The organism is Actinacidiphila epipremni (assembly GCF_012034175.1).
GTDB lineage: Bacteria > Actinomycetota > Actinomycetes > Streptomycetales > Streptomycetaceae > Actinacidiphila > Actinacidiphila epipremni.
The window spans coordinates 1-55043 of the sequence record NZ_JAATEJ010000007.1 but is presented as its reverse complement, the minus strand read 5'-3'; the positions used below and the strand labels follow the sequence as shown (position 1 = coordinate 55043).

The 55043-nt window shown below is 73.8% G+C and carries 54 protein-coding genes, 7 tRNA genes and 3 pseudogenes (1 of these 64 running past the window's edge); 24 read left to right on the top strand and 40 right to left on the bottom strand.

Features of this window, described 5'->3' with window-relative positions; translation table 11 throughout:
* On the bottom strand, window positions 1–996 hold the 5' portion of the coding sequence (locus tag HCN08_RS11700; RefSeq protein WP_167982928.1) for a mechanosensitive ion channel family protein. The gene continues 51 nt to the left of window position 1, outside the view; 996 of the gene's 1047 nt are visible here — the first part of the coding sequence; its start codon is at window positions 994–996; its stop codon lies off the left edge, out of view.
* 212 nt (window positions 997–1208) lie between these two features.
* A complete protein-coding gene (locus HCN08_RS11695) occupies window positions 1209–1697 on the bottom strand; it encodes a GNAT family N-acetyltransferase (RefSeq protein ID WP_167982927.1) in 489 nt (162 codons plus the stop codon).
* Between the two features lie 162 nt (window positions 1698–1859).
* Between HCN08_RS11695 and HCN08_RS11690 the strand changes: the two are divergent.
* Together HCN08_RS11690 and HCN08_RS11685 are read left to right on the top strand one after the other, a co-directional pair.
* Window positions 1860–2161: pseudogene (locus HCN08_RS11690) on the top strand (IS5/IS1182 family transposase); the annotation flags it as partial.
* 106 nt (window positions 2162–2267) lie between these two features.
* Window positions 2268–2984, top strand: a complete 717-nt coding sequence (locus HCN08_RS11685; protein ID WP_167982926.1) for an HAD family hydrolase — start codon at window positions 2268–2270, stop codon at window positions 2982–2984.
* A 3-nt stretch (window positions 2985–2987) separates the two neighbouring features.
* Here the strand turns inward: HCN08_RS11685 and HCN08_RS34775 are convergent, their stop codons facing one another.
* Window positions 2988–3326 (bottom strand): hypothetical protein, encoded by a 339-nt coding sequence (locus HCN08_RS34775; RefSeq protein WP_206318669.1) that lies wholly within the window; start codon window positions 3324–3326, stop codon window positions 2988–2990.
* A gap of 212 nt (window positions 3327–3538) precedes the next feature.
* Here HCN08_RS34775 and HCN08_RS11675 point away from each other — a divergent pair, with 212 nt between their 5' ends.
* Window positions 3539–4354 carry an alpha/beta hydrolase gene (locus HCN08_RS11675; RefSeq protein ID WP_167982925.1) on the top strand — a complete coding sequence of 272 codons (816 nt, stop codon included), beginning with the start codon at window positions 3539–3541 and terminating at the stop codon, window positions 4352–4354.
* Here the strand turns inward: HCN08_RS11675 and HCN08_RS35255 are convergent.
* Both HCN08_RS35255 and HCN08_RS11670 read right to left on the bottom strand, forming a co-directional pair.
* Entirely contained in the window at window positions 4351–4665 is a 315-nt protein-coding gene (locus HCN08_RS35255) for a hypothetical protein (RefSeq protein WP_240970013.1), read from the bottom strand. The two genes, HCN08_RS11675 and HCN08_RS35255, sit on opposite strands and share 4 nt — an antisense overlap.
* Window positions 4628–5833: a helix-turn-helix domain-containing protein gene (locus HCN08_RS11670; RefSeq protein ID WP_240970012.1), complete on the bottom strand. Its 1206-nt coding sequence runs from the start codon at window positions 5831–5833 to the stop codon at window positions 4628–4630. Before HCN08_RS11670 ends, HCN08_RS35255 begins: the two co-directional genes overlap by 38 nt.
* A gap of 397 nt (window positions 5834–6230) precedes the next feature.
* On the opposite strand from HCN08_RS11670, the gene HCN08_RS36540 reads away from it, so the two are divergent.
* Together HCN08_RS36540 and HCN08_RS36535 are read left to right on the top strand one after the other, a co-directional pair.
* Window positions 6231–6539 carry a hypothetical protein gene (locus tag HCN08_RS36540; protein ID WP_167982924.1) on the top strand — a complete coding sequence of 103 codons (309 nt, stop codon included), beginning with the start codon at window positions 6231–6233 and terminating at the stop codon, window positions 6537–6539.
* Window positions 6529–6939, top strand: a complete 411-nt coding sequence (locus HCN08_RS36535; RefSeq protein ID WP_167982923.1) for an ATP-binding protein — start codon at window positions 6529–6531, stop codon at window positions 6937–6939. Before HCN08_RS36540 ends, HCN08_RS36535 begins: the two co-directional genes overlap by 11 nt.
* A gap of 72 nt (window positions 6940–7011) precedes the next feature.
* Here HCN08_RS36535 and HCN08_RS11655 read toward each other — a convergent pair.
* The 4 genes from HCN08_RS11655 to HCN08_RS11640 form a co-directional block, all read right to left on the bottom strand.
* A tRNA-Val gene (locus HCN08_RS11655) sits at window positions 7012–7083 on the bottom strand.
* A gap of 38 nt (window positions 7084–7121) precedes the next feature.
* Window positions 7122–7595, bottom strand: a complete 474-nt coding sequence (locus HCN08_RS11650) for an SRPBCC family protein (protein WP_167982922.1) — start codon at window positions 7593–7595, stop codon at window positions 7122–7124.
* A gap of 125 nt (window positions 7596–7720) precedes the next feature.
* A tRNA-Val gene (locus HCN08_RS11645) sits at window positions 7721–7792 on the bottom strand.
* A gap of 75 nt (window positions 7793–7867) precedes the next feature.
* Window positions 7868–8281, bottom strand: coding sequence for a TIGR02611 family protein (locus HCN08_RS11640; protein ID WP_167982921.1), 414 nt, complete (start codon window positions 8279–8281; stop codon window positions 7868–7870).
* Window positions 8282–8472: 191 nt separating this feature from the next.
* Here HCN08_RS11640 and HCN08_RS11635 point away from each other — a divergent pair, with 191 nt between their 5' ends.
* Together HCN08_RS11635 and HCN08_RS11630 are read left to right on the top strand one after the other, a co-directional pair.
* Complete coding sequence (locus tag HCN08_RS11635; RefSeq protein ID WP_003959770.1) at window positions 8473–8886, top strand: SsgA family sporulation/cell division regulator; 414 nt, start codon at window positions 8473–8475, stop codon at window positions 8884–8886.
* 198 nt (window positions 8887–9084) lie between these two features.
* Window positions 9085–9693, top strand: coding sequence for a CGNR zinc finger domain-containing protein (locus tag HCN08_RS11630; protein ID WP_167982920.1), 609 nt, complete (start codon window positions 9085–9087; stop codon window positions 9691–9693).
* Window positions 9694–9783: 90 nt separating this feature from the next.
* On the opposite strand, the gene HCN08_RS11625 is transcribed toward HCN08_RS11630, so the two are convergent.
* Window positions 9784–10059: a hypothetical protein gene (locus HCN08_RS11625; RefSeq protein WP_167982884.1), complete on the bottom strand. Its 276-nt coding sequence runs from the start codon at window positions 10057–10059 to the stop codon at window positions 9784–9786.
* 242 nt (window positions 10060–10301) lie between these two features.
* Window positions 10302–10772 (bottom strand): hypothetical protein, encoded by a 471-nt coding sequence (locus HCN08_RS11620; protein ID WP_167982919.1) that lies wholly within the window; start codon window positions 10770–10772, stop codon window positions 10302–10304.
* Window positions 10773–10969: 197 nt separating this feature from the next.
* Between HCN08_RS11620 and HCN08_RS11615 the strand changes: the two genes are divergently transcribed.
* On the top strand, window positions 10970–11497 hold the full coding sequence (locus HCN08_RS11615; RefSeq protein ID WP_167982918.1) for a DsbA family protein: 528 nt from the start codon (window positions 10970–10972) through the stop codon (window positions 11495–11497).
* A gap of 162 nt (window positions 11498–11659) precedes the next feature.
* Here the strand turns inward: HCN08_RS11615 and HCN08_RS11610 are convergent, their stop codons facing one another.
* From HCN08_RS11610 to HCN08_RS11600, 3 genes are all read right to left on the bottom strand, one after another.
* Window positions 11660–12484, bottom strand: coding sequence for a GNAT family N-acetyltransferase (locus HCN08_RS11610; RefSeq protein ID WP_167982917.1), 825 nt, complete (start codon window positions 12482–12484; stop codon window positions 11660–11662).
* A gap of 123 nt (window positions 12485–12607) precedes the next feature.
* The gene (locus HCN08_RS11605) at window positions 12608–13429 is read right to left on the bottom strand and encodes an aminotransferase class IV (protein WP_167982916.1); all 822 of its coding nucleotides are present in this window, start codon (window positions 13427–13429) and stop codon (window positions 12608–12610) included.
* Entirely contained in the window at window positions 13426–14514 is a 1089-nt protein-coding gene (locus HCN08_RS11600; protein WP_167982915.1) for a chorismate-binding protein, read from the bottom strand. The genes HCN08_RS11605 and HCN08_RS11600 overlap by 4 nt, the downstream gene beginning before the upstream one ends.
* A 192-nt stretch (window positions 14515–14706) precedes the next feature.
* On the opposite strand from HCN08_RS11600, the gene HCN08_RS11595 reads away from it, so the two are divergent.
* The 5 genes from HCN08_RS11595 (at window position 14707) to HCN08_RS11575 (ending at window position 15174) form a co-directional block, all read left to right on the top strand.
* Window positions 14707–14779 (top strand) — tRNA-Gly (locus tag HCN08_RS11595).
* 36 nt (window positions 14780–14815) lie between these two features.
* Window positions 14816–14889: transfer RNA gene (locus HCN08_RS11590), tRNA-Cys, on the top strand.
* A 1-nt stretch (window position 14890) separates the two neighbouring features.
* Window positions 14891–14962, top strand: a tRNA-Val gene (locus HCN08_RS11585).
* A 31-nt stretch (window positions 14963–14993) separates the two neighbouring features.
* Window positions 14994–15068 (top strand) — tRNA-Val (locus HCN08_RS11580).
* A gap of 31 nt (window positions 15069–15099) precedes the next feature.
* Window positions 15100–15174 (top strand) — tRNA-Val (locus tag HCN08_RS11575).
* Window positions 15175–15241: 67 nt separating this feature from the next.
* Here the strand turns inward: HCN08_RS11575 and HCN08_RS11570 are convergent.
* From HCN08_RS11570 to HCN08_RS11555, 4 genes are all read right to left on the bottom strand, one after another.
* Window positions 15242–15553: a TFIIB-type zinc ribbon-containing protein gene (locus tag HCN08_RS11570; protein ID WP_167983099.1), complete on the bottom strand. Its 312-nt coding sequence runs from the start codon at window positions 15551–15553 to the stop codon at window positions 15242–15244.
* Between the two features lie 38 nt (window positions 15554–15591).
* Window positions 15592–16662, bottom strand: coding sequence for an aminoglycoside phosphotransferase family protein (locus HCN08_RS11565; RefSeq protein ID WP_167982914.1), 1071 nt, complete (start codon window positions 16660–16662; stop codon window positions 15592–15594).
* A 424-nt stretch (window positions 16663–17086) separates the two neighbouring features.
* Complete coding sequence (locus tag HCN08_RS11560; RefSeq protein ID WP_167982913.1) at window positions 17087–17269, bottom strand: hypothetical protein; 183 nt, start codon at window positions 17267–17269, stop codon at window positions 17087–17089.
* Window positions 17270–17501: 232 nt separating this feature from the next.
* Window positions 17502–17756, bottom strand: coding sequence for a hypothetical protein (locus HCN08_RS11555; protein ID WP_167982912.1), 255 nt, complete (start codon window positions 17754–17756; stop codon window positions 17502–17504).
* A 262-nt stretch (window positions 17757–18018) separates the two neighbouring features.
* On the opposite strand from HCN08_RS11555, the gene HCN08_RS11550 reads away from it, so the two are divergent.
* The 6 genes and pseudogenes from HCN08_RS11550 (at window position 18019) to HCN08_RS11525 (ending at window position 24507) form a co-directional block, all read left to right on the top strand.
* Window positions 18019–19293, top strand: a complete 1275-nt coding sequence (locus HCN08_RS11550) for a serine/threonine-protein kinase (RefSeq protein WP_167982911.1) — start codon at window positions 18019–18021, stop codon at window positions 19291–19293.
* Window positions 19294–19466: 173 nt separating this feature from the next.
* Window positions 19467–19862: an effector-associated constant component EACC1 gene (locus HCN08_RS11545; RefSeq protein ID WP_167982910.1), complete on the top strand. Its 396-nt coding sequence runs from the start codon at window positions 19467–19469 to the stop codon at window positions 19860–19862.
* A pseudogene (locus tag HCN08_RS11540) lies at window positions 19859–20278 on the top strand (caspase family protein); the annotation flags it as partial. The gene HCN08_RS11545 and the pseudogene HCN08_RS11540, both read left to right, overlap by 4 nt.
* Before the next feature lie 263 nt (window positions 20279–20541).
* A complete protein-coding gene (locus HCN08_RS11535; RefSeq protein ID WP_322974389.1) occupies window positions 20542–22008 on the top strand; it encodes an esterase-like activity of phytase family protein in 1467 nt (488 codons plus the stop codon).
* A 124-nt stretch (window positions 22009–22132) separates the two neighbouring features.
* On the top strand, window positions 22133–23359 hold the full coding sequence (locus HCN08_RS11530) for an acyl-CoA dehydrogenase family protein (protein WP_167983098.1): 1227 nt from the start codon (window positions 22133–22135) through the stop codon (window positions 23357–23359).
* Window positions 23356–24507, top strand: a complete 1152-nt coding sequence (locus HCN08_RS11525) for an acyl-CoA dehydrogenase family protein (RefSeq protein WP_167982908.1) — start codon at window positions 23356–23358, stop codon at window positions 24505–24507. Before HCN08_RS11530 ends, HCN08_RS11525 begins: the two co-directional genes overlap by 4 nt.
* A 3-nt stretch (window positions 24508–24510) precedes the next feature.
* On the opposite strand, the gene HCN08_RS11520 is transcribed toward HCN08_RS11525, so the two are convergent.
* The 5 genes from HCN08_RS11520 to HCN08_RS11500 all read right to left on the bottom strand — a co-directional run bounded on the left by HCN08_RS11520 (window position 24511) and on the right by HCN08_RS11500 (window position 33538).
* Window positions 24511–25326 (bottom strand): TrmH family RNA methyltransferase, encoded by an 816-nt coding sequence (locus HCN08_RS11520; protein ID WP_167982907.1) that lies wholly within the window; start codon window positions 25324–25326, stop codon window positions 24511–24513.
* Window positions 25319–26551 carry a uroporphyrinogen-III C-methyltransferase gene (gene cobA / locus HCN08_RS11515; RefSeq protein ID WP_322974388.1) on the bottom strand — a complete coding sequence of 411 codons (1233 nt, stop codon included), beginning with the start codon at window positions 26549–26551 and terminating at the stop codon, window positions 25319–25321. Before cobA ends, HCN08_RS11520 begins: the two co-directional genes overlap by 8 nt.
* Before the next feature lie 576 nt (window positions 26552–27127).
* Window positions 27128–31159: a nicotinate-nucleotide--dimethylbenzimidazole phosphoribosyltransferase gene (cobT, locus tag HCN08_RS11510; RefSeq protein ID WP_167982905.1), complete on the bottom strand. Its 4032-nt coding sequence runs from the start codon at window positions 31157–31159 to the stop codon at window positions 27128–27130.
* A gap of 304 nt (window positions 31160–31463) precedes the next feature.
* Window positions 31464–32699 (bottom strand): precorrin-6y C5,15-methyltransferase (decarboxylating) subunit CbiE, encoded by a 1236-nt coding sequence (gene cbiE, locus HCN08_RS11505; protein ID WP_167982904.1) that lies wholly within the window; start codon window positions 32697–32699, stop codon window positions 31464–31466.
* Window positions 32700–32839: 140 nt separating this feature from the next.
* Window positions 32840–33538, bottom strand: coding sequence for a GNAT family N-acetyltransferase (locus tag HCN08_RS11500; RefSeq protein ID WP_167982903.1), 699 nt, complete (start codon window positions 33536–33538; stop codon window positions 32840–32842).
* Between the two features lie 198 nt (window positions 33539–33736).
* Here HCN08_RS11500 and HCN08_RS11495 point away from each other — a divergent pair, with 198 nt between their 5' ends.
* Window positions 33737–34549 (top strand): class I SAM-dependent methyltransferase, encoded by an 813-nt coding sequence (locus HCN08_RS11495; RefSeq protein ID WP_322974387.1) that lies wholly within the window; start codon window positions 33737–33739, stop codon window positions 34547–34549.
* Window positions 34550–34646: 97 nt separating this feature from the next.
* On the opposite strand, the gene HCN08_RS11490 is transcribed toward HCN08_RS11495, so the two are convergent.
* Genes HCN08_RS11490 through HCN08_RS11480 form a run of 3 tightly spaced genes read right to left on the bottom strand, consistent with a single transcriptional unit; the run spans window position 34647 to window position 37363 of the window.
* A complete protein-coding gene (locus HCN08_RS11490; protein ID WP_167982901.1) occupies window positions 34647–35519 on the bottom strand; it encodes a MetQ/NlpA family ABC transporter substrate-binding protein in 873 nt (290 codons plus the stop codon).
* A gap of 60 nt (window positions 35520–35579) precedes the next feature.
* Window positions 35580–36317 (bottom strand): methionine ABC transporter permease, encoded by a 738-nt coding sequence (locus tag HCN08_RS11485; RefSeq protein ID WP_167982900.1) that lies wholly within the window; start codon window positions 36315–36317, stop codon window positions 35580–35582.
* Window positions 36314–37363, bottom strand: a complete 1050-nt coding sequence (locus HCN08_RS11480; protein ID WP_167982899.1) for a methionine ABC transporter ATP-binding protein — start codon at window positions 37361–37363, stop codon at window positions 36314–36316. The genes HCN08_RS11485 and HCN08_RS11480 overlap by 4 nt, the downstream gene beginning before the upstream one ends.
* A 438-nt stretch (window positions 37364–37801) precedes the next feature.
* Between HCN08_RS11480 and HCN08_RS11475 the strand changes: the two genes are divergently transcribed.
* Both HCN08_RS11475 and HCN08_RS11470 read left to right on the top strand, forming a co-directional pair.
* Window positions 37802–38170: a hypothetical protein gene (locus HCN08_RS11475; protein WP_167982898.1), complete on the top strand. Its 369-nt coding sequence runs from the start codon at window positions 37802–37804 to the stop codon at window positions 38168–38170.
* Window positions 38163–38732, top strand: coding sequence for a hypothetical protein (locus tag HCN08_RS11470; protein WP_322974386.1), 570 nt, complete (start codon window positions 38163–38165; stop codon window positions 38730–38732). Before HCN08_RS11475 ends, HCN08_RS11470 begins: the two co-directional genes overlap by 8 nt.
* Window positions 38733–38813: 81 nt before the next feature.
* Here HCN08_RS11470 and HCN08_RS11465 read toward each other — a convergent pair whose 3' ends face one another.
* The 3 genes and pseudogenes from HCN08_RS11465 to HCN08_RS11455 form a co-directional block, all read right to left on the bottom strand.
* Window positions 38814–39320 (bottom strand): GNAT family N-acetyltransferase, encoded by a 507-nt coding sequence (locus HCN08_RS11465; RefSeq protein WP_167982897.1) that lies wholly within the window; start codon window positions 39318–39320, stop codon window positions 38814–38816.
* Between the two features lie 272 nt (window positions 39321–39592).
* Window positions 39593–39700: pseudogene (locus HCN08_RS36910) on the bottom strand (sigma-70 family RNA polymerase sigma factor); the annotation flags it as partial.
* Between the two features lie 6 nt (window positions 39701–39706).
* Window positions 39707–40870 (bottom strand): glycerophosphodiester phosphodiesterase, encoded by a 1164-nt coding sequence (locus tag HCN08_RS11455; RefSeq protein WP_206318666.1) that lies wholly within the window; start codon window positions 40868–40870, stop codon window positions 39707–39709.
* 216 nt (window positions 40871–41086) lie between these two features.
* On the opposite strand from HCN08_RS11455, the gene HCN08_RS11450 reads away from it, so the two are divergent.
* Window positions 41087–41755 (top strand): lysophospholipid acyltransferase family protein, encoded by a 669-nt coding sequence (locus tag HCN08_RS11450; protein WP_167982895.1) that lies wholly within the window; start codon window positions 41087–41089, stop codon window positions 41753–41755.
* Window positions 41756–41797: 42 nt separating this feature from the next.
* Here the strand turns inward: HCN08_RS11450 and argH are convergent, their stop codons facing one another.
* From argH to argC, 7 genes are all read right to left on the bottom strand, one after another.
* A complete protein-coding gene (gene argH, locus HCN08_RS11445) occupies window positions 41798–43246 on the bottom strand; it encodes an argininosuccinate lyase (RefSeq protein ID WP_167982894.1) in 1449 nt (482 codons plus the stop codon).
* Window positions 43243–44439 (bottom strand): argininosuccinate synthase, encoded by a 1197-nt coding sequence (locus HCN08_RS11440; RefSeq protein WP_167982893.1) that lies wholly within the window; start codon window positions 44437–44439, stop codon window positions 43243–43245. The genes argH and HCN08_RS11440 overlap by 4 nt, the downstream gene beginning before the upstream one ends.
* A gap of 151 nt (window positions 44440–44590) precedes the next feature.
* Complete coding sequence (locus tag HCN08_RS11435) at window positions 44591–45124, bottom strand: arginine repressor (protein WP_167982892.1); 534 nt, start codon at window positions 45122–45124, stop codon at window positions 44591–44593.
* Between the two features lie 7 nt (window positions 45125–45131).
* Window positions 45132–46292, bottom strand: coding sequence for an acetylornithine transaminase (locus HCN08_RS11430; protein WP_167983096.1), 1161 nt, complete (start codon window positions 46290–46292; stop codon window positions 45132–45134).
* Window positions 46293–46369: 77 nt separating this feature from the next.
* Window positions 46370–47326 (bottom strand): acetylglutamate kinase, encoded by a 957-nt coding sequence (argB, locus tag HCN08_RS11425; protein ID WP_240970011.1) that lies wholly within the window; start codon window positions 47324–47326, stop codon window positions 46370–46372.
* Window positions 47323–48477, bottom strand: a complete 1155-nt coding sequence (gene argJ / locus HCN08_RS11420) for a bifunctional glutamate N-acetyltransferase/amino-acid acetyltransferase ArgJ (RefSeq protein WP_167982891.1) — start codon at window positions 48475–48477, stop codon at window positions 47323–47325. The genes argB and argJ overlap by 4 nt, the downstream gene beginning before the upstream one ends.
* Window positions 48474–49502 carry an N-acetyl-gamma-glutamyl-phosphate reductase gene (gene argC, locus HCN08_RS11415; protein ID WP_167982890.1) on the bottom strand — a complete coding sequence of 343 codons (1029 nt, stop codon included), beginning with the start codon at window positions 49500–49502 and terminating at the stop codon, window positions 48474–48476. Before argC ends, argJ begins: the two co-directional genes overlap by 4 nt.
* Window positions 49503–49674: 172 nt before the next feature.
* Between argC and HCN08_RS11410 the strand changes: the two genes are divergently transcribed.
* Window positions 49675–50994, top strand: a complete 1320-nt coding sequence (locus HCN08_RS11410; protein WP_167982889.1) for a hypothetical protein — start codon at window positions 49675–49677, stop codon at window positions 50992–50994.
* 94 nt (window positions 50995–51088) lie between these two features.
* Here the strand turns inward: HCN08_RS11410 and HCN08_RS11405 are convergent, their stop codons facing one another.
* The 4 genes from HCN08_RS11405 to HCN08_RS11390 all read right to left on the bottom strand — a co-directional run.
* Window positions 51089–52240, bottom strand: a complete 1152-nt coding sequence (locus tag HCN08_RS11405; RefSeq protein WP_167982888.1) for a methyltransferase — start codon at window positions 52238–52240, stop codon at window positions 51089–51091.
* 441 nt (window positions 52241–52681) lie between these two features.
* Window positions 52682–53416, bottom strand: coding sequence for a DUF7873 family protein (locus HCN08_RS11400; RefSeq protein WP_167982887.1), 735 nt, complete (start codon window positions 53414–53416; stop codon window positions 52682–52684).
* Window positions 53417–53596: 180 nt separating this feature from the next.
* Window positions 53597–54136, bottom strand: coding sequence for a GNAT family N-acetyltransferase (locus HCN08_RS11395; RefSeq protein ID WP_407648750.1), 540 nt, complete (start codon window positions 54134–54136; stop codon window positions 53597–53599).
* On the bottom strand, window positions 54133–55043 hold a 911-nt coding region (locus tag HCN08_RS11390; protein WP_240970010.1), incomplete at its 5' end, for a hypothetical protein. The genes HCN08_RS11395 and HCN08_RS11390, both read right to left, overlap by 4 nt.

Sequence of the window (55043 nt, the reverse complement as noted above, 5' to 3'; positions counted from 1 at the left end):
CGCGTACGGGTGCTCGTCGCGCAGCCACTCGATGAGCCGCTCGCGCACGATGCAGCGCAGGTCGAACAGGTCGCCGGCGTCCTTCGCGGTGACCAGCGCGCGCAGCTGCATGGTGGTCGGCGTGCTGTCGATGACGACCAGATTCCACGCCCTGCGGTCCCACTCGGCGGCCTGCTCCAGGATCTCGTGCAGCCGCTTGCGCATGGCGTCCAGCGGCGTCGCGGGGTCCACGTGCAGGAAGACCGTGCCGGTCATCTGCGGGTCGCCGCGGGTCCAGTTCTCGAACGGCTTGCTGGTGAAGTACGACACCGGCATCGTGATCCGCCGCTCGTCCCAGGTGCGGACGCTCAGATACGTCAGGGTGATCTCCTCGACGGTGCCCCACTCGCCGTCCACCACCACGGTGTCGCCGATGCGCACCATGTCGCCGAAGGCGATCTGCAGCCCGGCGAAGAGGTTGCCCAGCGTGGACTGCGCGGCCACGCCGGCGACGATGCCGATGATGCCGGCCGACGCGAGCATCGAGGCGCCGAGCGTGCGCATCTCCGGGAAGCTGAAGAGCATCGAGGCGACGGCGATGACGCCGACGATCGCGGTGAACACCCGCTGGATCAGCGTCGACTGCGTGCGCAGCCGGCGGATCTTCGCCACGTCCCGCGAGACCACCGCGTACCGGGCGTACGTCGAGTCGGTGATCGCCGCGGCGACCCGTACCGTCAGCCACGCGGTGGCGGCGATCAGCACGAGGGCGAGCCCCTCCCCCACCGCCGTGAGGTGCCCGTGCACCACATGCGCGGCCCGGTACCCGCCGCGCAGCACCGCCGCGCAGATCACCACCTGCAACGGCACCCGGCACCGCCGCAGCAGATGCCACAACGGGGTCTCCGGATGCCGCGCGTCGACCGCCTGCAACGACTTGTCCACCGCGTACCCCACGGCAACGGTGACCGCGAGCGCGGCCCCCACCACGACCAGTGGCCGCAACGCGCCTTCCATACTCACCTCTCCGTCCACTCCGCGAATCACCCCCCACGGCACCCATCTCGCGTACCCACCCACACGCGCTGAACCCTGCGAGCCCGGTCCCGCTCCCCCGCGCTCCTCGGCGGCCCGGTGGCCCGGTGGGCGAGCGCGAGCCGGTCGCGCTCCCCGGAGGGACGCCCGTACACGACCTGGGAAGCCGCGTCCACCGGGAGACCCCGGGAGGCCTACGCAAGGTCCTTCCGCATCACCGTGCACATCGTCTCGTAGCGGCGCAACGATCCATCAGGGGCTTGCTCGTCCCACGAGTCCGGCTGACGGTCGTACGCGACATAGCCCAGCCGTTCGTACAGCGCACGTGCCCGCGGGTTGGTTTCCTCCACACTGAGCTCGGCCTGCCGCAGACCGCGGTTCCTGATCCGCAGTTCTGCGGCTCCGACAAGGAACGTGCCGATCCCGCAGGACTGCAATGCGGGGTGGACCGCCAGCTGCCACAAAGTGCCGACCCCCGCCTTGACCTGGTAGTCGACACCGCCTTTCGCCACGGGGATGTCCGTTGCCGGACACACCGCAAGGTAGTCGACCCCGCCGGTCCGGACCCGCTCCAACTGCGCGGCGACGCCGGCCAGATGATGGTCAGACCCTGCCCACCCGCACGACGCCAGGTCCGCATGCACCAAATCCCGGGCTGACAGCTTCAACACAACGTTGATCACCTCACTACCTCCGGCGGGCCAGCATCCACGCCGACCACACCGGGCGCAAGGCCGTTTCCGCTGCCTCCGCCCCTGGCTCACAGGCCACTGCTGCTCAAGCAATCGAACGGTGCCAGCCACGAGAGGCCACCGCGAATAGTCGGCAGTTGAGGTGATCTTGCTGTGTCCGGTGCAATCACGGCGTCCGAGCCGTCCTGGATAGCTCCGTTCACGGGGCTGAGCCCGCGACAGTTCGGCAAGCTGGTCAACACGATGCGGCAACTCGCTCCGCTATTTGGAGTATCCAAGTCGACTCGGACCGGATAGTCGATCAGCTCGGGCCTTTGCCGGCCCTGCGGGAGCGCAAGCGATTCCGCAAGGGGGCCGTGCTGATCGTGGAGGCCAGCCTGGTTCCCACCCGTGATCACACGGTCGCCGAGCAATCGAAAAACTACCGGTACTCCACCAACCACCAGGAGGCCATACGCCTCCACAACCCCGTTCTCTCCGGACATACGAGCGAGCAGGACAACAATTGATCTCGCCCAAGCCATCCGAAGTCAGTTACGGGACAACCCGTAGCCTTGTCGTATGCCAACTGAACAGCACACCCTCGGCCCCTTGCTCATCCTGTGGGACATCGACCACACCTTGGTCCGGATCGGCGGGGGCGTCAGCCGCAGCGTCTATGAGCGGGCCTTCCACCGGGTGACGGGCAGGCCGCTCGGCGAGCTTGCGGACATGTCGGGCCGCACGGATCAGGCGATCACGGCGGAGACGCTGCGTCTGAACGGTGTCCGTGAGCCGGAAGCGCGGTTCGACGACTTCTACGCCGCCTTGGCAGTGGCCGCCGAACAGCTCACTGGCCGTATGCGTGAGATTGGCATCGTTCTCCCCGGCGCGCGGGAAGCCGTCGAGTCGTGCGCGGCCCGAGGCGCCGTGCAGTCGCCCGTCACCGGCAACATACGTCCCGTGGCCACGGCCAAGCTCACCGCGCTGGGCCTCGGCGACGGCCTCGACTTCTCGGTCGGCGGCTACGGCGACGACGGCAGTGACCGTGCCGACCTCGTCCGCCTGGCTCGGAAGCGGGCGTCGGAGAAGTACGGTCACGACTTCGCCGGCACCCGGGCCGTCGTCATCGGCGATACGCCCCACGATGTCCGCGGCGCCCTCGACGCCGACGCCCTGGCCGTGGGCGTCGCCAGTGGCAGGCACACTTCTGACGAGCTGCGCCAGGCCGGGGCGCATGTCGTACTGGCAGGTCTCACCGAGTTCGCCGACCGCTGTGGCAAGGCGTTCGGTTGGTGATTCTCATGCGGCGTCCGCCGTCACCAGGCGGAACAACTCCTTGAACTCCTGCACGTAGGAGAGCTGTCCGTACGGCGCAGGAGCTGTGTCCGGTTCGCCGCGGCGTTCGGTGACACGCGCCGACCCGATCGTCCGGCTGAGCGCCAAGGCGTCGTGCCCGACCTGGCAGGCACGCTCGACCTCGCCGTCCAAGCGGACCGTCGCCGGCAGCGCTGCCGGCGTCAGGCCGTCGCGGAACAGCGGTCGATCACCTTCCGGTGGGTCGTCGCGCAGTTCTGCGAGCGTGCGCGGACCGGCGTCGTCGTGCGTTGCCAGCCGCAGCTGGAGCACGCCCACGTCCACGTGTGCGTTGTGCGCCACCAGGGCGCCGACGTCGAGTGCCTTGCGTACCTCGGCCTCGACGGCCGCGGAGGCGGGGGCTGAACAGGGACCAGAAGTAGCGGAACTCGACTGGCGCGCTCCGCGTGGGACTGCGCAGTTCCTCCGTTGCGGCCCGGCTTATGTATCTCCCGACGCGCTGTCGCCCGCTCCAGGACCGCACTACCGTTGGCTCCATGCCAGCCAGCAACCACGTGACGGTTCGTACCCTCGACGGCCAGCAGCTCGCAGGCACGCTGACCCAGCCCCGGGAAGCCACCACCCGCGCCGTTGTGCTGGTCCATGGCGGTGGCGTCACCCGGGAAGAGGGCGGCTTCTTCACGCGGCTGGCTGACGGCCTGGCGGACGCCGGCGTGGCATCCCTGCGCTTCGACCTTCGCGGCCACGGAGAGAGCGAGGGCCGACAGGAGGAGCTGACGCTCTCGACCATCCTCAACGACATTCGGGTGGTGCTGGCGTATGTCCGCGAAGCCACCGGAGCCGAGCAGGTCACCTTGAACGGTACGAGCTTCACCGGGGGCGTTGCCGCGTACTACGCCGCGCACCGGCCGCAGGAGGTGTCGCGCCTGCTGCTGTTCAACCCGCAGTTGGACTACAAGTGGCGCACGATCGACTCCCGGCCGTACTGGGTGAACGACTCCATCACCGAGGAGGCGGCCCAAGGGCTCAGCGAGCGTGGCGCCATCCAGTTCACGCCGACGCTCGTCCACGGCAGGGCCATGCTCAACGAAGCCTTCTGGTTCCCGACGCAGGAAGCCCTGAGCCTCGTGCAGGCGCCGACCCTCATCGTCCACGGTGACGCTGACACGCTGGTACCCATCGAGTCGTCACGCGCGGCCGTGCCGAAGTTCACGGCGCCCGTCAAGCTCATCGAGGTACCGGGCTCGCAGCACGGTTTCGCGGTCCACGACGATCCGCAGTACCTCAATCCCAAGAGCCAGGAATATCAGGCGTTTGTCATCCGCAACGTGACCGATTGGCTGACGGGCTAGGCGACCCGCAGCACTTCGCGGAATTCCCGAACCGCCGGCCGACTGTCCCAGCGGGCGAGCGTCTGCAACGTCTCCCCGAGTACCCGTACGGTGCGTGCCGACTTCATCTCGCGCGCAACCCTGGCGGAAGCAGTCCCGATCCGCGCCGCTTCGTCAGGCTCCCCGCTCAGTGCCAGCGCAGCAGCACGGCGTGCGTTGAAGAAGCCACCGTCCCGTACCGAGAGCGTTCCGGCGCGCATCGCCTCGTTGAACAGCTCAACGGCCAGACCCGGCTTACCGGCCTCCGTGACGCTGATCGCGTTGCGCAGCATCAAGGTGTGCTCGGTGAAATACGCGCCAAAGTCCTGTGGGTCGCCTCCACCGGCCCGTGAGAGCAAGTCCTGAGCGGTCGCCAACTTGTCTCGTACGGTTGCCAGGGAGTCGCCGACCATCGCAGCGCCCAAGGCCTCCTGTTGGGTCACTTCGGCTTGGACGCGCAGCGGCAACCGCCAGCGCTCGTGACCAGCCGCTTGAGCAAGGGTCAGGACCCGCACGGCGTCCCTCGTCATACGCCATCTGGGACTTCTTGAGCAGCACATAGCCTTGCAGGGCCGGGTTGTCGGCTTCCTGCGCCCACTCCATCGCACGGTCGTACCAGAACGTCGCGGTGCTCGGTTGGTGCAGATCGCGATACAGCCAGCCGGCGAACTCCGCACCGTCCGCCCCGACTGACAGCAGCTGCCGGCGCACGGTCGGTTTCACCTCGCGGGCGTACTGGTCGATTGCGCCGAGCAGGCCGAGCACGACAGGGAGTGTCTTGCGCGGCCCCTGTACGCCGTCGTCGTGCTTGGCGCCATCGAGCCGACGGCGGAAGTAGTCCACCACAGGCATGTCGAGGTAGCGGCGCGCGTCCTCCAGGGCAGCGGCAACGTGCTGGAGTTCGTCCAGGCCGAGACCCGGCAGAGCTGCGGCGGCAACGCCGCCTTTCAGCAGTGACCGACGGTCGAGTGGGCTCATGGCCTCGTGCTCCGTTGTACTCGGGTCGTCGGCAGGCACCACCGACACGTCGAGCAAGCCGCCCGGACCGCCGGCGACGAGCGCTTGAGCATCGACTGGAACAAGCACCGGACGGCCGTTCACGACGACCGGCAGCACTGCACGACCGCGAGGCTTCCTTGCGTCTCCGGGTACGGGGTCCGCGTCGTTGGTGACAGCCGGCACTGCCGGCTTGTCGCTCGGCAGCTTGAACCACAGTAGGTCGCCCGGAATGCGCAGGCTATGCGCCCAGCTCATGAGCTTGCCGAGGTCCTGCGGTGCGGTAGTGGCGCTTTCGATACGGCTGAGCTGCGCCTGGGTGAGGCCGAGCCACCCGGCGAGGGTTTCCTGCGACACGACGCGGGTGTGCCAGGGGTGGACGCGGTAGGCGTAGAAGACCTGGCCCATGTGCCAGCTCGCCAGAGCGGCGCGCAGCCGGTCGTCCTGCCAGAACTCCGGGGGCACCCGCGGTGGTTGGCTCATGGCCGTCGTGGGCCGTCGTCGCAGGCAGGATGCGCATGAAGTGCCCCGGTTGTCGCGGGCCAGCCGCGTACCGCAGGAGCAGTGCCGGACCTGCTGCTGTGCCATTCCGTACCCCAGGGCCGCCCGATCGCCAGTGCCAAAGGCCAAGCCTACGGACAGTAGCCGTGCCGTGCCTGGCAGTCCATGCGTCCGGCGTATGGCCGCCCCATACGGCGCCGGCGTGACGCCCGGGTGGCATCCGCGGCCACGCTCCCCATGGCCGAGCCCCCAGGCACAGGAGCTATCGCATGACCGCAGCGGCAACTCGATCACACCCCGAAGGCGACCTCAGCAGTGCGTTCGGCTACCTCCGGCGTCTTCCCGGCATGGGGATGGAGCCGTGCGGGAGGCGATCGCCGCGTTGGTGGCCTTTTCGGTCGACCGGGGTCTCAGCCTGGCCGGCGTCCACTACGAGGAACGCCCGAGCGAGCGGCTCGGCACATGGATGGGGCTCATCACGAGCTGCCGCTCCGAAGGTGTCGGCAACGTCCTGGTGCCGAGCGCCGGGCACTTCCACCACGACCCCGTGGTCGCCGCCTATATGCGTGAGGAGCTGGCCGAGAAGATCCGCGGCACGGTATGGCTCGCCGACGACGCCGACACGAGTTGGCCGGCGCCGCCGTTCGAAGCAGGCGGCCGTGACCGCTGAGCGCTACGTCAGCACTCTCGAACTCGACGCCAGGGCCGAAGCGACACCGTGGGCCAGACGGCACGTCCGCGACGTGCTCAGCGCCTGGAACGTCGCCGGCGCGTGCATCGACACGACGGAGCTGGCGGTCTGCGAGCTGGTCTCGAACGCCGTGCAGCACGTCGCCCCCGACGCCCCCCACGCACACGTCACTCTGACGCTGCGCCACGACGAATCACAGCTCATCGCCGAAGTCGCCGACCCCAGCGACCGCCCGCCCGTTGCCGACACGACGATGTCCGAGGACACCGAGAGCGGCCGGGGGCTGTTCATCGTGGGCGAGATCTCCAAGGAGTGGGACTACTACCTCCTGCCCACCGGCGGCAAAGTCGTGTGGTGCACGATCGCGCTGACGGGCTGAACTGCCCACCGGCCGCCGGGAGGCGGGAAAAGGAAGAGGCCGCCCGGAAAGGCGGCCTCTCGGAAAAAACGGTGGGCGATACTGGGATCGAACCAGTGACCCCTTCGGTGTGAACGAAGTGCTCTCCCGCTGAGCTAATCGCCCGGGATGGGAAGAACCTTACAGGTGAACGCGGGCCGCGTTCAAATGACATGGGGTGGCGGGGCCTGGAGGCGGGTGCGGAGGCCGTGGTGGCCGGCGCGCATCATCAGGGTGTGGTTGGCGAGGAAGAAGGGGCGGCCGGGGAGGGCGAGGCGGCGCATCAGGGGTTTGCGGACGTCGACTTCCTGGTCGAAGTGGAGGAGGGTGCCGGGGCGGGCGGGGGTGACGGTCCAGCGGACCCAGCCCTCCAGGTCGCCGGTCATGGCGACTTCGAGGATGCGGCGGGCGGGGTCCTGGCGGGTGGAGCGGGCGGTGACGACGAGGTCGTACGGGAGGACGGAGCGGAAGCGCAGGATGCCGGTGGTCTCGCCGGTCTGGGTGACCTCGCGGATCTGCGGCCACCACTGGGGGTAGAAGTCGGGGCGTTCCAGGACGCGGTAGACGGCGTCGGGGTCGGCCTCCAGCGGCCAGACGCTGTGGAATCGGTAGTGACTCCAGTCCATGGACCAGTCCATGGGCTCAGTGTGCGCGGTGGGCGGGCCGCCCGGGGTGGATTCCACGCAGCGGGGCGCTCGTCCGGGGCAGGAGAACGCCGAGGGTCCCGGAGCTGTAGGAACGGCTCCGGGACCCTCGGTCCGGGTGGGCGATACTGGGATCGAACCAGTGACCCCTTCGGTGTGAACGAAGTGCTCTCCCGCTGAGCTAATCGCCCCGGCGTGCGGACTACTTTACCGCACCCCGGCGGCCCTCCCGACCAGCCCGGACCGGCTCCGCGCGGGCGGTCCGCTCAGGAGATGTCCCACGGCAGCGTGAAGCCGTAGCTGGTGACGTACCAGATGGCCAGGCCCGCCAGGACGACCACGACCGCCGAGGTGATCAGCAGGTTGCGGCGGCGCACCCGCGGGTCGGCGGCGCGCTTGGCGTACTCCGTGACCTTCGTCTTCGTCCAGAGCAGGACCTTCTGCGCCCAGACGAACTCCGTCCCCCAGATCGCCATGCCGCCGAAGATGATCAGCCAGCCGGGCCCGGGCAGCGGCAGCAGGATCACGCCGCCGCCGATCACCGCGAGGCCGAAGACGAAGATCATGACCCGCCACGCCCCGTGCAACGTCCCGTGCCGCTGCACGAAGGCGGGGGCCTTCGAGCCGAGCCGTGAATCGTTGGCCACGGCTTCAGCGCGCTGGTCACTCTCTGCGATCACATAAGCCAACGTACCGGACGATGCGGCAATCGCTGAAACAGGCGTTCCGCCCTTCTCGCCACTAGCCCGTACGAGCTACCAGAAGCCTCACAAACCCCTCAGAGGGGTTTACAACGTCCCCGCAGGTGGCATGTCGATTTCGCCGACGTGCGAATCCCCGAGCGCACACTGAGCGAAAGGCCCTGGCGCTTATGAACACCACGGTCAGCTGCGAGCTGCACCTGCGCCTCGTTGTGTCGAGCGAATCCTCACTGCCCGTACCCGCGGGCTTGCGGTACGACACGGCCGATCCGTATGCCGTGCACGCCACCTTCCACACCGGAGCCGAAGAGACAGTCGAATGGGTCTTCGCCCGCGACCTGCTCGCCGAGGGCCTGCACCGCCCGACCGGCACCGGCGACGTCAGAGTCTGGCCGTCCCGCAGCCACGGTCAGGGCGTCGTGTGCATCGCCCTCAGCTCCCCCGAGGGCGAAGCCCTGCTCGAAGCCCCGGCGCGGGCCCTGGAGTCCTTCCTGAAGCGGACGGACGCCGCGGTCCCGCCGGGCACCGAGCATCGTCACTTCGACCTCGACACCGAGCTCTCGCACATCCTCGCGGAGAGCTGAGCCCGGTCCCCGACCGTCCGCGGCCGTCCTACTCGGGGGGACCGCCCGGACGCCCAAGGCGGCACAGGGCCTGCCCGACCGCCTGACACCGCAGGAACGACAGCCGCCGCCGTGGGACCCGCGATCCCACGGCGGCGGCTCTCGCGCGCTAGAGTCACCGGAACGCAGCCGCTCGACGACGCCGGCAGGGAGCGTTCCGTGCTGATCAACCATGACACCCGATGCGCGCTCGACAGCGTGGTCGACCTGCTCAACACCGCGCCGGCGATCGAGGGCCGCGAGGGCCTCGCCGAGGTCGCGGACCTGCGGGCCTTCGTGGAGCGCAACCGGGTCAGCGAGATAGGGCGGCTCGACCGCCACGACATCACCGCGGTGCACGCGGTACGCGGCCGGTTCACCGAGGTCTTCGCCGCGCCCGACGACGCGACCGCCTCCGGCATGCTCAACGCGATGATCGCCGAGGCCGGCACGACACCGCGGCTGACCGACCACGACGGCTACGACTGGCACGTGCACTACTTCGCGCCGGGCGCGTCGCTGTCGGACCACCTGGCCGCGGACTGCGGCATGGCGCTGGCCTTCCTGATCGTCGCCGGCGAACGCGAACGGCTGCGCCGCTGCGACGCGCCCGACTGCCGCCGCGCCTTCGTCGACCTCTCCCGCAACCGCTCCCGGCGCTACTGCGACAGCCGTACGTGCGGCAACCGGCTGCACGTCGCCGCGTACCGCGCCCGGCGGCGCGAGGCGGGCGACGGCGCGGACTCCTCGGCGGAGGGCCAGGTCGCGGGCGAGGCCGCCGCGTCCTGAGGCGTACGCCTGCGCGCACACCTGCGCCCCGGGCTTCGAGCGCCCCCGCGCCGGGCGCGTACCGAGCCGGCCCGCGCCTTACGGGGCAGCTCAGAGGAAGATCAGGTCGTACGCCGCGCCGAGCCCCAGCAGCCCGCCGATCACCAGCAGGAAGAGCATCAGCGGCGGCTGCGACAGCGCGTAGAGGCACCCTTGCGCCTCCGGCGCGGGCAGCGGTGGCGCCGGCCGGCCGGCGGCCTCCTGCCGGGGGGCGCCGCCCTGGGCCGGGACGGTCGTGCGGGCGGAGAGGTCATCGGGGGTGGCGGCCGGCCGCACGGGCTCCGGGCGCCGCTCGGCGGCGACGCGGTCGCCGGACATGGGCAGCACGGGATGATCTTCGCGTAGCCCAGGACCGCACGCGGACCAACACGCGCACATTCTGGTGATCTTCCGCGATGCGGACGCCGCTCGTCCGCATGCCGGACGGCCCGGGTGCCGGCGGCCGGCGGCCCTAGGTCAGCCCGCCGGGAGGGGCGGTGCCGTTGCCCGTGGGACCTTCCGGTCCGGTTGCCGGCCGCTCGCGCGGTTCTCCCCCCGGAGCTTCGGGGGCGCCCCCGCGCGCCCCGCCGTCAGATGCCGCGGCGCTTGAGGATCTCCTCGACGTCGGCGAACTCCGACAGCCCCGAGCCGGACGAGCGGCGGGCGCGGCGGTCGGACGCGGGCAGGGCCGCCGGGGCCGGGGCTCCGGCGGGGGCGGCGGACGGGCCGGCGGCGCGAGCGGCGGACCGGGATGCCGCGGCCGAGCCCTCCGGGAGGCGCGCGGAGATCAGGCGCGTGATGCCGTAGAGCAGCGCGGCGACCGCGAGGACGCCGAAGCCGACCCACACCGTGGGCTTGAAGACCAGGTCCGCGCCCCAGTGGCCCACGGCCGTGCCGACCTTGCGGCCCAGCGTGACGAGCCCGGCCATGGCCAGGCCCACGGGCACGAGGGACAGCGCGGCGATCCTGGTGGCCGCGAGGAATCTGCGCCGGTAGGCGGTCATCATCGCGATGCCCAGGCCGCCCGCGGACAGCGCGGCGCAAAGGGTCGTGGTCAGCATGCTGCGACTCCCGTTCGTTCGGGTCCGTCCATCGTGCCTCGCGCCGGGCCCGTACGGCCACGGTCCGCGGGCAGGTTCAGGGGGATCTCCGGGGCGGCTCCTCCCGGAGTGGGAGAGCGCCCGCGGTAGTAGCCCGAGGTGGGTGCCCGGGGTGGGAGAGCGCCCGGGGTGGCCGCCCGGGGTGGGAGACTGGCCGCATGGATCTTCCCGCTTCCGCCCCCGCCGCCCGCCCCGCCGTCCTGGAGGTCTGGTGCGAGCTGCAGTGCCCGGACTGCCGCACCGCCCTCGGCGACATCGCCGCCCTGCGCGAGCGGTACGGCGACGCGCTCGACATCCAGCTGCGGCACTTCCCGCTGCCCAAGCACCAGCACGCGATGGCCGCCGCCCAGGCGTTCGAGGAAGCCCAGGCGCAGGGCCGCGGCTGGGAGTACGCCGAGGCGGTGCTGGGCCGGGCGGAGGCGCTGGCGCTGGAGGGCGAGCCGCTGCTCGTCGAGATCGCCCGTGAGCTGGGCCTGGACGCCGAGGAGGTCGACACCGCGCTGGTCGACGGCCGCCACCTGCTGGTCGTCGACGCGGACGAGGCCGAGGGCAAGGCGATCGGCGTGACCGGTACGCCCACGTACGTCGTCGCCGGCGAGCGGCTGGACGGCGGCACGTCGCAGGAGGGCCTGCGGGCGCGCATCGAGTCCCTGGTGGACGGACTGCTGGCCGGCCGCCAGCAGTAGCGGCCGACCCGGCGACCGTACGGCCGGAGCAGCCGAGCCCCGGGCCCGCAGCCCTACGCCGCGAGCAGCCGGCCCCGGGCTCACCTCGTACCGCCCGGGCAGCCGCCCCGGCACTCGCGGCCGTACGCCCCAGGCCCCCGGGCCACCCCCGGGACCGCCCCCTCAGCTCAGCGGCTTCCAGAGCTGGCGCATCCGCACCCCGTAGCCGAGCGAGGCGTACAGGCCCAGGGCGACGGTGTTGGCGGTGAAGACGTTGAGCCCGAGCCCCCGGGTGCCCGCCGCCCGGCAGTACGCCTCCGCGGCGAGCATCAGCGTGCGGCCGTGGCCCCTGCCCCGGTGCTCGGGCGCGACCTCGACGACCTGGACCCAGCCGGGCGCGGGCGCGGTGTGCAGCCACAGCCGGCCCGCGGTCCGCCCGTCGACGTCCAGGGCCAGCAGTACGCTGCCCGGCGCGGGACGGCCGCCGGGGAAGGCGCTGGCGTAGGAGGCCGCCGCGTGGGCCTGCGCGGCGTGCTCGGGGACGCCGGAGGCGGTGAGGGCGGCGACGAAACCGGTACGGGAGCTGGCGAGCCAGGGCGCGCTCTCCTCGACGGTCACCTCCCGCAGCCGCGCGCCCGGCGGCAGGACCGCCTCGCGCGGGCCCGGCTCCAGGTCCTTGTGCAGGGTGCGGTTGGTCTCGGTGTAGCCGAGCGCGAGCGCGATCCGCAGCCCGTACGCCGCCTGCGCCGGCACCGAGACCAGGACGCGTGTGCAGCCCCACTGCCGCAGCACCTCCTCCGCGGCGAGCGCCGCGACGGTGCCGCGGCCACGGCGCCGGTCGGGCTCGTCGATCGTGAGGGCGTCGATCCGGCCGGGGTCGCCGTGCGGGTCGGCGCCGAGCCGGATGCCGCCGACGGGGCGGCCGTTGACGGCGACGGTGAAGTCGCGCGCCCGGCCGCCGTCGGCGTCGCGCTGTTCGGGGCCCGCAGGTCTGAGGGTCGTCGTCATGCGTCGCGCTCCCGTCCGCCGCCCGAGCTGCCCCCCGCTGGGGTGCGGTCGAGTGTACGGTCACCCGCCCGGCGCGGACGCGGCCCGTACGACGGGCGTACCGGCGTACCGGAGCGCCCCCGGTCAGGGGTTGGGGTCGGCCGCCGCGCGTTCGGCGAAGACCTCCATGACCTTCGCGGTGACCGGCCCGGGCGCACCGGGCAGTTCGCGGGCGTCGACCCGGCTGACCGGCTGGACGTCGCGCAGCGAGGAGGTGATGAAGACCTCCTCCGCCTCGCCCAGCGCCTCGTACGGCAGGTCCTCCTCGTGCGCGCCGGCCCACTCGATGACCAGCTCGCGGGTGATGCCGGCCAGGCAGCCGGAGGACAGCGGCGGGGTGAGCAGCCGGCCGTCGAGGACGACGAAGACGTTGGAGCCGGTGCCCTCGCACAGCCGCCCGGTGGTGTTGGCGAAGACCGCCTCGGTCGCGCCCTGCTCCCGGGCCCGGGCGAGCGCGACGACGTTCTCGCCGTACGAGGTGGTCTTCAGGCCGGTCAGGGCGCCGCGCTCGTTGCGGGTCCAGGGCACGGTGACGACCGCGCCGGCCGCGGGGTGCCCGGGGACGGGCCCGGCGGCGACGACGAGGGTGGCGCCGGCCTCGCCGCGGTCGGAGCCGAGCGGGGAGATGCCGCCGGTGTAGGTGATACGGAGCCGGCCGTGCGGCATGGGGTTGGCGGCGAGCACGGCCTCGCAGGCGCGGGCGACCTCGGCCTCGTCGGGCTCGGGCAGGCCCATGCCGCGCGCGGAGCGGGCGAGCCGGCGCAGGTGCCGGGTGAGGGCGAAGGCGTGGCCGCCGGTGGACTTCAGCGTCTCGAAGACGCCGTCGCCGACCGTCAGGCCGTGGTCGAGGACCGACACGGTGGCGTCCGCGGTCTCCCGCAGTGCGCCGTCCACCCAGATCTTCACCGCAGTGACCTCCCGCTGTCGTGGTGTGCCTGCGACGCTACCGCCAGCAGGCGCCTGGCCTTGAGTTCGGTCTCCGCCCACTCGCCCGCCGGGTCCGAGCCCCAGGTGATGCCGGCGCCGGTGCCGAAGCGCAGCTCCGGGCGGTCGGCGGCGTCGCGGCCGATCCAGAAGGTGCGGATGCCGACGGCGAGCGCGGCGGTGCGCCGGTCGGCGTCGACCCAGCCGAGGGCGCCGCAGTAGGGGCCGCGCAGCGCGGTCTCCAGCTCGCCGATCATGCGCAGGGCGGCGGCCTTGGGGGCGCCGGTGACCGAGCCGGGCGGGAAGGCGGCGGCCAGCAGCTGCGGCCAGCCGGCGCCGGCGCGCAGCTCGCCGCGCACGGTGGAGACCAGGTGGACGAGCCCCGGGTGCGGTTCGACGGCGCACAGCGCGGGCACGGTGACCGTGCCGGTGGCGCAGACCCGGCCGAGGTCGTTGCGGACCAGGTCGACGATCATGACGTTCTCGGCGCGGTCCTTGGGCAGGAAGCCGCCGGCGGTGGGCGCGGTGCCCTTGATGGGGCCGGATTCGACGGTACTGCCGTCGCGCCGCAGGAAGAGCTCGGGCGAGGCGGTGGCGATCTCGACGCCGTGCGCGGGCAGCCGGATCGTGCCGGCGTACGGGGCCGGGTTGCCGAGCGCGAGGACGGCGGCGAGGGCGTCGATGTCGGGGCGCTCGCCGCCGGGGCCGGGCGGCAGCGGGGCGTGCAGGACGCGGCAGAGGTTGACCTGGTAGACGTCGCCGGCGGCGATGTGCTCGCGGATGGTCCGTACGCCCGCCTGGTAGGCGGCGCTGTCCATGGAGGAGGTCCAGGCGTCCGGTTCTGGGCCGCGCCAGCGGGCGGCCCGCGCGGCGGTCCCTGCGCCGGTGTCGGGCGGGGCGCCGGTGCGGCGGACGTCGCCGAAGCGGGCGCAGACGGTGCGGCCCTCGAAGTCCACGGCGACCGCCCAGAAGCCGGCGGAGTCCAGCGCGGCCGGGTCCGCGGTGACATCCCGCAGGTCGCGGGCGACGATTCCGGGGAACCGGGCCAGCGGAGGAAGATCGCGCACGGTGCCTTCCTGGGGTCCGGGGAGGGGCGTGAGCCGAGTCTAGGCCGGGCCGGTCGCGGGAGGTCGCAGGGCTCCCCGCGCGTCAACTGCCGGTCATTGGCCCGGCACGCTGCGGAAACCGGTTTTTGAGCTGGACCGGGAATCCGCTAGAGTTCAACCCGTCGCCCGGGAACGTGTTTCGAGGGCCGGCAGGCGGACGTGGCTCAGTTGGTAGAGCATCACCTTGCCAAGGTGAGGGTCGCGAGTTCGAATCTCGTCGTCCGCTCGATGTGGGGGATCCTCCCGGGACCCTCCGCGCTGTGGTGGAGTGGCCGAGAGGCGAGGCAACGGCCTGCAAAGCCGTCTACACGGGTTCAAATCCCGTCTCCACCTCCAAGGACGATTAGCTCAGCGGGAGAGCGCTTCCCTGACACGGAAGAGGTCACTGGTTCAATCCCAGTATCGTCCACGGGGGCCCACCGGCCCCGAGCAGGAGACCCGCGCGATTAGCTCAGCGGGAGAGCGCTTCCCTGACACGGAAGAGGTCACTGGTTCAATCCCAGTATCGCGCACCAGGCACCGGCGCCCCCGGCGGCCGGGACCCGAGGACGATTAGCTCAGCGGGAGAGCGCTTCCCTGACACGGAAGAGGTCACTGGTTCAATCCCAGTATCGTCCACCAGCAGCTACGGCCGAAGGGCCCGCAAGCACCGCTTGCGGGCCCTTCGCCGTGTGCGCGGCGCGGGTCGTCAGGACGAGAAGAGCATGTGGGCGAAGCCGCCGTGGCCGTGGTGCTTGTGGCCGTGGCCGTGCCCGTGCCCGTGGCCGTAGTGCTGCGGGGCGCCCCAGGCGGGGGCCGGGGGCTGCGGGTAGCCGGGCTGCATGGGCGGGGCGGGGTAGGCGGGCGGCGGGGCGGGCTGCTGCCACTTGCCTTCGAGCTGGGTCAGGGCTTCGAGCTCGCCGTAGTCGAGAAAGATGCCGCGGCAGTTGGTGCACTGCTCGATCTGGACGCCACTGCGGTTGTACGTCTGCATCTGGCCGTGGCACTTGGGGCAGACCAACATCGTCGAAATCAACTCCTCGCGTCGAACACGTGAGTTCACTCTAGTTGGGCGATACGGGCGCAGGTGGCCACGAGTTCGGACTCCGCCTCGTCGAGTTCGCGTCCCTCCCGGGCCGCCTTGGCGACACCTATCGCCGCGGTCTGTACGGCCAACGCGCGGGCGGGTACGTCCAGTTGCGCCCACGGGTCGCCGGTGTGCGGCACCGCGGGGCCGCCGGCGGCGCGGTAGGCGGCCAGGAAGCGGGCCCAGGCGTCGGGTTCCAGCAGGCCGGCGGCGAACCACATGGCGGGGCGGGCGAGGTCCCAGGCGGCCGGGCCGGTGCCGAGGTCGTCGACGTCGATGAGCAGCCAGGGGCCGTCGGGGGCGGGGTGCCGGACGAGCTGGCCGAGGTGCAGGTCGCCGTGGCAGAGGGCGGCGGGCCCGGGGTGCGGCGCCTCGTCCCTGGCCCACGCGGGCAGCCGCCGCCAGGCCCGCCGTACGGTACGGGCCGCCGCGCAGTCCGGTACGGCCCGCAGCCGGGCGACGGCGAGGGCGGCCTTGGCGGGGCCGCGCATCGGCGGCAGCGGGCCGGGGAGCGCGGCGGGCGGCACGTTGTGCAGCCGGGCGAGCAGCACGGCCGCCTCGGCCCAGGGGGCGGCGGCGGGGTCGTGCCGGTCGACGGGCAGGCCGTAGGGCCAGGCGGTGACGGGCCGGCCGCCGCCGGCCGCGGGCTCCAGGACGCCGCAGGCACCCTCGGCGGCCGGCTCGGGCGGGAGCGGGGCGAGCAGGATGCCGCGCAGCGCCGGGTGGGCGGCGACGGCGACCCGGACGGCGAGGGCGGCGGCGTCGGTGCCGGGGGCGTGGGCCTTGGCGACGACGGACCCGACCCGTACGACCGTGCCGTCGGGGCGGTCGGCCAGCACGGTGGTGGCGGCCGGGACGGTGGGCGGGGCGGGGGCGGCGCCCGGGGGGCGGGCGGTGCGGCGGGCGGCTGCTGCGGCGGTGGCGGCGAGCGCCGCGATCAGGGCGTCGTCGGCGGCCGGGCCGGCGCCGCGGCGGGCCGCCTGCCGGTCGATACGGACGGTGCCGCCGCGCCGGGCCCCGGACTGCTCCCCCGTGGTCGTCATCGGCCCAGTCAAGCATCCCGCCGCCTGCCCGGCCCGGCGAAGGGGGCCGTCCGGCGGCGGGCCGGGCGGCGCGGGGCGGGGTGGCGCGGGGCCCGGACAGCGCAGGGCGGCGCGGGACCCGGACGGCGCGGGGCGGGGTGGCGCGGGGCCCGGGCAGCGCGGGGCGGGGTGGCGCGGGGCCCGGGCAGCGCGGGGCGGCGCCCGCGGCGGGCTCCCCGGGGCCGGCGACGCGCGTCGGCACCCGACGTCGGCACCGGGGGTCGGCACCTGGCTTCGGCGCCGGGCGTCGCCCCATGCCCGGACAGCGCAATGCCCGGGCATCGGATGATGCCCGGGCAAGCACAGTCGTCCGCCTACCCCCGTCCCCACGGGGTCCACCGGTGAGTCCCTGACCCGGACCGCTCTTCCAGGTCGGGAGCGCCTTTCAGCGCCCCATCAGGCCGGCCACGGACGACGCCTGGGTGACCACCGCGTCGACTCCGCCGAAGAGGTAGGCGAGCAGGGCGGCCAGCGGCAGCACCATGGCCGCCGCCACCAGCGGGTGGCGGGGCCCGGTGCGCCGGGTGCCGCGCACGGCGCGTGCGGTGCGGGTCACCGTGTTCGCCATGCCTGCCCCCTCCCGGGGTGTGCGGTGCGGTCGGTCGCGTCCAGCAGTCGTCGGGGGCGGCGGGCGTTTGACCTCGGGGGACGAGTGCTCCGCCCGCCGCTTGACCTCAAATCTAGGGCCGCCGCGGCTCCCGCACGTCAGGCTGCGGTACCCCTTCGCGGGCATCCCGGAGGATGACGGCGGACCCCCGGCGTACTCCCCTGGGTGGACACCGGCCTCCGCCTTCCCGGGGTCATCCCCGAGACTCGGCGGCGGCGGCGACCGACTCGTCGTCCCGCGGGACGGGCTGCTCGACCAGGGCGAGCACCCGGGTGGCCATGAAGCGGGCGGTGCGCACCACCGTCCCGCTGCGGGTGACCTCGCTCACTTCCACCACCCCGCGGCGTACCGCGGTCTCCACCCGGCGGCCGGCCCGGGTGGCCACCACCTCATACGTACGGGTGCTGTCCCCGGCGTCGACGACTATCTCCACGCGATCACCTTTCACGGCGTCAATCCCCCTTGCTCGGCGGGCCGTTGGCAGATCGTGCACGGCGGTGACGGCCCGTCGGACGGGCCTCGCGCCACCCGTCAAGAATCCCACCCGGCACTGACAATTCACCGCCCGCCGCCTGCGGGGCTTCACGCCGCTTCGGGAGCGGAGTCCGTAAGCTGTGGGCGGCTGCCCGGGCGGCCCGGCACCGGCAGGCAGACACGCGAGCAGGCGAGCGGCAGTGGGGTCCTCCCCACCGGAGGGTAGGGGAACGGACATGGCGATGATGCGGCTCCGGCGCGAGGATCCGCGGGTCGTCGGCGCGTTCCGGCTGCACCGGCGGCTGGGCGCGGGCGGCATGGGCGTGGTCTACCTCGGGGCCGACAAGCGCGGGCAGCGCGTCGCGCTGAAGGTGATCCGGCCGGAGCTGGCGGAGGATCAGGAGTTCCGGTCGCGCTTCGCGCGCGAGGTGTCGGCGGCCCGGCGGATCCGCGGCGGCTGCACGGCCCGGCTGGTCGCCGCGGACCTGGAGGCCGAGCGGCCGTGGTTCGCCACGCAGTACGTACCGGGGCCCTCGCTGCACGACAAGGTGGCCGAGCACGGTGTGCTGTCGGCGGCGGAGACCGCCTCGATGGGGGCGGCGCTCGCCGAGGGCCTGGTCGCGGTGCACGAGGCCGGGGTCGTCCACCGGGACCTGAAGCCGTCCAACATCCTGCTGTCGCCCAAGGGCCCGCGCATCATCGACTTCGGCATCGCGTGGGCGACGGGGGCGAGCACGCTGACGCACGTGGGCACGGCGGTCGGCTCGCCCGGCTTCCTCGCGCCCGAGCAGGTGCGCGGCGCGGCGGTGACCGGGGCCACCGACGTCTTCGCCTTCGGCGCGACCCTCGCCTACGCCGCCACCGGTGACTCGCCCTTCGGGCAGGGCAGTTCCGAGGTGATGCTCTACCGGGTCGTGCACGAGGAGCCGGATCTCGGCGGGGTGCCGGACGCGCTGGCGCCGCTGGTCTACGCGTGCCTGGCCAAGGACCCGGAGACCCGGCCGAGCACGGTGCAGCTGTCGGAGCGGCTCTCCGAGATCGCCGCGCGCGAGGCCCGCGGGATCGGGGCGCCGCGCCGCGAGGGCCTGCCCAAGGCGGCGGGGCCGCGCCCGGAGCGTCCGGTCGGGCGGCGCGCCGAGGAGTACGCGCAGCAGCCGACCCAGCGGCGGACGCCGCCGCGCCTGGACGGGCCCGCGCCCGGTACGGGGGGCCAGCCGAAGAGCGCGGGCCGGCCCGCCGGCAGCCGCCCGGCCCCGCGCACCCCGGCGCCCACCGTCCCGGCGACCCGCGCCGCGGTCCGCACCAACGCCTCCCGCCGCCCCGCGCCGACCGCGCCGGGCCGCCGGCTGATGCGCCAGCGCCTGGCGGTCTTCGTCATCGTCACGCTGCTCGTCGCCGTCTTCATCGCCGCGGTCCAGGGCTGCCACCGCTTCACGCACGCCGCGGGCCCCTCGGGCGCTGCCCGCACCGCGGCGCCCGCGCAGCACGCCCCGGGGGCCTCCCGCGGCTGACCCGCCGCCGCACGCCGACCTCTTCGCCTGCGTGTCCGCGCGGCGACCGCCGGGTGGCCGACGGGCCAACGCGATAAGGCCGGTAGGAGAGTGGCCGCGCCGCCTACCATGGCTGTGCTACGTCGAACGTGCACCCTTTGGTGCGGGATTTCGAGGCCGTGAAGGGGGAGGCCGTGGAGATCAGGTTCGAGGTGGCGGGCGCCGGGGCGGAGCGGGAGCTGCGCTCGCTGCGGGCGTGGCTCGCCGGCGACCGCGCGTTACGCGGAACCGTCGACGTCACACCGGTGCCAGGGGCGCAGCCCGGGCGGATGTCGCCGGCGCTGGAGGCGGTGAGCGCGGTGCTGTCGTCGGGCGCAGCGCTGGGCGAGCTGGCGCGGTCGTATCTGGCCTGGCGCCACCGCGACCGCCGTACCGCCCCACCGGTGACGGTGGTGGTGATCGCCCCGGACGCCGAACGGGCCCGGGCGGAGGCGGTGTTGCGCGACCTGGGCATCCTCGCGGGCGCGGCACCCCCGGACGGCGGGCAGGAGCCGGCCCCGCAGGAGGATGCGGAAGGCGGGGCGCGGTGAGCGAGCCGGGCACCGCCGGGACGGGCTCGCGGCGGATCGAGCCGGAGCTGTCGGCGTGCGTGCTGATCGGCGTGGACGACTACGCCAGGCTCGATCCCCTGCGCAGCGTCCGGCACAACCTCACCGAGCTGAAGAAGGCGCTGACCAGCCCGGAGATCTGGGGCGTCCCGCAGGAGCGGGTCATCGTCGTGGCGAACCCGGCGACGCCGTACGAGCTCGTGGAGCCGATCCGCAAGGCGGCGCTGCTGGCCAAGGACACGCTGCTGGTCTACTACGCGGGCCACGGGCTGCTGGACCGCGACGACAACGACCTGCACCTGACGCTGCCCGGCTCCGTCGAGGACTACCCGGACACCTGCGTGCCGATCGGGCACGTACGGCGGGCGATCAGCGACACCGGCGCCCCGCAGCGCCGCGTCCTGGTGCTGGACTGCTGCTACAGCGGCCAGGCCATCGCGGGCATGTCCGCGGCCGACCGCGGCATCCGGGGGCGCCGGGCCTGTTTTAAAAGTAGCGTCGTCCCGCCCGTAAGGGCGGGGGCCGGAGGGGCTGGGTGCGTGCGATTGCAAGGCGGAGGGAGGAGAGCGCAGCGGGCTGCGCCGACGACCGACAACGCGGCAAGCGTGCGTGCCCAGCCCCTCCGGGCAGACGGGACTTTTAAAACAGGCCCGAGGCCGCGGTGCAGACGCTGCGGGATGTCAGCGGGTCGTACACGATGGCGTCCTCGCCGCGCGACCGGCCCTCGCACGCGCCCTACCCGGACCGCTGCACGGTCTTCACCGGCGCACTGGTGGACGTGCTCGACGGCGGCGTGGAGGGCGGGCCGGGCATGCTCGGGCTGCACGCGGTGTGCGAGGCGGTCGCGCAGCGCATCGCGGCGCTGAAGCCGGCGGCGCCGCAGACGCCGCAGGACGAGGACCACAACGGGGTCGGCGGCCTGGACTTCGTCCGCAACCGGGCGGTGCTGCCGGCACTCTTCCCCGAGGCCCCGCCGCCGGTGCCGCCGCGGCACCGGGTGCGCTGGTCGCTGGCGGCGGGGGCGGCCGGGCTGGCGCTGGGGCTGCTGGCGCAGCCGGGCCTGACATGGTGGCGCGACGCGCATCCGGGCGCGGCGGCCGGGATGTGCGGCTCGCACGCCGAACTGCTGGACCACTCCGACGCGTTGAACAAGAAGCAGGTCGACAACGAGCCGATCGGCGGCCTGTCGGCGATCGCCTTCCTGCCCGGCGACCAGACGCGCGCCCTCACCGTCGCCGACAACGACTCCGGCCGGGTCTTCCCGCTGCGGCTCGGCTCGCTGACCGACCTCGACCCGCGGCCGTCCACCGCGATCGCCCTGCGGCGCGCGGACGGCTCGCCCTTCCCGGACAGCTGGTACGACGCCGAGTCGATGGTCGTCGAGCAGGCGGCGGGCAAGGCCCTGGGCACGATGCTGATCGGCTCGGAGACCGGCCCGGCGATCCGCCGCTTCGACACGGCCACCGGCCGGCAGGTCGGCCCGGACCTCACGATCCCGGACAACCTGTCCTATCCGCCCAAGGGCAGCGCCCAGCAGGGCCGCAGCATCGAGTCGCTGACGGTCTCGCCGGACGGGAGGTACCTGTACGCGGGCTGGGAGGCGCCGCTGGCGCAGGACGGCGACAACCGCGGGGCGAACGTGCTGCGCATCCAGCGCTACCAGGGCTCGCCGGGCGGCGCGTACGTCCCCGCCGGGCAGTACGCCTACCGGTCAGGGGACGGGCTGAACCTCGCGGACCTGGTGGCCGTGGACGACGACCACCTGCTGGCGCTGGAGCGGCAGTACGTGGGCGGGCTCGGCAACGCGATCCAGGTGGCGGAGCTGTCGCTGGCCGGCGCCCGGGACGTCTCCCGTATGACGTCGCTGTACAACCTGCCGGCGAACACGTACGTGCAGCGCGCGCTGCTGTTCGACCTCGCGGACTGCCCGGCGGGCGGCCGGGGCCGGGTCGCGCGCTCCGAGCCGGACCAGCGCAACCCGCTGCTGGACAACGTCGAGGGCATGGCGCTGGGGCCGGTGTGGCGGGACGGGCCGCGCAAGGGGTGGCGGCCGTTGCTGATGGTGTCGGACGACAACAACAGCGCGAACCAGATCACCCGGCTGTACTCGCTGGCCGTGAGGCTCTGAGGGGAGTACGTTACCAAGCGCTTGCTTAGCACGCAGGAGCGGCGCCGGAGCCTCCGGCGGGCCCGGCGGCGGAAGGGACGGCGCGGGTATGGCGGGTACGGGCAGCGCGAACGGTACGGGCGGCATGCCCGGCGCAGGCGGCACAGGGAGTACGGGCGGCGCCGGCGGTGTCGGCGCGGCGGAGGTGCGGGAGCGGGCCCGGGCGCTGCTCGCGGCCTGCCCGCCGCGTACCACCGGCCGGCGGGACTTCCTGCGGGCCCGCTTCGACGCCGGGCTCGCCTGGGTCCACTTCCCCGCCGGCCTCGGCGGCCTCGACGCCCCGCGCGCCCTCCAGGCGGTGGCCGACGCGGAACTGGCCGCGGCCGGCGCGCCGGACAACGACCCGCGGCGTATCGGCATCGGCCTCGGCATGGCGGCGCCGACGATCCTCGCCTACGGCACCCCCGAGCAGCGCGCCCGCTTCCTGCGCCCGCTGTGGACCGGCGAGGAGGTGTGGTGCCAGCTGTTCAGCGAGCCCGGTGCCGGCTCCGACCTCGCGGGCCTGCGGACCCGCGCGGTGCGCGACGGCGGCGACTGGGTGGTGGACGGCCAGAAGGTGTGGACGTCCAGCGCGCACACCGCCCGCTGGGCGATCCTCATCGCCCGCACCGACCCGGACGTGCCCAAGCACCGCGGCATCACCTACTTCGTGTGCGACATGACCGACCCGGGTGTGGAGGTCAGGCCGCTGCGGCAGATCACCGGCGAGGCGGAGTTCAACGAGGTCTTCCTGACCGGGGTGCGGATCCCCGACGCGCACCGGCTCGGCGCGGTCGGCGACGGCTGGCGGGTGGCGCAGGCGACGCTCATGAACGAGCGGGTCGCGATCGGCGGCGGCTCCGCCGTCCCGCGCGAGAGCGGCATGGTCGGCCCGGTCGCGGCGACCTGGCGGGAGCGCCCTGAGCTGCGCACCCCCGAGCTGCACGACCGGCTGCTGCGGCTGTGGGTGGACGCCGAGGTGGCCCGGCTCACCGCCGAGCGGGTGCGCCAGCAGATGGCGGTGGGCACGCCGGGCCCCGAGGGCTCGGGCCTGAAGCTGTCGATGGCCCGGCTGAACCAGCAACTGAGCGGCCTGGAGGTCGAGTTGCTGGGCGAGCAGGGGCTGCGCTACGGCGACTGGACGATGGTGCGGCCGGGAAGCGTCGACTTCTACGGGCGCGACGCCGGCTACCGCTACCTGCGGGCCAAGGGCAACTCGATCGAGGGCGGCACGTCCGAGATCCTGCGCAACATCGTCGCCGAGCGGGTGCTGGGCCTGCCCGCCGAGCCCCGCACCGACAAGGACGTCCCGTGGAAGGACCTGCCCCGATGACGACCGCGAAGCGCCCCTCCCCCGCCGTCCCCGACCTGCTCTACTCCGAGGTCGAGGACGACCTGCGCGCCGCGGTGCGCGCGGTCCTCGCCGACCGCTGCGGGCCGGCCGCGGTGCTGGGCCGGATCGAGACCGCCGAGCCGTACGACCCGGGGCTGTGGAAGGTGCTGGGCGCGGATCTGGGCCTGGCCGGGCTGCTGGTGCCCGAGGAGTACGGCGGGCAGGGCGCCTCGGCGCGGGAGGCCGCGGTGGTGCTGGAGGAGCTGGGCGGGGCGGTCGCGCCGACGCCGTTCCTGGGCAGCGCGGTGCTGGCGGCCTCGGCGCTGCTGGGCTGCGCCGAGGCCGGGGCGCCGGACCTGCTGGGGCGGCTCGCCGCGGGCGAGGTCACGGCGGCGCTCGCGGTGCCGCTGACCGCCGCGCCGGGCGACGCCTTCCCCCAGGGCGTACGGGCGGACGCCGCGGGCCGGCTCACGGGCCGGGTCACCAGCGTGGTGGACGCGCTGGGCGCGGCGGCGCTGGTCGTGCCGGCGGCCGGCCCCGACGGGCCCGCGCTCTACGAAGTGGCCGCGGACGCCGCGGCGTTGGCGGCGCCGGTGTCGCTGGACCTGACCCGGCCGCTGGCCGACCTCACGCTGGACGGGGCGCCCGGGCGGCTGCTGGCGGCGGGCGGGGCGGCCCGCGCCGCGCTGGAGCGGGCGCTGCTGACCGGGGCGGGGCTGCTGGCGTCGGAGCAACTGGGCCTGGCGCAGTGGTGCCTGGACGAGACGACCGGCTACCTGAAGCAGCGCCACCAGTTCGGCCGGGTCGTCGGCTCCTTCCAGTCCCTCAAGCACCGGCTCGCCGACCTGTGGCTGGAGGTCGTCTCGGCGCGTGCCGCGGCCCGCAACGCGGCGGGCGCGCTGGCCGCCTGGGACGACCCGGCGGAGGTCGCGCTCGCGGTGGCGGTCGCGCAGGCGTACGTCTCCCCCGCCGCGGTGCACGCGGCCGAGGAGGCGGTGCAGCTGCACGGCGGCATCGGCATGACGTGGGAGCACCCGGCGCATCTGTACCTCAAGCGCGCGAAGGCCGACGAGATCGCGCTGGGCACCCCGGGCCGGCACCGCCGCGCCCTGGCCGGCCTGGTCGACCTCCCGGCGGCGGCGGGCTGACGCCTACTGCGGGCCGCGGGCCACCGCGTAGAAGGCGACCGCCGCGGCGGCCCCGACGTTGAGGGAGTCGATGCCGTGGGCCATCGGGATACGGACCAGGGTGTCGGCCGCCGCGAGCGCCTTCGGCGACAGGCCCGGGCCCTCCGCGCCCAGCAGCAGCGCCAGGCGCGGGAGTTCGCGTACGGGGAGGTCCGGCAGGGCGGTCGCCCGCTCGGCCGGGGTGAGGGCCAGCAGCCGGAAGCCGGCGTCCTTCACCGTGCCGTACAGGTCGCGCGGCCAGGCGGCCAGCCGCGCGTACGGCACGGAGAAGACCGCGCCCATCGACACCTTCACCGAGCGGCGGTAGAGCGGGTCGGCGCAGTCCGGCGAGAGCAGCACCGCGTCCATGCCGAGGGCGGCGGCGCTGCGGAAGATCGCGCCGATGTTGGTGTGGTCGTTGACCGCCTCCATAACCACGACCCGGCGGGCGCCGGCCAGCACCCCGGCCGGGTCCGGCAGGGGCTTGCGCTGCATCGAGGCGAGCGCGCCGCGGTGCACGTGGTAGCCGGTGACCTGCTCGGCGAGGTCGTCGCCGACGACGTAGACCGGCGCCTCGGCCTCGTCGACGACATCGCGCAGGGCGTCCAGCCACTTGTCGCCGAGCAGCATCGAGCGCATCGGGTAACCGGCCTGGAGCGCCCGCCGGATGACCTTCTCGCCCTCGGCGATGAAGAGCCCTTCGGCCGGTTCGCGGCGGCGGCGCAGCTCGACGTCGGTGAGCGAGGTGTAGTCGTGCAGCCGCGGGTCGTGCGGGTCGGTGACGGCGACCGGTTCAGCCACGGGCGCTCGCCGCGGCGGCGGGGCCGACGTTCACCACGTCGCCGATGACGATGACGGCGGGCGGCCGTACGCCCTCGGTCGCGACGGCCTCCGCGACCGTCGCCAGCGTGGCGTCCACCCGGCGCTGCGCGGCGGTCGTGCCCTCCTGCACCACGGCGACCGGCGTGCAGGCCGGGCGGCCACCGGCGATCAGGGTGCCGGCGATCGCGCCGATCCGCTCCACCGCCATCAGCAGCACGAGGGTGCCGCGCAGCCGGGCGAGCGCGGGCCAGTCGACCAGCGAGCGCGCGTCGTCCGGCGCGACATGCCCGCTGACCACGGTGAACTCATGCGCGACCCCGCGGTGCGTGACCGGGATGCCGGCCGCGCCGGGCACGCTGATGGAGCTGGAGATGCCCGGCACGACGGTGACCGCGACGCCCGCCGCGGCCAGCGCCTCGGCCTCCTCCATGCCGCGGCCGAAGACGAACGGGTCGCCGCCCTTGAGCCGTACGACGGCCTTGCCGGCCCTGGCGTGCTCGATCAGCGCGGCGTTGATCGCCTCCTGGGCCATCGCCCGGCCGTACGGGATCTTCGCCGCGTCGATCACCTCGACGTGCGGCGGCAGTTCGTCCAGCAGGTCGCGCGGGCCGAGCCGGTCGGCGATGACGACGTCGGCCTCGGCGAGCAGCCGGCGCCCGCGGACGGTGATGAGGTCGGGGTCGCCGGGGCCGCCCCCGACCAGGGCGACGCCCGCGGTACGGGCCCGGTGCCGGGGCGCGACGAGGCTGCCGTCGCGCAGCCCCTCGACGACGGCGTCCCGCACGGCGGCGGAGCGGCGCGGGTCGCGGCCGGTCAGGACGGCGACGGTGACTCCGTCGGTGCGGCCGGTGGCCGGCGTCCAGGCGGTGGCGGCGCCGGCGTCGTCGCTGCGGACGCACCATACGCGGCGGGCTTCCGCTTCCGCAGAGGCGGCGGCGTTCGCGGCGGAATCCTTCGTGGCGACCAGGGCGTACCAGGCTCCCTCCAGGTCGCCCTCCCGGTAGGCCCGCCGCTCCCAGCGCAGCTCGCCGGCGTCCGCCATCGCCTCCACGGAGGCGGTCGCCTCCGGCGCGACCAGCACGATGTCGGCGCCCGCCGTCAGCAGCGCGGGCAGCCGCCGCTGGGCGACCTGGCCGCCGCCGATCACGACGACGCGGCGGCCTTTCAGCCGCAGCCCAACGGGATACGCGGGTGCGTCCTCCACTGCGTGGCGCTCCTTCCTGAGCCCAACCCCGAACCCCCCGATCTTACGTTCCCGCCCCCGCCGGTCCCGCCGCGCCTGTGTACGCCCGCGCCCGGCGCGTACGCCGCGAGCTGCCCCGTCCTGTCCCGTCGCGACCATCCGCCCGTCGTGGCTGGTCGCTCCGTTCTCCCCCAGAGCTTCGCCTGGGGGTACCCCCACGCGCCCCTGGGTTTGCTGACCTCCGGCGCGGAAGCAGCTCACTGCTGCCGCGCCGGGCGAGTATTTCAGGGGCGCGGGGAACTGCGCGACAAGCCACAACGGCGGGAAGATCCGGCACCGGCAGGAAGGGGCAGCCCGGCGGGTAACCGGTGAGCCCCTGGGGGGTTACGCCGGTACCCCCACGCGCCCCTGGGTTTGCCGACCTCCGGCGCTGGAGCAGCTCACTGCTGCCGCGCCGGGTGAGCATTTCAGGGGCGCGTGGGGGTACCCCCAGGCGAAGCTCTGGGGGAGAACGGAGCGACAAGCCACAACGGCGGGAAGATCCCGGCACCGGCAGGAAGGGGCAGCCCGGCGGGTAACCGGTGAGCCCCTGGGGGGTTACGCCTTTTCGGTGACGCCCGCCGCGTCGAAGGTGGCGACCTCGTGCATGACGCGGGCGGCGCTTTGGACCAGCGGGAGGGCAAGAAGCGCGCCGGTGCCTTCGCCGAGGCGGAGGTCGAGGTCGACCAGGGGGCGGAGCCCCAGCGCGGTGAGGGCGGCGACGTGGCCGGGCTCGGCGCTGCGGTGGCCGGCGATGCACGCGGCGAGCACCTCGGGCGCGATCGCCCGGGCGACCAGCGCCGCCGCGCCCGCGCTCACGCCGTCGAGGATCACCGGCGTGCGCAGCGCAGCCGCGCCGAGCAGCAGGCCGACCATCGCGGCGTGTTCGAGCCCGCCGACCGCCGTGAGGACGGCGATGGGGTCGGCCGGGTCGGGCCGGTGCAGCTCCAGCGCCCGCCGTACGACCTCCACCTTGCGGGCGTGCATCTCGTCGTTGATGCCGGTGCCGCGCCCGGTGACCTCCGCCGGGTCCGCCCCGGTGTAGACGGCGATCAGCGCCGCGGACGTCGTCGTGTTGGCGATGCCCATCTCCCCGGTGAGCAGCGCCTTGTTGCCCGCCGCCACCAGGTCGCGCGCGGTCTCGATGCCGACCTCGATCGCGCGCAGCGCCTCTTCCTTCGTCATCGCCGGCCCCGCGGTGAAGTCCGCCGTCCCGGCCCGCACCTTGCGCGGCAGCAGCCCCGGCGTGCTGGGCAGTTCGGAGGCCACGCCGACGTCGACGACGCACACCTCCGCCCCGACCTGGTTGGCGAAGGCGTTGCACACCGCCCCGCCGCCGAGGAAGTTGGCGACCATCTGCCCGGTGACCTCCTGCGGCCACGCGGTGACGCCCTGCGCGTGCACCCCGTGGTCGCCGGCGAAGATCGCCACGGCGGCCGGCTCCGGGAGCGGCGGCGGGCACTGCCGGGAGAGCCCGGCGAGCTGCGCGGAGATGATCTCCAGCATGCCCAGCGCCCCGGCCGGCTTGGTCATCCGCTTCTGCCGCTCCCACGCCTCGCCGAGCGCCTTCGCGTCCAGCGGGCGGATGCCGCGCAGCGTCTCGTCGAGCAGGTCGTGCGGCTCCTCGCCGGGCAGCGCCCGGTTGCCGTACTCCTCCTCGTGGACGACCCAGGACAGCGGGCGGCGCTGCGACCAGCCCGCCTGCATCAGCTCGGGCTCCTCGGGGAATTCGTCGACGTACCCCACGCACAGGTACGCCACGACCTCCAGGTGCTCGGGCAGGCCGAGTTCGGCGACCATCTGGCGCTCGTCGAAGAAGCTGACCCACCCCACGCCGAGCCCTTCGGCCCGGGCGGCGAGCCACAGGTTCTCCACGGCCAGCGCGGAGCTGTAGGGCGCCATCTGCGGCTGGGTGTGCCGGCCGAGGGTGTGCCGGCCGCCGCGGGTGGGGTCGGCGGTGACCACGATGTTGACGGGCGTGTCGAGGATCGCCTCGATCTTGAGCTCGCGGAACTGCCGGGCCCGGCCCTTGGGCAGCGACTTGGCGTACGCCTCGCGCTGCGCCATGGCCAGCTCGTGCATCTTCTCGCGGGTCTTCTCGGAGCGGATGACGACGAAGTCCCACGGCTGCGAGTGCCCGACGCTGGGCGCGGTGTGCGCGGCCTCCAGGACGCGCAGCAGCACGTCGTGCGGGATGGGGTCGGGGCGGAAGCCGTTGCGGATGTCGCGGCGTTCGCGGATGACCCGGTGCACGGCGTCGCGCACGGCGGGCTCGTACGCCTCCGCGGGCTCGGTCGCCGGGGCGGGCACCTCGGCGGTCTCCGCCGGCTCGGGCGACGGCGCCGGTACGGGGGCGGCTTCGGCCTCGGCCACGGCCGGCTCCGCGGGCGCGGCAGGCTCGGCGGGTACGGCCGCTTCCGCCGGCTCGGGCGCTGCGGCTTCCGCGGCGGGCTGTACGGCCGCCGCGGCGGCCTTGGCCTCGCGGCGGGCCCTGCGGCCACCGCTCTTGGGCGCTTCGGCCGCGGGCGTACGCGCCGGGGCGGCGGGGGCTGACGGGGCGTCGGCGGCGGGCTCCGGCGACGGCTCGGGCTGCGCCGCGGGGGCGGCGGAGTCGGCGACGAGGGAGGCGAGGCTCGGGGCGCCGCCCTGGCCGTTCTCGACCGGCGCGGCCTGGGCGGTCGCGGCCTGCGCGTCGAAGGCGGGGCCGGACGGCGGGGTGGCCAGGTCGAGGCCGATCGGGGCGGGCGCGGCGCCGGAAGCCGCGGGTCCGGCCAGCTCGGAGCCCGTGCCCTGCGGCGGCGTCGCCTGGACCGGCTCGGCGGCGGGCGCGGCCACACCGGCGGCCGGTGTGTGCGGCGCCGGCTCCTGCGCGGGCGGCGTCTGCTGCTCCCGCGCGGGCGCGGGCGCGGGCGCCTGGGCGGCGGGCGTTTGCCCCGACTTCCGCGTGGACGTCGCATCCCCGGCGCCCGGCACCTGCCCGGTCGTCGCCGTCCCGGCTCCCGACTCCTGCGCGGACGGCGTGTGCTCCCCCGCGTCCGGCGCGGGCGCGGCGCCCTCCGCGGCCTGCGTCGCGGGCGTGCCCGTACCGGCGGCGCCCTCCGCGGCCTGCGCTGCGGGCGCGGCCGTAGCGGCGGCGTCCTGCGCGGCCGGCGGCTGCGTCCCGGGGGCCGGCTGGGAGGGGATGATGCTGTCGGCGTGCGGGATCAGCGACTGCTGCGACGGGGTCTGCGCGGACGGCCAGCCGTTCTGCGCCGCGGCGCCCTGGTCGGCCGGATCGCCGTTCTGCTGGGCGGGGATGGCGCGGGTGCCGTCCGGGAGCACGTCGAGGTATTCGGGCCCCGCGGTGGGCGGGCCCTGGACCCGTACGGGCGTGGCCGCGGGTCCGCGGTCGGCGAGGGAGCGTACGGACACGCCGCCGCTCGGGGTGTCGTTGACCGGCGGGCCCATGTGCAGCGGGCGGCGCGGCGGGCTGTCGGCGCCGCGGGGGCGCCCGGCGTCGTCGCCCGTGCCCGGCTCGGCGGCGGGACGGGGCGTGCCCTGCGCGGGCGTGTGCCCCTGCGCGGCCGGCCCGGCGGTCTCCGGCCGGCCCCCGGACTCCGGCTGCCCGGCGGGGAGATGGCCCGCAGCCTGCTCCTGCCCTCCCGGGACGGAGCCCGGGCCCTGCGGCCCCGCCTGCTCGCCGCCCGGCGCCATGAACCCGGCCGCGTCGGCGCCCTGCCCCGCAGCGCCGGAAGCCGCGTCCTGCGCGGCGGCGAAGCCGCCCTGCCCCTGCGTGGTGAAGCCCGGCGCGACCTCGGCGCCGAAGCCGGAGCCCCCGCCCGACTCGCCGTCAGGTCCCTGCCCCGGCGCGGTGAAGCCCGCCCCCGAGGCGTCACCGGCCGGCTGTCCCGGCGCCGCGAGCCCCTGCTCCGCCCCGGCGAACCCCGCGGCGGCCTCGGCACCCGGCACCGCACCGGGCCCGGCGAACCCCGGGAAGCCCTCACCCGGCGCGGCGAACCCCGCGCCCTGCTCCGAACCCGGCACCTGCCCCGGCGCGGCGAACGCGGCGCCCGGCTCACCGCCCGGCAGCTGCCCCGGCGCAACAAACCCCTGCTCGGCGCCCGCCGCGGCGAACCCCTGCTCAGACCCCGGCACCGCGAACCCCTGGCCCGCGAACCCCTGCGCGCCCTCCGCGCCCGCCACCTGCTGCGGCGCAAACCCCTGCCCCGCCTGCGGCCCCCCCGCGGTGAACCCCGCGTCCGGCGCCGGGAAACCGGCGCCCTCGCTCCCGCCGGCGGCCCCGGCGCCGGCGAACCCCGGTGCGGGCGGCGCCGCTTCGCCCCCGGCCAGGTGCGGCTCGGGCTGCGGCGGGACGGGCTGCGGGTCGCTCCAGGTGCCCTGGGGGCCGGGCATGAGGAGCACGTCGTCGTCCTCGTCGAGCCCGGCGGGGGCGGGCTGGTCGAGGTAGGCGTAGCCGGGGTCGGCGGGGGCGCCCCAGCCGGGGGCGGCGGCGTGCGGTGCGCCGGTCGCGCCGGTGTGCGGCTGGTGAGCCGTGTCGCCGACCGCGTTCTCCGGCTGCCCCTCGCCGGGGATCCGAGCGGTGTCCGTCATGCGTGCCCCTCGCCCATCGGTGTCGCTCCTTCCAGCGCTGCGCCTCGCACACCCCACCCCTCACAGACTTCAACGAGCGGGCCTGTGATGCGGCACGTCGGGCGCCGGGAACGCCGGTGGTATCGACGCCCCGTCAACGCACGACGACGGCACAACGATCCGTCAGCCTACCCCCCGGGGCACCGCGCTCCGTGCCGAAGTCCGCACCTCGGGACGTATCTCACATGCCGCGCCCGTACACCGCCCCGACATGCGCAAACGCCGCCGCGGACGGCACTTTGATCATGTACGGATCAGCCGTGGATCAGGGCCGGGTACCGCTCAGGACGTAGATCTCCGAGCCGTCCCTGGGGTGCCATCCGTCGCCGAGTTCGACGCAGTGCAGCAACATCCGTTCGACGGTGTAACCGCCTTCTGCGAGCGCCCGGTCGAGTGCTTCCGCCGACTCCCGGCCGGGCGCCGCGACGACGATCCGCTCGGGGCGGCGGGCCGCGCACGCGGCGACGACGGCGGGGTCGGCGCAGCCGACGCGGACCACGTCGGGCTCGGGCAGGTCCTCCAGCGCCTGCGGCGCGGTGCCGTGCACGACCTGGAGCTGGACGCCGGCCCGGCGCCCGGTGGCGGCGACCCAGTCGCACGCCTGCGGGTCGCGGTCGACGGCGATGACGGCGGCGCCGAGCCGTGCGGCCTCGACGGCGACGGAGCCGTCGGCGGCGCCGATGTCCCACACCAGGTCGCCGGTGCGCGGGCCGAGCCGGGCGAGTTGGACGGCCCGGACGGGTACCGGCACATGGCCGCCGTATTCGGCCGAGGGCAGCGCCCAGCCGCGCACCGGGCCGGGGAAGTTGGGGTCGCGGCCGGCGATCCAGCCGCCGCCGCGGGAGGTCGCGGGGCGGGCGCCGACGGAGGGCGCGGGCAGGAGGCCGGGGGCCGCGGTGCTGCCGCCGACGACGAGCACGATGTTGGGGTCGCGCCATATGTGGTCGGCGACCTTGTCGGAGGTCAGCACGGTGACCTGCTCGCGCTCGGAGCCGAGGGCCTCGCAGATGACGAAGGTGCGGTGGACCCCGGTGAGCATCAGGGCGAGTTCGGCGGGTCCTGCGCCGGGCGCGGTGAGCACGGCGACCTTGGGGTAGGAGCGGCAGACGTTGACCGCGCGGCGCAGGGTCCGGCCGGTGGCGACGACGACGCGGGCGTCGTCCCAGGGCATGCCGGCGCGGGCGAAGGCCCGGGCGACGGCGGAGACGCCGGGGATGACCTCGACCTCCAGGCCGTGCTCGGGGTCGCGCAGGGCGCGGACGACGCCGAAGAAGCCGGGGTCGCCGTCGGCCAGGACGACCGCGGTGCCGCGGTGGCCGGCGATCCGGCGAGCGGCGATGTCGATGCTGCCCAGCACGATGTGCTCGGCGTTCCCCGGTACGTACGGCAGCGCGAGGTGGTGGCGGGTGCCGGCGACGAGCGTGGCGGCGTCCAGTGCGGCACGGGCGGCCTCGGAGGGGGGCGAGCCGTCCCATCCGATCACCGTGACCCGGTCGGCCATCGTCGTCCGCCTCTCATGCCTGTGGGGTCGCGGGGGTGCCGTTCGGGCCGCCTCGCGGCGGGCGCAGGCACGGCCCGGGTGAGAACCCTAACCCGGCGGCGGGCGCCGCGGTGCCCCGCGTCCGGTACGCGTGCGGCGGGTCAGCGGCGCTGCGCGGCGGCGGAGTAGTCGGCGTAGTCGGGATAGGGGGCGTAACCGGTCTCGTAGACCTCGCCGGCGGCGGTGCCGGAGCCGTCGGCGTCGTCGGCGTCGTCGAGGTCTTCCGGCAGCAGGCTCCACACCAGCAGGTCGGTGCGGGTCTCCACCCAGCGGCCCTCGGGGTCGTCGCCGGCGCGGGAGCGGATGAGGCCGGCGCCGCGCAGCACGCCCTCGCTGATGCAGCCGATCTTCTGGGCGACCTGCTGGGAGGCGCTGTTGTCGGCGGCGGTGCGCAGTTCGACCCGCTCGAAGCCGAGGCTGCCGAACAGCCAGCGCACCACGGCGAGCACGGACTCGCCGGCGTATCCCTCGCCACGGGCCCAGGAGGCGGTCAGGTAGCCGACCTCGGTGCCGCGGATGCGCCAGTCGGTGTTCTGCAGCTGGACGGTGCCGACCAGGCGCTGGGTGAGCAGTTCGGTGACGGCGAGCACGAGTCCCCGGCCGCTGGTGCGCTCTGCGGCGGCCCCTCCGGTGGTGAACGCCCGGGCGGTGGCCTCGGTGTACGGCCGTGGCGCCCCGGTCCAGGCGGTCACCAGGTCGTCGTTCATCATCTCGACGAGCTCGGGGATGTCGGCCTCGTCGTACGGCCGCAGCAGCAGCCGCTCCGTACTGAGTGAGATGTCCGGAAAGGTGGCGGTCATTCACTGCTCCGTAACCAGGGCAAGGGTGGACTGCACAGCATGCAGCATCGCGCGCGGCGTCCGCCGGGCGGGTCCGACGCGCCTGGCGCGGGTGGGCCCGAGGCGGGCCCTGACGGCGAACGCCCTTCCAGAGTAGGGCGGATGGCGGTCAGGGCAGGTATCCGTGGACGTCATCCGATCCTGCTACCGTCAGCCCGCGTGACGGTGCACCACGCAGCAGGAGTCGGTTATCAGCGGGCCGCCGGCGTCTACGAGCGCTCCCGCCCTTCCTATCCGCTCGCCGCGCTTGCCGCGCTCGCCGACGCCCTGCCGCTGGAGGCGGGCCGTACGGTGGTCGACCTGGGCGCGGGGACGGGCAAGTTCACCCGGCTGCTGGCGCTGACCGGCGCCGAGGTGCTGGCGGTGGAGCCGGTCCGGGAGATGCGCGAGACGCTGGCCGGGCTGCTGCCGGGGGTGGCGGTGACGGCGGGCACGGCGGAGGCGACGGGGCTGCCGGCGGGATGCGCGGACGCGGTGGTGGCGGCGCAGTCGTGGCACTGGTTCGACGAGCGGGCCGCGCTCGCGGAGGTGCGGCGGCTGCTCAGGCCGGGCGGGGCGCTGACGCTGGTGTGGAACACCTACGACACGTCGGTGCCGTGGGTACGGGACTTCCAGGACATCTACTTCCGGCTCGCGCCGCGCGATCTGCCCAGTCCGCCGCTGTCGGCGGGCCCGGGGGACGCCGGTCCGGGCGAGTGGCCGGGCGCCGGGTGGCGGGCGGTGTTCGAGGAGCCGGGGTCGGGCTGGGGGGAGATCGCCGAGCGGCACTGGCCGAACCCGCATCCGACGACGGTGGCGGACGTGGTGGAGCGGATGATGTCGTCGAGCCATATCGCGGTGCTGGACGCGGCGGCGCAGGCCCGGGTGCGCGCGGAGGTCGAGGCGGTGCTGGGGGCGCACGACGCGACGCGCGGCAGCGGCCGGATAGAGATGCCGTACACCACGGACGTCTACTGGGTGCGCCCGGTCTGAGCCCCCCGAGAGCTTTCCGCGCCCCCGCCCGAACCGGCAGAAACGGTACGGCAGCGGCGTCCGGGGACGCCGCTGCCGTAGGTGACGGGCCCGGGTGTCAGGCGGCGGGGGTGCCGAACGCCGGGACGACCGCGCCCTTGAAGGTGTCCTTGATGAACTGCTCGACCTGCGGCGAGTTCAGCAGCTCGACGAGCTTGCGCACCCGCGGGTCGTTCTCCCTGCCCTGCTTGACGACCAGGATGTTGGCGTACGGGTTGCCGGCGGCCTTCTCCGTCACCAGCGCGTCCTTGGCGGGGTTCAGGCCGCCCTCGATGGCGTAGTTGCCGTTGATGACGCCGGCGTCGACGTCGCCGAGGGAGCGCGGCAGCTGGGCCGCCTCCAGTTCCTTGAACTTCAGGTGCCTGGGGTTGCCGGTGATGTCGGCCGGGGTGGCGCTCTGGCCGGCGCCGTCCCGCAGCGTGATCAGGCCGCCCGCGGCGAGCAGGTCCAGCGCGCGGGCCTCGTTGGTGGTGTCGTTGGGCACCTCGATCGTGGCGCCGTCCTTGAGCGCGGACAGCGAGCCGGCCTTGTGCGAGTACAGGCCGAGCGGTTCGAGTTCGACGTCGGCGACCGGCACCAGGTGGGTGCCGTTCTTCTTGTTGAAGTCGTCGAGGTACGGCTTGTGCTGGAAGAAGTTGGCGTCGACCTGGCCCTGCTCGGTGGCGGTGTTGGGCAGGACGTAGTCGGAGAACTCCTTGACCTGGAGGTCCAGGCCCGCGCTCTTGGCGAGGTGGTCGCGGACGTAGTCCAGGATGCGGGCGTGCGGGGTGGGGCTGGCGGCGACGACCAGCGGCGCCGAGGCGTCCTGGGCGGCCTTGCCGTCGGCCTTGCTGGAGGTCCCGGAGCCGGAGCCCGAGCCGCAGGCGGCCAGGCCCAGCGCGAGGGCTGCCGCGACGGCGGCGACGGTCGTGATCTTGACGGTGCTACGCACGAAAAGTGCCTCTTTCTTGTGTTTCCCGGGTGTTCTGGTGCTGCCCGGTGGTGCGGTGGGTCAGGTGGTCGAGGGGGCCGAGGGGGACGAGGGGGCCGCGCCCGTGCGCAGCAGGCGCAGCCGGGGCGCGGCGGAGGTCCGGCCGCGGCGGGCGACGGCCCGGGCGGCGAGGTCGCCGGCGAGCTGGACGAGGGTGACGAGCACGACGAGGACGGCGACGATGACCCACATGAAGCCGGTCTCGAAGCGCTGGTAGCCGTAGCGCAGCGCCAGGTCGCCGAGCCCGCCGCCGCCGACCACGCCGGCCATCGCGGAGTAGCCGATGAGCGCGATGACGGTGGTGGTGGCGCCGGCGACGAGCGAGGCGAGGGATTCGGGCAGCAGCACCTTGCGGACGACCGTCCACGTACTGCCGCCCATCGCCTGGACGGCCTCGACCAGGCCGTGGTCGACCTCGCGCAGCGAGGTCTCCACGAGCCGGGCGAAGAACGGGACGGCGCCGACCGACAGCGGGACGACGGCGGCCTGCCAGCCGATGGTGGTGCCGACGACCGCCCGGGTGAAGGACATCAGGGCGATCATGAGGATCACGAACGGCAGCGACCTGCCGAGGTTGACCACCGCGGCGAGGACCTTGTTGACGGCGAGGTTGCGCAGCAGCCCGCCGCGGTCGGTGAGCACCAGCAGCACCCCGAGCGGCAGCCCGGCGGCGACGGTGACGGCGGCGGACCAGCCGACCATCCGCAGCGTGTCGCCGAGCGCCTGGGTGAGCAGCGGGTGCATCTCGGACCAGGTCACTTGCCCACCGCCGCCGGCTCCCCGGTGACGGGTTCCGCGGTCGCCTCCGGCGCGATGTCGACCTGGAGGCCCTGCTCGCGCAGGTAGCCGATGGGCACGACGTTGTCCTCGAAGCGCCCGGGCAGCTCGATGCGCATCCGGCCGATCTGCCGGCCGTCGTAGGTCTCCATGGCCGCGCCGAGGATCGACACGTCGACGTTGTACGTACGGGCCAGCCGGGAGATCACCGGCCGGGTCGCGCTGTCGCCGTGGAAGGTGAGGTCCACGACGGTGCGGTCGGGCCCGGAGGCGGTGCCGCCGACCGGGAAGAGCGCGTCGGCCAGCTCCGAGCCGGGAGTGGCCAGCAGTTCCGCGACGGTGCCGGATTCCACCACGCGTCCGCCTTTCATGAGGGCCGCCGAGTCGCACACGGCCTTGACGACATCCATCTCGTGGGTGATGAGCAGCACGGTCAGGCCGAGCTGCCGGTTGAGGTCGCGCAGCAGTTCCAGGACCGAGCGGGTGGTCTCCGGGTCGAGCGCCGAGGTGGCCTCGTCGGAGAGCAGCACCCGCGGCCGGCCGGCGAGCGCGCGGGCGATGCCGACGCGCTGCTTCTGGCCGCCGGACAGCTGCGCGGGGTAGGCGCGGGCCTTGTCGGCGAGCCCGACGAGGTCGAGCAGGTCGCGGGCCCGGGCGGCGCGCTCGCGGCGGGTGACGCCGAGGATCTCCAGCGGCAGCTCGACGTTGTCCTGGACGGTGCGCGAGGAGAGCAGGTTGAAGTGCTGGAAGACCATGCCGATGCCGGCCCGGGCGGCGCGCAGCGCGGCGGGCGCGCGGTCGGAGCGGCCGGCGAGCGCGGTCAGGTCGCGCCCGGCGACCTCGACGGTGCCGGAGGTGGGGCGCTCCAGCAGGTTGACGCAGCGGATCAAGGTGCTCTTGCCGGCGCCGCTGCGGCCGACGACGCCGTAGACCTCGCCTTCGCGGACGGTGAGGTCCACGCCGTCGAGTGCGGTGATCTCGCGGTCGCGCGAGCGGTAGACCTTGCGCAGGGCGGTGGTGGTGATCACAGGGGTGTCCATGGTGGTCGGGCGCGCGGTGGACGGACCACCGCGCAGGGGGTGTGCTCGGAAGGCGTGGCGCGGGTCGGCCGGCTGCCACGGGGTTCCGGCGGCGCGGCGTGGCGCGCCGCTCCGGAACGGGAGGGTCCGACGTGGGCGGCGGCGCCGGGCGGGGCGCCGCTCAGGGCCTCAGGTCAGGCACACATTCGGCACATGTGGCACATGCGACACATACGACGAACACCGGGCATGGCTGCCTCGGTGGCGCGATTGCGGCGTTTCGTCGTGGTCATGGGTCCCAGTAAACCAGACCCCGCGCGCCGTCCCGAAATCCGGGCGCCTTGTTCATTATCCGGACACAGGGTGGCCATGGCGGCGTGACGGTCGGCGGGCGGCGGGACGGGGGTGGGAGGAAGGGCGGCACCGCGGCCGTAATACAGTCGGCCCATGCTCGACGCGGTCACCCTCACGGTCTCGGTCACGGCGCTGCTGCTCGCGGCGTGGTGCGCCTACGCCGCGTACCGCGACGAGCCGACCAACGACCGGCATTTCGCCGGCATGGCGGTGGTCACCCTCGCCACGCTGGTGCAGCTGGTGGTCTCGCTGGTGCAGCTCGGGCACGGCGACCGCCCGGAGCAGGGGGTGCCGGTCTTCATCGGCTACCTGATCGGCGCGGTGTTCACCATCCCGGCGGCGGCGTTCATGTCGCTGGCCGAGCGCAGCCGCTGGGGCACCGCGGTGGTGGCGGCCGGCGGGCTGATCCTGGCCGTGCTGGAACTGCGGCTGCACGACATCTGGGGAGCCGGTCATGGCTGAGGACATCCACCCGGGCATCCCCGCGGACGGCACGGAGGCCGAGGACATGGCGCAGCAGCGCACACAGCCCGCCCCGGCGGCACGGCAGGACGCCGCCCCGGACACCGGCGCGACGGCGGATACGGGCACGGAAGCGGGCACGGACAAGGGCACGGGCACGGTGAAGCTCGGGCAGGGGCCCGGGCGGCTGCTGCTGTGGTTCTACGGCGTCTTCACCGTCGCCGCGCTCTCCCGCTCGATCGTGCAGATCTCGACCAAGTTCCATGACGCGCCGCTGGCGTACGTGCTCTCGCTCGCGGCGGGCATCGTCTACGCGGTCATCACGGTGGCGCTGTGGCGCGGCGGCGACCAGGCGCGCAAGGTCGCGCTGGTGTCGTGCTCGGCGGAGCTGGCCGGGGTGATCGCGGTCGGCATCCTCACCGTGGCCGACTCCTCGGCCTTCCCCGACGCCACCGTCTGGTCGGACTTCGGCGTCGGCTATGTCTTCCTGCCGCTGATCCTGCCCGTCATGGGCCTGCTGTGGCTGCGCAGGTCCGGGCGCGAGGCGGCGGGCGCCGCGTAGCACCCCGCGACAGGGGGCCGGAGCGGCCGGAGCCGGAGCGGCCCCGGGGGCGCCTGGTGGACGCCCCCTGGGCCGTACGGGTCAGGCGGTGGCGGCGTAACGGGCCGGCTCCGCGGGCTTTTCCAGGGTGACCATGCTCAGCCGGCGGCTGACCGGGCGGGCGGCGCCCACCTGCTCGTAGCCGAGCTTGCGGTACATCCGCAGGTTGACCTCGCTGCGGTGGCCGGTGGACAGCTGGTACACCTTGGCCTCCCGCTCCGCCGCGAGGCGGTCCTCCAGGGCCGCCAGCAGCCGGCCGCCGAGGCCGTGCCGCTGGAGGCGCGGATGCACGATGAGCTTGCCGATCTTGGCGGTCCCGTCCTCGTCGACGGTCCCCCGCACGGAACCGACGACCTCCGCGCCGAGCCGGGCCACGAGCACACAGCCCTCGGCCAGTTCGGAGCGCAGTTCGTCGAGGGTCTGGGTCAGCGGTTCGATGCTGTAGTCGCCGTACAGCTCGGCTTCGCTTTGGTAGCAGAGGTACTGGAGTTTCAGGATCTTCTCGGCGTCGCTCGCTTCCGCCGTAGAGATGGTCACGCTCATGCCCATAGCGCAGGCCTCCCCTTCGAATCCGTCCGGGCAGTTTGAGGGTGAGGTATGCGCCCGGGACGTGTGCCTGAACGGAGTTGGTGCCGGTCGGCGCCGTCTCCGTGGCGCCGATGATCGCACAAACATCCGCGCGGGTCAGTGGCTCGCACTGCCCGCCCCAGTCCTGTCCGGGCGTGCCAAGGGTGCCCACTGCCGCCGACTGTTTACCGTGCATTACCCCGTCTCACCGGGGATCCAACCCTCGAATTCAGGATCGGTCGCACACCGTCGGGTCAGCGCGCGCGCAGCGGCCCCGCGCCGCCCTGTGAGATTCCCAACTCCCGGGAGATTTCCCGGTAAGAGGGGTCGGATCCGGACAACAGGGCCGGCGCGGGGCGCGGGGGGTGTCAGGAGGCCCAGTAGTCCTCGCGGGCGAGCACCGCGGTGTCGGCGTTGTCGGTGAACAGGCCGTCGATGCCGGTGGCGAACCAGGTGCGGAAGGCCGCGATCGGGTCGCCGTAGGCGTTCGGGTCGGTGCCGACCTGGAAGTCCGCGGGCAGGAACTGGTTCTCGTTGCGCGCGGTGAAGGGGTGCAGCACCAGGCCGGCCCGGTGGGCGTCGCGCACCACGGCGGTGGGCTGCAGCAGCTTGCCGGCGGCGTCGCGCGGGATGATGACGTCGGTGGTCGGGCCGATGCCCTGCGCGAAGCCGGCGATCCACTTCAGGCCGGCGGGGGTGACGAGGTCGGCCACGGTCCGCTGGTCGCCGGAGACGACGAAGTCCCACGGCCGGCTGGTGAGCCCGTTGAGCAGGAAGATCTTGGTGGCCTTCGCGCCCAGCCTCCCCAGCCGCTGGAGGCTCTGCGCCTCGAAGGACTGCAGGAACTGCGGGGCGTCGGCGCGGTGCCGCCCGTACGGCTTGAGCAGCGCCACCAGCCGCTCCTCCAGCGGCAGGCCGATGCCGCGGAAGTAGCTGGGGTGCTTGGTCTCGGTGTGCAGCCACACCGGCTTGCCGCGCTTGCGGCCCTCCTTCTCGGCCCACTCCAGGACCTCGGCGAAGGTCGGGATGTCCCAGCGGCCGTTGTAGATCGTGTTGTGCGGGCGCACGTCGGGCAGCCGCTCCACGGCGCGCAGCCGCTTGAGCTCGGCGAGGGTGAAGTCCTCGGTGAACCAGCCGGTGGTGGGGGTGCCGTCGATGGTCTTGGTCGTCTTGCGGTGCGCGAACTCCGGGTGGTCGGCGACGTCGGTGGTGCCGCCGATCTCCGGCTCGTGACGGCACACCAGGTGCCCGTCGCGGGTGGGGACGACGTCCTGCTCGACGACGTCGGCGCCGATGGCCAGGCCGTACTCGTACGATCCGAAGGTGTGTTCGGGGCGGTAGCCCGCGCTGCCGCGGTGGCCCACGATGGTCGGCACCGGCAGCTGGGGAGCGCCGTGCCCCGGGCCGCCGCCCTGCGCGGGCCGGGCCTGCGCCGAGGTCGCCGTGCCGATCACCGCGCCGCCGGCGCCGAGCGCCGCCGCGGACAGCAGGGCGCGCCTGCCGGGGCCCGTTGTGTGCTGGTCATCCGTCATGCGGGCATCGTGCCCCGGACACCTTGCGTCCACCCGACGGCGCACGGAACACATCCGTAACACACGTCAACACCGGATGGCTTTCCCGTGACGGCGGCGTGCGGGGAGCGCCGAGGGGTACCTCACAGGCGAAGTCGCGGCGGAGGAAGTATCGTCCTGCTGTACATACGGACCGGTAGGGTCCGGCCGGCCTGACCGTGAAACCGGAGGAACGCGGTGTCCCGCAGTGTGCTCAAGGTGATTCTCGGACTGCTGATGCGGGTGCTGTACCGGCCCGTGGTCGAAGGCGTCGAGCACATCCCGGGCGACGGGCCGGTGATCGTCGCGGGCAACCACGTGACGTTCGTGGACTCGCTGTTCCTGTCGCTGGTGGTCGAGCGGCAGGTGTACTTCATCGGCAAGGACGAGTACGTCACCGGCAAGGGCCTCAAGGGCCGGCTGATGGCGTGGTTCTTCACCACCTGCGGCATGATCCCGGTGGACCGGGACGGCGGGCACGGCGGGGTCGCGGCGCTCATGACGGGCCGCCGGGTGCTGGAGGAGGGCCGGATCTTCGGCATCTACCCCGAGGGCACCCGCTCCCCCGACGGCCGCCTGTACCGCGGGCGCACCGGCGTCGCCCGGCTGGCGCTGATGACCGGCGCGCCGGTGGTGCCGTTCGCGATGGTCGGCACGGACAAGGTGCAGCCCGGCGGCTCGGGCATGCTGCGCATCGCGCCGGTCACCATCCGCTTCGGCCGCCCGCTGGAGTTCGCCCGCTACGAGGGCATGGACCGCGACCGCTACGTCCTGCGGGCCGTCACCGACGAGGTGATGAGCGAGGTCATGCGGCTGGGCGGCCAGGAGTACGTCGACATGTACGCCACCAAGGCGAAGGCCGCCTGACGGGAAGGGGGCGCCGGGCTTGGCCCGGCGCCCCCCTTCGGGCTACTGCTTGGCCGTCGCCCAGGCGTGCTGCGCGGCCAGGTCCGCCTTGACCTCGGCGAGCTGGACGGCGACCGCGGACGGCGCCGTGCCGCCGCGGGCGTTGCGCGCGGCGAGCGCGCCCCGGACGTCCAGCACCGTGCGGACCTCGGGCGTCAGGTGCTCGGAGATCTTGCCGAACTGGTCGTCCGTCAGCTCGTGCAACTCGATGCCCTCGACCTCGCACACCTTGACGCACTCGCCGGCGACCTCGTGCGCGACCCGGAAGGGCACGCCCTGCCGGACCAGCCACTCGGCGATGTCGGTGGCCAGCGAGAACCCGGCGGGGGCCAGCTCGGCCATCCGGTCGGTGTGCACGGTGAGGGTCGCCATCATCCCGGTGAACGCCGGGAGCAGCACCTCCAGCTGGTCGCAGGAGTCGAAGACCGGCTCCTTGTCCTCCTGCAGGTCCCGGTTGTACGCCAGCGGCAGCGCCTTGAGCGTGGCCATGAGGCCGGTGAGGTTGCCGATCAGCCGGCCGGACTTGCCGCGGGCGAGCTCGGCGATGTCGGGGTTCTTCTTCTGCGGCATGATCGAGGAGCCGGTGGAGAAGGCGTCGTGGAGGGTCACGAAGGAGAACTCCTTGGTGTTCCACAAGATCACCTCCTCGGCGATCCGCGACAGGTCCACGCCGATCATCGCGGTGACGAAGGCGAACTCCGCGGCGAAGTCCCGCGCGGCGGTGCCGTCGATGGAGTTGCCGGCCGAGCCGCCCTCGAAGCCGAGGTCGCGGGCGACGGCCTCGGGGTCCAGGCCGAGCGAGGACCCGGCGAGCGCGCCCGCCCCGTACGGCGAGACGGCGGTGCGCTCGTCCCACTGCCGCAGCCGCTGGGCGTCCCGGGACAGGGCCTGGGCGTGCGCGAGGACGTGGTGGGCGAAGAGCACCGGCTGGGCGTGCTGGAGGTGGGTGCGGCCGGGCATGACGGCGTCGGGGTGGGCCTCGGCGAGGCCGACGAGCGCGTCCTGGAGCTCGGCGAGCAGGCCGGCGATGGTCCGGGCGTGGTCGCGCAGGTACATCCGGAAGAGCGTGGCGACCTGGTCGTTGCGCGACCGGCCGGCCCGCAGCTTGCCGCCGAGCTCGGGGCCGACGCGCTCCATCAGGCCGCGCTCCAGCGCGGTGTGGACGTCCTCGTCGGCGATGGTGCCGGTGAAGGCGCCGGAGGCGACGTCGCTCTCCAGCGTGTCGAGGCCGGCGATCATCCGGTCCAGCTCGTCCGCGGTGAGCAGCTCGGCCCGGTAGAGGACCCGGGCGTGCGCGCGGGAGCCGGCGATGTCGTAGGGCGCGAGGCGGAAGTCGAAGTGCACGGAGGCCGACAGCCGCTCCAGGGCCGCGGACGGCCCGTCGGCGAAGCGTCCGCCCCACAGCTTGGCGCTCGGCTGCTGGTCCCGGCCGGCCGGGTTCGCGGCGCTCACAGGGCCAGGTCCCGCCGGGCCGCGATCTTGCCGGACATGCCGAAGATCTCGATGAAGCCCTTGGACAGCGACTGGTCGAAGGTGTCGCCGGTGTCGTACGTGGCGAGGTTGAAGTCGTACAGCGACTCCGCCGAGCGCCGGCCGGTGACGACGGCCCGGCCGCCGTGCAGCACCATCCGGATCTCGCCGGTGACGTGCTCGTTGGCCTCGTTCACAAAGCCGTCCAGGGCCCGCTTGAGCGGGGAGAACCACAGCCCGTCGTAGACGAGTTCGCCCCAGCGCTGCTCGACCTGCCGCTTGTAGCGGGCCAGTTCGCGCTCGACGGTGACGTTCTCCAGCTCCTGGTGGGCGGTGATGAGCGCGATCGCGCCGGGCGCCTCGTAGACCTCGCGGGACTTGATGCCGACCAGCCGGTCCTCGACCATGTCGATCCGGCCGACGCCCTGGGCGCCCGCGCGGGCGTTGAGCAGCCGGACGGCCTCCAGCGGGGTGACCTGCCGGCCGTCGACGGCGACGGGGACGCCCCGGTGGAAGGCGATGACGACCTCGTCGGGCTCGCGGGCCTCGGCGGGGTTCGCGGTGTACTCGTAGACCGCCTCGGTCGGGGCGTTCCAGATGTCCTCCAGGAAGCCGGTCTCGACGGCCCGTCCGAAGACGTTCTGGTCGATGGAGAACGGCGATTTCTTGGAGGTGGCGATCGGCAGGTCGTTCGCCTCGCAGAAGGCGATGGCCTTGTCGCGGGTCATCGCGTAGTCGCGGACGGGGGCGATGCAGCGCAGCTCGGGGGCGAGCGAGGAGATGCCGGCCTCGAAGCGGACCTGGTCGTTGCCCTTGCCGGTGCAGCCGTGGGCGACGGTGTCGGCGCCGTGCTTGCGGGCGGCGGCGACCAGGTGCTTGACGATGACCGGCCGGGACAGCGCCGAGACCAGCGGGTAGCGGTCCATGTAGAGCGCGTTGGCCTTGATCGCCGGGACGCAGTATTCCTCGGCGAACTCGTCCTTGGCGTCGGCGACCTCGGCCTCGACCGCGCCGCAGGCGAGGGCGCGCTTGCGGATGACGTCCAGGTCCTCGCCGCCCTGGCCGACGTCGACGGCGACGGCGATGACCTCGGCGCCGGTCTCCTCGGCGATCCAGCCGATGGCGACGGACGTGTCAAGACCGCCTGAGTAGGCGAGTACGACGCGCTCGGTCACGGGGCTCTCCTTAGGGTGCATCCACTGACTGGTATAAGTATGCACTCCAGCGTATGGAACGCCAAAGCGGCAGGTCAGTGCGCTCTTGCGGAGACGACCGGCAGGTGCGTCAGCCGGCGGGTGCGTCAGAAGGCAGGTGCGCCCGAAGGCGTCAGCCCTCGCCCTGGGCGAGCCGCAGCAGGTGGTCGGCGAGCTTCTGGCCGCCGGTGGGGTCCCGGCTGATCAGCACCACGGTGTCGTCGCCGGCGATCGTGCCGAGGATGTCGTGGACCTCGGCGGTGTCGATCGCCGACGCCAGGAACTGCGCCGCGCCCGGCGGGGTCCGTACCACCACCAGGTTGGCCGACGCCTCGGCGGAGATCAGCAGCTCGCCGGCCAGCCGGCGCATCCGCTCCTCCTTGACGGACTCGCCGAGCGGCGCCTGCGGGGTGCGGAAGCCGCCCTCGGAGGGGACGGCGTAGATCAGCTCCCCGTCGTTGGTGCGGATCTTGACCGCGCCCAGTTCGTCCAGGTCCCGGCTGAGCGTCGCCTGGGTGACGCTCAGCCCGTCGTCGGCGAGCAGCTTGGCGAGCTGGCTCTGGGACCGCACCGGCTGCCGGCCGAGGATGTCCACGATCCTGCGGTGCCGGGCGGTACGGGTCTGCGGTACGGCCGGGCCGCCGCCGTGCTGCTGCGCCTCGCTCATCGTCTGGTCATTCTCCGTCTGTCCCCTGCTGGTTCGCCTGCCGCGCCCGGTCCAGGATCCCGGGCAGCGCCGCCAGCAGGGCGTCGGTCTCGGCGTCGCCCACGATCAGCGGCGGCGCGAGCCGTACCGTGTCGGGCACGGCGGCGTTCACCAGGAAACCGGCGTCCTGCGCGGCCTGCTGGACCGGCGCGGACAGTGGCTCGGTGAGCACGATACCGATCAGCAGCCCGGAACCGCGCACATGATCGACCAGCGGGTGTTGCAGCGCCTCGATCCCGGCCCGCAGCTTCTGGCCCTGCCGCGTGACGCTGTCCAGCAGGCCGTCGCCCTCGATGGTGTCCAGCACCGCGAGCGCGGCGGCGCACGCGACCGGGTTGCCGCCGAATGTGGTGCCGTGCGCGCCGGGGGTGAGCAGGTCGGCGGCCGGGCCGAAGGCGACGGCGGCGCCGATCGGCAGCCCGCCGCCCAGGCCCTTGGCGAGCGTGACGACATCGGCGTGGACACCCTGGGCCAGGCCCTCGGACCAGTGGCCGGTGCGGCCGACGCCGGTCTGCACCTCGTCCAGCACCAGCAGTGTGCCGGTCGCGGCGGTGATGTCGCGTACCGCTTGGAGGTAGCCGGCCGGGGGCACGACGACGCCGTTCTCGCCCTGGATCGGCTCCAGGATCACCAGCGCGGTGTCGGTGTCGACGGCCGCCCGCATCGCCTCGGTGTCGCCGTACGGCACATGCACGACGTCGCCGGGCAGCGGGGCGAAGGCGGCCCTCTTCGCGGGCTGGCCGGTGAGCGCGAGCGAGCCCATGGTGCGGCCGTGGAAGGCGCCGTCGGTGGCGATCATCTTCGTCCGGCCGGTGAGCCGGCCGATCTTGAAGGCCGCCTCGTTGGCCTCGGCGCCGGAGTTGGCGAAGAAGACCCGGCCCGGGCGGCCGAACAGCCCCAGCAGCCGCTCGGCGAGCCTGACGGGCGGCTCGGCGACGAAGAGGTTGGAGACATGGCCGAGCAGGCCGATCTGCCGGGTGACGGCCGCGACGACCGCGGGGTGGGCGGTGCCGAGCGAGTTGACCGCGATGCCGCCGAGGAAGTCCAGGTAGGCCCTGCCGTCGGCGTCCCAGAAGCGGGCGCCCTCGCCGCGGACCAGGGGCAGCCGGGGGGTGCCGTAGTTGTCCATGAGCGAGCCCTGCCAGCGGGCGGTGAGCGCCTCGTTGCCCTGGCCCGTGGTCACCTGTGCGGTCTGCGCGGTGGCGGTCACCGTACTCCCCCTTCTGCGGCTGCCTGCTGCGGTACGTGCTCGGTCGTGGCGGCGGCGGGCGCCGGCGGGTCGTCGGGGACGACCATCGTGCCGATGCCCTCGTCGGTGAAGATCTCCAGCAGGATCGAGTGCGGGACCCGGCCGTCGATGACGCGGGCGGTGCGGACCCCGCCCCGTACCGCGTGCAGGCAGCCCTGCATCTTCGGGACCATGCCGCTGGCCAGCTCCGGCAGCAGCTTCTCCAGCTCGCTCGCGGTGAGCCGGCTGATCACGTCGTCGCTGTGGGGCCAGTCCTCGTACAGGCCCTCGACGTCGGTGAGGACCATCAGCGTCTCGGCGCCGAGGGCGGCGGCGAGCGCGGCGGCGGCGGTGTCGGCGTTGACGTTGTAGATGTGGCCGTCGTCGGAGGCGCGGGCGATCGAGGAGACGACCGGGATCCGGCCGTCGGCGAGCAGCGCGTCGATCGCGCCGGTGTCGATCGCGGTGATCTCGCCGACCCGGCCGATGTCGACGCTCTCGCCGTCGATGGTCGGCAGGTGCTTGACGGCGGTGATGGTGTGGGCGTCCTCGCCGGTCAGGCCGACCGCGAGCGGCCCGTGCTGGTTGAGCAGCCCGACGAGCTCGCGCTGCACCTGCCCGGCGAGCACCATCCGGACCACGTCCATGGCCTCCGGCGTGGTGACGCGCAGGCCCGCTTTGAACTCGCTGACCAGGCCGTGCCGGTCGAGCTGGGCGCTGATCTGCGGGCCGCCGCCGTGCACGACGACCGGCTTGAGGCCGGCCTGCCGCAGGAAGACCACGTCCTGGGCGAAGGCGGCTTTCAGGGCGTCGTCGACCATGGCGTTGCCGCCGAACTTGATGACGACGGTACGGCCGTTGTGGGCGGTCAGCCACGGCAGGGCCTCGATGAGGACCTGGGCCTTGGGCAGGGCGGAGTGCTTGCGTGCGGTCATGAGCTGTACGCGCTGTTCTCGTGGACGTAGTCGGCGGTCAGGTCGTTGGTCCAGATGACCGCGGACTCCTCGCCGGCGGCGAGGTCGGCGGTGATGACGACCTCGCGGAAACGCATGTCGACCAGGTCGCGGTCCTCGCCGACCGAGCCGTTGCGGCACACCCACACGCCGTTGATGGCGACGCCCAGGCGGTCCGGCTCGAAGGCCGCGGCGGTGGTGCCGATCGCGGACAGCACCCGGCCCCAGTTGGGGTCCTCGCCGTGGATGGCGCACTTGAGCAGGTTGCTGCGGGCGATGGCGCGGCCGACGTCGACCGCCTCGTCCTCGGTCGCGGCGTTGACGACCTCGATCCTGATGTCCTTGCTCGCGCCCTCGGCGTCGCCGATGAGCTGGCGGGCGAGGTCGGCGCACACGGTGCGGACGGCGGCGGCGAGAGCGTCGTAGTCCGGGGTGATGCCGCTCGCGCCGGAGGCCAGCAGCAGGACGGTGTCGTTGGTCGACATGCAGCCGTCGGAGTCGGCCCGGTCGAAGGTGACCCGGGTGGCCTCGCGCAGCGCCTTGTCCAGCGCCGGGGTGTCCACGTCGGCGTCGGTGGTGAGCACGACCAGCATCGTGGCCAGGCCCGGGGCGAGCATGCCCGCGCCCTTGGCCATCCCGCCGACCGTCCAGCCGGCCGGGCTGCTCGCCACGGCGGTCTTGTGGACGGTGTCGGTGGTCATGATGGCCAGCGCCGCCTTCTCGCCGCCGTGCTCGGACAGCTCGGCGGCGGCCTTCGCGACACCGGGCAGCAGCTTGTCCATCGGCAGCAGCTCGCCGATCAGCCCGGTGGAGGCGACCGCGATCTCGCCGGCGCTGTGGCCCAGCACCTCGGCGGCCTTCTCGGCGGTGGCGTGGGTGTCCTGGAAGCCCTGCGGGCCGGTGCAGGCGTTGGCGCCGCCGGAGTTGAGGACGACCGCGGTCACCGCGCCGCCCTTGAGCACCTGCTCCGACCACAGCACGGGCGCGGCCTTCACCCGGTTGGAGGTGAAGACGCCGGCCGCGGCGCGGCCGGGCCCGGTGTTGACCACCAGGGCGAGGTCGGGGCTGCCGCTCGCCTTGATCCCGGCGGCGATGCCCGCCGCCCGGAACCCTTTCGCAGCGGTCACGCTCATGGGGCGACTCCGATCGTGTTCAGCCCGGTCGTCTCGGGCAGTCCCAGGGCGATGTTCATGCTCTGCACCGCGCCGCCGGCGGTGCCCTTGGTGAGGTTGTCGATCGCGCTGATCGCGATGACGCGGTGCGCGTCGGGGTCGAGGGCCACCTGGAGGTGGACGGCGTTGGAGCCGTAGACGGAGGCGGTGGCCGACCACTGCCCCTCGGGCAGCAGGTGGACGAACGGCTCGTCGGCGTACGCCTTCTCGTACGCGGCGCGTACGTCGGCGGCGGTGACGCCGGGGGCGGCCTTGGCGGTGCAGGTCGCGAGGATGCCGCGGGGCATCGGCGCGAGGGTGGGCGTGAAGGAGACGCCGACGCGGGTGCCGGCGGCGGCGCTGAGGTTCTGGATCATCTCGGGGGTGTGCCGGTGGCCGCCGCCGACGCCGTACGGGCTCATCGAGCCCATGACCTCGGAGCCCAGCAGATGCGGCTTGGGCGCCTTGCCGGCGCCCGAGGTGCCGGACGCGGCGACGATCACGGCCTCCGGCTCGGCGAGGGCTGCGGCGTAGGCGGGGGCGAGGGCGAGCGAGACGGCGGTCGGGTAGCACCCGGGCACCGCGATCCGCTTCGTCCCCTCCAGCGCGGCCCGCCCGCCGGGCAGCTCGGGCAGCCCGTACGGCCACGTCCCGGCGTGCGGCGAGCCGTAGAAGCGCTCCCAGTCCGCGGCGTCCTTGAGCCGGAAGTCCGCGCCCATGTCGACGACCAGCACGTCCTGGCCGAGCTGCTCGGCGACGGCGGCGGACTGCCCGTGCGGCAGCGCGAGGAAGACCACGTCGTGTCCGGCCAGCACCTCCGCGGAGGTCTCCGCGAGCACCCGGTCGGCCAACGGCACCAGATGCGGCTGCACCGCCCCGAGCCGCTGCCCGGCACTGGCGTTCGCGGTCAGCGCCCCGATCTCCACCTCCGGATGCCCGGCCAGCAGCCGCAGCACCTCCCCACCCGCATACCCGCTCGCCCCGGCCACCGCCGCGCGCACCGCCATGGAATCCTCCTCCTCGACAGCATGACTATACGGCTGCCCGCACTTTTATGCAAAGCTCTGCCCTGACCGGCCGGCCACCCCGCCGGCACGGGGCGCCTTCGGCGCAGTGGTGGGGCGGGGCGCCCTCGGTAATCACGTTGAGCGGGTGGCGGATTGCCGGGAGGATGCGGGGATGTTTGCGCGCAGAAATCGTCGTCCGAAGTCCGCCGGGGCGCTCAAGGCGTGGGAGTGCCTGGAGGCGGGGGATGTGCCCGCGGGGATACGGGAGTTGCGGGGTGCCGGGGAGGACGCGGCGCTCGGGGATGTCGCGATGGTCGTCCGGCGGGCCGCCGGGATGGTGGGGTTCGAGGATCTGGAGGGCGCCGCCGCGGCGGTGGCCGCCGATCCCGGTGACGCGCGGGCGCTCGCCGGGTACGGGTACGCGTGCGTGGAGCGGGGGCTGGCCTTCCTCGCGGTGCCCGCGCTGCGGGAGGCGCTGCGGCAGCTGCCCGGTAAGCCGGGGGTGCTGCGGGAGCTGGTCACGGCGTACGAGCGGGAGGGCAGGCACCGGGAGGCCGTCGAGGTGCTGCTGGCGCACGAGAGCGGGCTCGCGCCCTGGCCGGACCGCTATCTGCTGGTCTTCAACGCGCTCATGTCCGGTGACCTGGCGCTGGCCCGCGACCGGCACGCGGGGCTGCCCGACCCCGAGGACCCGGTGTGGCTGCCGGCGCAGGCCCGGCAGCGGCTGATGCTGGCGCGGGCCGGCGCCGCTGCGGCGGTGAGCCCGCTGGACGGCACGGACCTGCGCGGCTGGCAGTACGTCATCGGCGGCACCGTGCTGGGGACGCTGTCGCCGTACGGCTTCTCCGCCGGCATGACCGGCCGCTATGCCTGGCTCCAGGACAGCCCCGAGCTGTGCCTGGCCGGCCTGCTGCGGCTGCGCGCGCTGCTGGAGGCGGCGGAGGTACGGCCCCGGTCCGTCGCGCTGCTGCCCGACCGGGGCAGCCGTATCCTCGGCACGGCCGCCGCCGATGTGCTGGGCCTGCCCGCCGAGCCCTTCGCGGCCGGCGCCGCCGACACCCTCGTCGTCGCGTACGACCTGGAGGCGCTGGCGGAGACGGACGAGGGCCGCGACGCGCTCATGAGCCTGCGGGAGCGGGCGCCGGGCCAGGTGCTGCACGAGCACGCGAGCTGCTGGACCGACACCCCCGTCGTCACGCCGGACAGCGCCGCGCTGCTGCGGCAGTCGGTCGTGGCGCCGTGGGAGAGCCGGATGCGGGTCACCGAGGGCGGCGGCGTCGAGCGGTCCGAGTCCGACGACCGGCCGGACGCCGAGATCGCCGCGGACATCGCCGCGGCCGACCCCGCACCGGCGGAGGGCGACGAGGACGCCCCGGCCGACACCGACGCGGCCTTCACCGCCTTCGCCGCCGCCGTCCGCGGCAGCTGGCTCCAGGGCCCGCGCGACCGCGTCCGCTCCGCGGGGCCGGTCGGCAGCTCGCGCTTCAGCTGACCGCGCCACCGGGGGCGGGGCCGGGGCCGGGGCCGGCGCCGGCGCCGGGTAGGCGGTCGGCGCGCTGTGCGCGGCATCCGGGGTCCGGGCCGGGTCAGCGCACCGCGCGCAGCACCACGAACTTCGGGTCGGAGGACAGCACCTCGCAGTTGCCGAACAGCCGGCGCAGCCGGGTGTGGTGGCCGAGGTGGCGGTTGGCGACGACCCACAGCTCGCCGCCGGGGTGCAGGGCCGCGCGGGCGGTGCCGAACATGCGGCGGGCGGTGGCGTCGGTGGTGGCCCGGTGGGAGTGGAAGGGCGGGTTGTTCAGCACGAGGTCCGCGCTGCCCGCCGGGACGCCGGCCGCGGCGTCGGCGAGCACGAAGCGGGCGCGCTCGCGGGCCTCCAGTGCCGCGTTGGCGTGGAAGGTCGCCTCGGCGGAGGCGAGCGCCTGGTGGGACTCGTCGGTGAAGACCACCTCGGAGCCGGGGTTGGCGACCGCCGCGGCCGTACCGAGGACGCCGTTGCCGCAGCCCAGGTCGATGACGCGGTCCTGGCCCTCGCGTCGGGGCAGGTGGGTGAGCAGCAGCCGGGTGCCGAGATCGAGCCGGTCGGCGCAGAAGACCCCGGCGTGGTTGGTGACCTCGCGGCCCGACATCGCGCCGATGCCGTCGGGCAGCGCGTACCGCAGCGGCCAGGGGCTCGGGGTGCGGGGCAGGTCCGGGTCGGGGGTGCAGTGGACGAGGCGGGCCTTGCGGACGGCGAGCGAGGTGCGGGTCGGGCCGAGGATGCGCTCGAAGAGGGCGAGCGTCGAGGTGTGGATCTCGGTGACCATGCCGGCGCCGACCACCACCGTGCCGGCGTGCACGGCGGGCGCGAGGGCGTGCAGCCGGTCCTCCAGCAGCGCGAGGCTCTTGGGGACCCGTACGACGAGCAGGTCGACGCGCTCGGGCGGGGCGTCCCGCGTGGACAGCAGCCGCACCTGGTCCTCGGCGCCGATCCGGCGCAGGTTCGCCCGGGTGGCCTGCTGGCCGAGGTAGGAGTCGGAGATCTGCACCGGGTGGCGGGCGGCGAGCGCGGTGGCCAGGGCGCCCCAGCGGTCGCCGAGCAGCACGGTGGTGCCGCCGCCCTCGGGGCCCGGGCCCTCCTGCGCGAGGTGCCGCAGCAGGTAGTCGTCCGCGGCGTCCCACGCCCGCAACTGGTCGCGGGGGTCCGCGGGGTGGCGCGTGAGGTCGAGTTCGCCCCACGGGGTGCTGAATCGGTGCATGATCCCCCCAGCGTAGGGCCTGTACGGGCGGGTCCCGGCCGCCGCGCGGGGCCGCGAGCGTGCGGGCCGGAGGCGTACGGGCCGGGGGTGCAAGGGCCCCGGGGGGACGGAGCGGGACCCGGAGGTTTTGTCCATCCTCCGGGTCCCTGGATGCCGCCGATGTACCTGCTCGCACCCGATGGCGCACGGTTCACTTCTCATGTCGTCGCGTTCTGCCATTGAACTACCGCCGCACGAGGAAGAGCGGCGGGCCGGAGTCGAACCGGCACCTGACGACCCGGACCGTGGCCGGGCGGTGCGGCGAGCGGCGGCGAATGCTGAGCCTGGAGCGAGAGTCTGAGATTGACGGCGACGGTGATCGCGTCGCTCACGACGAGCTTCAGCTTCAGCTTTGCGCTCCTCGCGCACCCCTCCGCACCCAGGCGGAGGGGGTCTTGGGGGTCAGCCGCCGAACACGTACCCGAGTACCGCCTCGCCGACCCGCCGGTCGGTGACCTCGGTGCCGTTCGCCTCCTCGCGGGCGAACTTCACCGCCGTCTGCAGCTTCTCGACCCGGTCCAGCAGCTCGTTGACCCGGCGGGCGGGCAGCGCGCCGGAGAACTTGACGGTGGTCCAGTAGCCCACCGGCACGTCCTCGTAGTACACCTCCACCTGCGCCGGGTGGTTCTCGGTCGCCTCGGCCTTGACATGGTTGCGCGGCACCTTGCGGGTGCGGATCGTGCGCACCGGCTCGGTCTTCCACGCGTCGGTCGACGGGTCCTGCGTCCACGACTCGGCGGCGTCCAGCACCGGCAGCCGGCGTACGAAGGCGTGCAGGTCGGTGAGCTGCTTCTCCAGGAACAGCAGATACGACACCGGCACGGCCGCGACGACCACCCGCCCGTCCACGGTGACGTCCGCGCGCGCCTCGCAGTTGGCCCAGTCCTTCGTGGCGGTCACGTCGAACAGCCGGGTGAGCGCCGCCACCGCGGACCGCAGCACCCCCTCGGCCTGCACCTGCACCCGCGTCGACTCGGGCGGCAGCTGCTCGCCCTCCTCGTCCTTCGCCTGGTACGTCCGGGATATCCCGGACAGCAGCGCGGGCTTGGCCAGGTCATGCTGAGCCGACGTCAACTCCTGCTGCGCCTTGGTCTTGACGCCCTTCTCGACCGCGATGATCTGATTGAGTTTCGCCACACCCCGCACCGTACCGGCCCCTCCCCCACCCGCTCGACCGGTTTACCGACCCGGCAGTACCGCCGCGCCCCGAATCCGCCTCTCGCCGAGCCGAGTTCGGTCGACGCACCGCCCCACGCCTTCGAGGACACCACGTCAAGTCCCCTCTGAGGGACCGATCATCACGCCTGGCGATGAGGGTCAAGAACCTGCTGTGCCCGTGGTCAGCGGAAGGTCGGCGACCATCACTGCGTACAGCGGGGAGTCGGCAAAGGGCCTCGACTCCCCGACTTTCCGGTACCCCCAGGACTCGTAGAGTCCCTGCACCTTCGGGTGGGCGGTGTCCACCGACAGGGCGACCATCGCTTCGGGCCGGCCTTCGAGCAGGGCTTTGTGCAGCACCTCGGAGACGCCCTGCTTGCGCCAGCGCGGGCGCACCATCAGCTCCGAGAGGGAGAAGGTCGAGGGATCCGCCGGCTCCGCCATGAAGGGACGCCACCACTCGCGCCCCGCGGCGGACGGCGCACCGTACGCGTACCCCATGGGCTCGTCAGTGTCGTACCCGACCACGCAGGCGAAGCCCTCGCGCCCACCCCACTGGTCCACGAACCACGGGAAGCGCCGGTGGAACTCGTCGTCCATCTGGTCGGCGAAGGCATCGGCGTGCACGTCGATCAGCAGTTGCCGAATCGACGCCAGATCCTCGGTGGTGTAGCTACGCAGCTCGGTCACGTCGGCTATATCCATTCGGTTCGGAAGCGATCCGCCCAGTCGGTCGCGGCCCTGGAGTCGGGCGCCACCGTCAGGAGATCGCGGTGGAAGTCACCGATCAAGGAGCGTAGACGGCCCGGTAGCGGGTCACTACCCATGAGCCGGAAGACCTCCTCGGCCATGACACACCCTTGCTCCACCTCTCCCTGATGGAGCAGAGCGATGGCGAGCCGTGCCGTCACGGATGCCCTGTTGCGCCGGAACCCGTCGGGCAGGGCAGCGAGGGCCCGGTACGAGGCGGCTTCGGCCTCCGCGGGCCTTGCCAAATCCTGTTGCGTGCTGGCGAGAACGGAGTAGAACTCGCCGGGTCCGAAGAACGACACCCAGGTGGGCCCCCGGGTTTCCGACGTTTTACCCAGGGCCTCTTCGGCGTACCCGATGCTGCGAAGAGTCGCCTGCCGATCGCCCAGGGCCGCATGGCCCACTGCGGCTTGCGTGTGGCCGAGTGCCGCGTACAGCGGATCACGACGAGCAACGCCGGTTCGCTGTGCGGCTTGTGCCGCCGCGAGCGAGTCGGTGTACCGGTGCGTGTTGTAACCGAGCATGGCCATCGTCTTCCACACGTGCAGCTCGGTCACGCTGTCTTGCCCCATGCCGGCCAGCACGAGAGCCGAGTCGAGATGCTCACGTGCACGGGCGAACGCGCGGGCGTCGAGAGCCGTCCACGCGGCAGTCGCGGTGAGATCTGCGGCCAGGCTGAACAACTTGCGCCGGATGCTCTGGGCGGCGTTCCGCTGTTGCAGCGCCAGCGCCTCCGATGCCGCGTTCAAGGCCGCTCTTTCCAGCCGGTCGTGCCCGCCCTGTTCTTGGTCCAGAGCGTTCAAAGCGTCCAGCTTGCGCCGGAGGGCCGACACTTCGGGGAAGCCCACCGAGGGAG

Excerpts from the sequence above, each read along its gene's own strand:
- HCN08_RS11685 (WP_167982926.1), top strand. The coding sequence starts at position 2,268 with ATGCCAACTGAACAGCACACCCTCGGCCCCTTGCTCATCCTGTGGGAC.
- HCN08_RS11675 (WP_167982925.1), top strand. The coding sequence starts at position 3,539 with ATGCCAGCCAGCAACCACGTGACGGTTCGTACCCTCGACGGCCAGCAG.
- HCN08_RS35255 (WP_240970013.1), bottom strand. The coding sequence starts at position 4,665 with ATGCTGCGCAACGCGATCAGCGTCACGGAGGCCGGTAAGCCGGGTCTG.
- HCN08_RS11650 (WP_167982922.1), bottom strand. The coding sequence starts at position 7,595 with ATGGACTGGTCCATGGACTGGAGTCACTACCGATTCCACAGCGTCTGG.
- HCN08_RS11635 (WP_003959770.1), top strand. The coding sequence starts at position 8,473 with ATGAACACCACGGTCAGCTGCGAGCTGCACCTGCGCCTCGTTGTGTCG.
- HCN08_RS11620 (WP_167982919.1), bottom strand. The coding sequence starts at position 10,772 with ATGCTGACCACGACCCTTTGCGCCGCGCTGTCCGCGGGCGGCCTGGGC.
- HCN08_RS11615 (WP_167982918.1), top strand. The coding sequence starts at position 10,970 with ATGGATCTTCCCGCTTCCGCCCCCGCCGCCCGCCCCGCCGTCCTGGAG.
- HCN08_RS11610 (WP_167982917.1), bottom strand. The coding sequence starts at position 12,484 with ATGACGACGACCCTCAGACCTGCGGGCCCCGAACAGCGCGACGCCGAC.
- HCN08_RS11565 (WP_167982914.1), bottom strand. The coding sequence starts at position 16,662 with ATGACGACCACGGGGGAGCAGTCCGGGGCCCGGCGCGGCGGCACCGTC.
- HCN08_RS11560 (WP_167982913.1), bottom strand. The coding sequence starts at position 17,269 with ATGGCGAACACGGTGACCCGCACCGCACGCGCCGTGCGCGGCACCCGG.
- HCN08_RS11550 (WP_167982911.1), top strand. The coding sequence starts at position 18,019 with ATGGCGATGATGCGGCTCCGGCGCGAGGATCCGCGGGTCGTCGGCGCG.
- HCN08_RS11530 (WP_167983098.1), top strand. The coding sequence starts at position 22,133 with ATGCCCGGCGCAGGCGGCACAGGGAGTACGGGCGGCGCCGGCGGTGTC.
- HCN08_RS11525 (WP_167982908.1), top strand. The coding sequence starts at position 23,356 with ATGACGACCGCGAAGCGCCCCTCCCCCGCCGTCCCCGACCTGCTCTAC.
- cobT (WP_167982905.1), bottom strand. The coding sequence starts at position 31,159 with ATGACGGACACCGCTCGGATCCCCGGCGAGGGGCAGCCGGAGAACGCG.
- cbiE (WP_167982904.1), bottom strand. The coding sequence starts at position 32,699 with ATGGCCGACCGGGTCACGGTGATCGGATGGGACGGCTCGCCCCCCTCC.
- HCN08_RS11500 (WP_167982903.1), bottom strand. The coding sequence starts at position 33,538 with ATGACCGCCACCTTTCCGGACATCTCACTCAGTACGGAGCGGCTGCTG.
- HCN08_RS11475 (WP_167982898.1), top strand. The coding sequence starts at position 37,802 with ATGCTCGACGCGGTCACCCTCACGGTCTCGGTCACGGCGCTGCTGCTC.
- HCN08_RS11470 (WP_322974386.1), top strand. The coding sequence starts at position 38,163 with ATGGCTGAGGACATCCACCCGGGCATCCCCGCGGACGGCACGGAGGCC.
- HCN08_RS11465 (WP_167982897.1), bottom strand. The coding sequence starts at position 39,320 with ATGGGCATGAGCGTGACCATCTCTACGGCGGAAGCGAGCGACGCCGAG.
- HCN08_RS11455 (WP_206318666.1), bottom strand. The coding sequence starts at position 40,870 with ATGACGGATGACCAGCACACAACGGGCCCCGGCAGGCGCGCCCTGCTG.
- HCN08_RS11435 (WP_167982892.1), bottom strand. The coding sequence starts at position 45,124 with ATGAGCGAGGCGCAGCAGCACGGCGGCGGCCCGGCCGTACCGCAGACC.
- HCN08_RS11430 (WP_167983096.1), bottom strand. The coding sequence starts at position 46,292 with ATGGACAACTACGGCACCCCCCGGCTGCCCCTGGTCCGCGGCGAGGGC.
- argB (WP_240970011.1), bottom strand. The coding sequence starts at position 47,326 with ATGACCGCACGCAAGCACTCCGCCCTGCCCAAGGCCCAGGTCCTCATC.
- argJ (WP_167982891.1), bottom strand. The coding sequence starts at position 48,477 with ATGAGCGTGACCGCTGCGAAAGGGTTCCGGGCGGCGGGCATCGCCGCC.
- argC (WP_167982890.1), bottom strand. The coding sequence starts at position 49,502 with ATGGCGGTGCGCGCGGCGGTGGCCGGGGCGAGCGGGTATGCGGGTGGG.
- HCN08_RS11410 (WP_167982889.1), top strand. The coding sequence starts at position 49,675 with ATGTTTGCGCGCAGAAATCGTCGTCCGAAGTCCGCCGGGGCGCTCAAG.
- HCN08_RS11405 (WP_167982888.1), bottom strand. The coding sequence starts at position 52,240 with ATGCACCGATTCAGCACCCCGTGGGGCGAACTCGACCTCACGCGCCAC.